General features: G+C 65.7%; 50 protein-coding genes, 1 tRNA gene and 1 pseudogene (2 of these 52 only partly in view). 30 read left to right on the top strand and 22 right to left on the bottom strand.

Features of this window, described 5'->3' with window-relative positions; translation table 11 throughout:
• The 3 genes in view from mexC to oprJ are tightly spaced (at most 27 nt apart) and all read left to right on the top strand, a layout consistent with a single transcriptional unit that may run on beyond the window.
• Positions 1 to 798 carry the 3' portion of a multidrug efflux RND transporter periplasmic adaptor subunit MexC gene (gene mexC / locus VQ065_RS26265; RefSeq protein WP_023657821.1) on the top strand. It extends 366 nt beyond the left edge of the window, so 798 of the gene's 1,164 nt are visible here — the last part of the coding sequence; its start codon lies off the left edge, out of view; the stop codon is at positions 796 to 798.
• A gap of 27 nt (positions 799 to 825) precedes the next feature.
• Positions 826 to 3,957 (top strand): multidrug efflux RND transporter permease subunit MexD, encoded by a 3,132-nt coding sequence (gene mexD, locus VQ065_RS26260; RefSeq protein WP_003094838.1) that lies wholly within the window; start codon positions 826 to 828, stop codon positions 3,955 to 3,957.
• Positions 3,958 to 3,962: 5 nt separating this feature from the next.
• On the top strand, positions 3,963 to 5,402 hold the full coding sequence (oprJ, locus tag VQ065_RS26255) for a multidrug efflux transporter outer membrane subunit OprJ (RefSeq protein ID WP_004352729.1): 1,440 nt from the start codon (positions 3,963 to 3,965) through the stop codon (positions 5,400 to 5,402).
• A 50-nt stretch (positions 5,403 to 5,452) separates the two neighbouring features.
• Here the strand turns inward: oprJ and escR are convergent, their stop codons facing one another.
• The gene (gene escR / locus VQ065_RS26250) at positions 5,453 to 5,971 is read right to left on the bottom strand and encodes a TetR/AcrR family transcriptional regulator EscR (protein WP_003094834.1); all 519 of its coding nucleotides are present in this window, start codon (positions 5,969 to 5,971) and stop codon (positions 5,453 to 5,455) included.
• Positions 5,972 to 6,167: 196 nt separating this feature from the next.
• Positions 6,168 to 6,353 (bottom strand): hypothetical protein, encoded by a 186-nt coding sequence (locus VQ065_RS26245; protein ID WP_003094831.1) that lies wholly within the window; start codon positions 6,351 to 6,353, stop codon positions 6,168 to 6,170.
• Positions 6,354 to 6,463: 110 nt separating this feature from the next.
• Here VQ065_RS26245 and ettA point away from each other — a divergent pair, with 110 nt between their 5' ends.
• The 8 genes from ettA to gdhA all read left to right on the top strand — a co-directional run bounded on the left by ettA (position 6,464) and on the right by gdhA (position 17,620).
• Entirely contained in the window at positions 6,464 to 8,128 is a 1,665-nt protein-coding gene (gene ettA / locus VQ065_RS26240) for an energy-dependent translational throttle protein EttA (protein ID WP_003094829.1), read from the top strand.
• 506 nt (positions 8,129 to 8,634) lie between these two features.
• Complete coding sequence (locus VQ065_RS26235; RefSeq protein ID WP_003112804.1) at positions 8,635 to 9,321, top strand: ABC transporter ATP-binding protein; 687 nt, start codon at positions 8,635 to 8,637, stop codon at positions 9,319 to 9,321.
• Positions 9,318 to 10,511, top strand: a complete 1,194-nt coding sequence (locus tag VQ065_RS26230) for an ABC transporter permease (RefSeq protein WP_003094825.1) — start codon at positions 9,318 to 9,320, stop codon at positions 10,509 to 10,511. The genes VQ065_RS26235 and VQ065_RS26230 overlap by 4 nt, the downstream gene beginning before the upstream one ends.
• Positions 10,504 to 11,985 (top strand): TolC family protein, encoded by a 1,482-nt coding sequence (locus VQ065_RS26225; RefSeq protein WP_016562356.1) that lies wholly within the window; start codon positions 10,504 to 10,506, stop codon positions 11,983 to 11,985. The genes VQ065_RS26230 and VQ065_RS26225 overlap by 8 nt, the downstream gene beginning before the upstream one ends.
• Positions 11,975 to 13,252, top strand: a complete 1,278-nt coding sequence (locus VQ065_RS26220) for an efflux RND transporter periplasmic adaptor subunit (RefSeq protein WP_003094821.1) — start codon at positions 11,975 to 11,977, stop codon at positions 13,250 to 13,252. Before VQ065_RS26225 ends, VQ065_RS26220 begins: the two co-directional genes overlap by 11 nt.
• A 596-nt stretch (positions 13,253 to 13,848) precedes the next feature.
• Positions 13,849 to 14,337 (top strand): alkane oxidation protein activator PraA, encoded by a 489-nt coding sequence (praA, locus tag VQ065_RS26215; RefSeq protein WP_003094820.1) that lies wholly within the window; start codon positions 13,849 to 13,851, stop codon positions 14,335 to 14,337.
• Positions 14,338 to 14,595: 258 nt separating this feature from the next.
• Positions 14,596 to 15,987, top strand: coding sequence for an outer membrane protein transport protein (locus VQ065_RS26210; RefSeq protein WP_004364348.1), 1,392 nt, complete (start codon positions 14,596 to 14,598; stop codon positions 15,985 to 15,987).
• Between the two features lie 295 nt (positions 15,988 to 16,282).
• Positions 16,283 to 17,620: an NADP-specific glutamate dehydrogenase gene (gene gdhA, locus VQ065_RS26205; protein WP_003094817.1), complete on the top strand. Its 1,338-nt coding sequence runs from the start codon at positions 16,283 to 16,285 to the stop codon at positions 17,618 to 17,620.
• Between the two features lie 60 nt (positions 17,621 to 17,680).
• Here the strand turns inward: gdhA and ccpA are convergent, their stop codons facing one another.
• The 7 genes from ccpA to VQ065_RS26170 all read right to left on the bottom strand — a co-directional run bounded on the left by ccpA (position 17,681) and on the right by VQ065_RS26170 (position 23,955).
• Positions 17,681 to 18,721 carry a cytochrome-c peroxidase CcpA gene (gene ccpA, locus VQ065_RS26200; RefSeq protein ID WP_003094815.1) on the bottom strand — a complete coding sequence of 347 codons (1,041 nt, stop codon included), beginning with the start codon at positions 18,719 to 18,721 and terminating at the stop codon, positions 17,681 to 17,683.
• A gap of 123 nt (positions 18,722 to 18,844) precedes the next feature.
• Positions 18,845 to 19,222: a hypothetical protein gene (locus VQ065_RS26195; protein ID WP_003094811.1), complete on the bottom strand. Its 378-nt coding sequence runs from the start codon at positions 19,220 to 19,222 to the stop codon at positions 18,845 to 18,847.
• Positions 19,223 to 19,323: 101 nt separating this feature from the next.
• Positions 19,324 to 20,349 (bottom strand): RNA 3'-terminal phosphate cyclase, encoded by a 1,026-nt coding sequence (gene rtcA / locus VQ065_RS26190; protein ID WP_014603560.1) that lies wholly within the window; start codon positions 20,347 to 20,349, stop codon positions 19,324 to 19,326.
• Positions 20,346 to 21,158, bottom strand: a complete 813-nt coding sequence (locus VQ065_RS26185) for a nucleotidyltransferase domain-containing protein (protein ID WP_003094799.1) — start codon at positions 21,156 to 21,158, stop codon at positions 20,346 to 20,348. The genes rtcA and VQ065_RS26185 overlap by 4 nt, the downstream gene beginning before the upstream one ends.
• A gap of 36 nt (positions 21,159 to 21,194) precedes the next feature.
• Entirely contained in the window at positions 21,195 to 22,409 is a 1,215-nt protein-coding gene (locus VQ065_RS26180) for an RtcB family protein (protein ID WP_003094797.1), read from the bottom strand.
• Positions 22,410 to 22,464: 55 nt separating this feature from the next.
• Positions 22,465 to 23,610 (bottom strand): slipin family protein, encoded by a 1,146-nt coding sequence (locus VQ065_RS26175; protein ID WP_003094795.1) that lies wholly within the window; start codon positions 23,608 to 23,610, stop codon positions 22,465 to 22,467.
• 271 nt (positions 23,611 to 23,881) lie between these two features.
• Positions 23,882 to 23,955: transfer RNA gene (locus tag VQ065_RS26170), tRNA-Arg, on the bottom strand.
• Positions 23,956 to 24,269: 314 nt separating this feature from the next.
• Between VQ065_RS26170 and rtcR the strand changes: the two genes are divergently transcribed.
• Together rtcR and VQ065_RS26160 are read left to right on the top strand one after the other, a co-directional pair.
• A complete protein-coding gene (gene rtcR, locus VQ065_RS26165; protein WP_003094789.1) occupies positions 24,270 to 25,865 on the top strand; it encodes an RNA repair transcriptional activator RtcR in 1,596 nt (531 codons plus the stop codon).
• Between the two features lie 55 nt (positions 25,866 to 25,920).
• The gene (locus VQ065_RS26160) at positions 25,921 to 26,475 is read left to right on the top strand and encodes an NADAR family protein (RefSeq protein WP_003134970.1); all 555 of its coding nucleotides are present in this window, start codon (positions 25,921 to 25,923) and stop codon (positions 26,473 to 26,475) included.
• Here VQ065_RS26160 and VQ065_RS26155 read toward each other — a convergent pair.
• Together VQ065_RS26155 and VQ065_RS26150 are read right to left on the bottom strand one after the other, a co-directional pair.
• Positions 26,469 to 28,326: pseudogene (locus tag VQ065_RS26155) on the bottom strand (Lnb N-terminal periplasmic domain-containing protein). The gene VQ065_RS26160 and the pseudogene VQ065_RS26155 overlap by 7 nt on opposite strands.
• Positions 28,327 to 28,384: 58 nt before the next feature.
• On the bottom strand, positions 28,385 to 28,873 hold the full coding sequence (locus VQ065_RS26150; RefSeq protein WP_003094783.1) for a DUF3015 domain-containing protein: 489 nt from the start codon (positions 28,871 to 28,873) through the stop codon (positions 28,385 to 28,387).
• A 234-nt stretch (positions 28,874 to 29,107) separates the two neighbouring features.
• Between VQ065_RS26150 and VQ065_RS26145 the strand changes: the two genes are divergently transcribed.
• From VQ065_RS26145 to VQ065_RS26120, 6 genes are all read left to right on the top strand, one after another.
• Positions 29,108 to 29,434, top strand: coding sequence for a TraR/DksA family transcriptional regulator (locus tag VQ065_RS26145; RefSeq protein WP_003094779.1), 327 nt, complete (start codon positions 29,108 to 29,110; stop codon positions 29,432 to 29,434).
• A gap of 98 nt (positions 29,435 to 29,532) precedes the next feature.
• Positions 29,533 to 31,986, top strand: coding sequence for a Lon protease family protein (locus VQ065_RS26140; protein WP_003094777.1), 2,454 nt, complete (start codon positions 29,533 to 29,535; stop codon positions 31,984 to 31,986).
• Positions 31,987 to 32,136: 150 nt separating this feature from the next.
• On the top strand, positions 32,137 to 32,478 hold the full coding sequence (locus VQ065_RS26135) for a PA4575 family protein (RefSeq protein ID WP_003094775.1): 342 nt from the start codon (positions 32,137 to 32,139) through the stop codon (positions 32,476 to 32,478).
• A gap of 173 nt (positions 32,479 to 32,651) precedes the next feature.
• Positions 32,652 to 33,140, top strand: a complete 489-nt coding sequence (locus tag VQ065_RS26130) for a TIGR00645 family protein (RefSeq protein WP_003094773.1) — start codon at positions 32,652 to 32,654, stop codon at positions 33,138 to 33,140.
• Positions 33,141 to 33,396: 256 nt separating this feature from the next.
• Positions 33,397 to 33,702, top strand: coding sequence for a DUF6482 family protein (locus VQ065_RS26125; RefSeq protein WP_003094771.1), 306 nt, complete (start codon positions 33,397 to 33,399; stop codon positions 33,700 to 33,702).
• Between the two features lie 84 nt (positions 33,703 to 33,786).
• Positions 33,787 to 34,404, top strand: a complete 618-nt coding sequence (locus tag VQ065_RS26120) for an FKBP-type peptidyl-prolyl cis-trans isomerase (protein ID WP_003094769.1) — start codon at positions 33,787 to 33,789, stop codon at positions 34,402 to 34,404.
• Between the two features lie 69 nt (positions 34,405 to 34,473).
• Here the strand turns inward: VQ065_RS26120 and VQ065_RS26115 are convergent, their stop codons facing one another.
• The 3 genes from VQ065_RS26115 to VQ065_RS26105 all read right to left on the bottom strand — a co-directional run bounded on the left by VQ065_RS26115 (position 34,474) and on the right by VQ065_RS26105 (position 38,174).
• Positions 34,474 to 36,501, bottom strand: coding sequence for a c-type cytochrome (locus VQ065_RS26115; protein ID WP_003111134.1), 2,028 nt, complete (start codon positions 36,499 to 36,501; stop codon positions 34,474 to 34,476).
• A gap of 342 nt (positions 36,502 to 36,843) precedes the next feature.
• A complete protein-coding gene (locus VQ065_RS26110; protein WP_003094765.1) occupies positions 36,844 to 37,068 on the bottom strand; it encodes a PA4570 family protein in 225 nt (74 codons plus the stop codon).
• A gap of 137 nt (positions 37,069 to 37,205) precedes the next feature.
• Positions 37,206 to 38,174, bottom strand: a complete 969-nt coding sequence (locus VQ065_RS26105; protein ID WP_003094763.1) for a polyprenyl synthetase family protein — start codon at positions 38,172 to 38,174, stop codon at positions 37,206 to 37,208.
• Between the two features lie 240 nt (positions 38,175 to 38,414).
• Between VQ065_RS26105 and rplU the strand changes: the two genes are divergently transcribed.
• From rplU to VQ065_RS26080, 5 genes are all read left to right on the top strand, one after another.
• Positions 38,415 to 38,726: a 50S ribosomal protein L21 gene (rplU, locus tag VQ065_RS26100; protein WP_003094761.1), complete on the top strand. Its 312-nt coding sequence runs from the start codon at positions 38,415 to 38,417 to the stop codon at positions 38,724 to 38,726.
• Positions 38,727 to 38,749: 23 nt separating this feature from the next.
• Positions 38,750 to 39,007, top strand: a complete 258-nt coding sequence (gene rpmA / locus VQ065_RS26095; RefSeq protein WP_003094760.1) for a 50S ribosomal protein L27 — start codon at positions 38,750 to 38,752, stop codon at positions 39,005 to 39,007.
• Between the two features lie 141 nt (positions 39,008 to 39,148).
• Complete coding sequence (gene cgtA, locus VQ065_RS26090) at positions 39,149 to 40,369, top strand: Obg family GTPase CgtA (RefSeq protein WP_003094758.1); 1,221 nt, start codon at positions 39,149 to 39,151, stop codon at positions 40,367 to 40,369.
• Between the two features lie 70 nt (positions 40,370 to 40,439).
• Positions 40,440 to 41,558, top strand: coding sequence for a glutamate 5-kinase (proB, locus tag VQ065_RS26085; RefSeq protein WP_003094756.1), 1,119 nt, complete (start codon positions 40,440 to 40,442; stop codon positions 41,556 to 41,558).
• An 11-nt stretch (positions 41,559 to 41,569) separates the two neighbouring features.
• A complete protein-coding gene (locus tag VQ065_RS26080) occupies positions 41,570 to 42,034 on the top strand; it encodes a CreA family protein (RefSeq protein WP_003094746.1) in 465 nt (154 codons plus the stop codon).
• A 66-nt stretch (positions 42,035 to 42,100) separates the two neighbouring features.
• On the opposite strand, the gene rpsT is transcribed toward VQ065_RS26080, so the two are convergent.
• Positions 42,101 to 42,376, bottom strand: coding sequence for a 30S ribosomal protein S20 (rpsT, locus tag VQ065_RS26075; protein WP_003094744.1), 276 nt, complete (start codon positions 42,374 to 42,376; stop codon positions 42,101 to 42,103).
• 283 nt (positions 42,377 to 42,659) lie between these two features.
• Here rpsT and murJ point away from each other — a divergent pair, with 283 nt between their 5' ends.
• From murJ to ispH, 6 genes are all read left to right on the top strand, one after another.
• Positions 42,660 to 44,198 (top strand): murein biosynthesis integral membrane protein MurJ, encoded by a 1,539-nt coding sequence (murJ, locus tag VQ065_RS26070; protein WP_023435611.1) that lies wholly within the window; start codon positions 42,660 to 42,662, stop codon positions 44,196 to 44,198.
• A 96-nt stretch (positions 44,199 to 44,294) separates the two neighbouring features.
• On the top strand, positions 44,295 to 45,233 hold the full coding sequence (ribF, locus tag VQ065_RS26065) for a bifunctional riboflavin kinase/FAD synthetase (RefSeq protein ID WP_003094732.1): 939 nt from the start codon (positions 44,295 to 44,297) through the stop codon (positions 45,231 to 45,233).
• 23 nt (positions 45,234 to 45,256) lie between these two features.
• Positions 45,257 to 48,088, top strand: a complete 2,832-nt coding sequence (gene ileS, locus VQ065_RS26060) for an isoleucine--tRNA ligase (protein ID WP_003094730.1) — start codon at positions 45,257 to 45,259, stop codon at positions 48,086 to 48,088.
• Entirely contained in the window at positions 48,081 to 48,590 is a 510-nt protein-coding gene (gene lspA / locus VQ065_RS26055; protein ID WP_003094728.1) for a signal peptidase II, read from the top strand. The genes ileS and lspA overlap by 8 nt, the downstream gene beginning before the upstream one ends.
• A complete protein-coding gene (gene fkpB / locus VQ065_RS26050; RefSeq protein WP_003094726.1) occupies positions 48,583 to 49,023 on the top strand; it encodes an FKBP-type peptidyl-prolyl cis-trans isomerase in 441 nt (146 codons plus the stop codon). The genes lspA and fkpB overlap by 8 nt, the downstream gene beginning before the upstream one ends.
• A gap of 85 nt (positions 49,024 to 49,108) precedes the next feature.
• The gene (gene ispH / locus VQ065_RS26045) at positions 49,109 to 50,053 is read left to right on the top strand and encodes a 4-hydroxy-3-methylbut-2-enyl diphosphate reductase (protein WP_003094724.1); all 945 of its coding nucleotides are present in this window, start codon (positions 49,109 to 49,111) and stop codon (positions 50,051 to 50,053) included.
• Positions 50,054 to 50,099: 46 nt separating this feature from the next.
• Here the strand turns inward: ispH and pilE are convergent, their stop codons facing one another.
• The 7 genes in view from pilE to VQ065_RS26010 are tightly spaced (at most 11 nt apart) and all read right to left on the bottom strand, a layout consistent with a single transcriptional unit that may run on beyond the window.
• Complete coding sequence (gene pilE, locus VQ065_RS26040) at positions 50,100 to 50,525, bottom strand: type 4a pilus minor pilin PilE (RefSeq protein ID WP_003094721.1); 426 nt, start codon at positions 50,523 to 50,525, stop codon at positions 50,100 to 50,102.
• Positions 50,522 to 50,869, bottom strand: a complete 348-nt coding sequence (pilY2, locus tag VQ065_RS26035; protein ID WP_003094713.1) for a type 4a fimbrial biogenesis protein PilY2 — start codon at positions 50,867 to 50,869, stop codon at positions 50,522 to 50,524. Before pilY2 ends, pilE begins: the two co-directional genes overlap by 4 nt.
• Before the next feature lies 1 nt (position 50,870).
• Positions 50,871 to 54,362 (bottom strand): type 4a pilus biogenesis protein PilY1, encoded by a 3,492-nt coding sequence (gene pilY1, locus VQ065_RS26030; protein ID WP_003094704.1) that lies wholly within the window; start codon positions 54,360 to 54,362, stop codon positions 50,871 to 50,873.
• 11 nt (positions 54,363 to 54,373) lie between these two features.
• Positions 54,374 to 54,961: a type 4a pilus minor pilin PilX gene (pilX, locus tag VQ065_RS26025; protein WP_003094700.1), complete on the bottom strand. Its 588-nt coding sequence runs from the start codon at positions 54,959 to 54,961 to the stop codon at positions 54,374 to 54,376.
• Positions 54,958 to 55,782 carry a type 4a pilus minor pilin PilW gene (pilW, locus tag VQ065_RS26020; RefSeq protein ID WP_003094698.1) on the bottom strand — a complete coding sequence of 275 codons (825 nt, stop codon included), beginning with the start codon at positions 55,780 to 55,782 and terminating at the stop codon, positions 54,958 to 54,960. The genes pilX and pilW overlap by 4 nt, the downstream gene beginning before the upstream one ends.
• Entirely contained in the window at positions 55,779 to 56,336 is a 558-nt protein-coding gene (gene pilV, locus VQ065_RS26015) for a type 4a pilus minor pilin PilV (RefSeq protein WP_003094697.1), read from the bottom strand. Before pilV ends, pilW begins: the two co-directional genes overlap by 4 nt.
• A protein-coding gene (locus VQ065_RS26010; protein ID WP_003094696.1) for a GspH/FimT family pseudopilin crosses the window boundary here: on the bottom strand, positions 56,327 to 56,587 show its 3' portion. 246 nt of this gene lie beyond the right edge of the window; the window shows 261 of its 507 coding nt (coding positions 247–507); its start codon lies beyond the right edge, outside the window; the stop codon is at positions 56,327 to 56,329. Before VQ065_RS26010 ends, pilV begins: the two co-directional genes overlap by 10 nt.

Genomic DNA, 56,587 nt, shown 5'->3' with positions numbered 1-56,587 from the left:
CGGGTGCGTCGCTACGAGCCGCTGGTGAAGATCCAGGCGGTCAGCCAGCAGGACTTCGATACCGCCACCGCCGACCTGCGCAGCGCCGAGGCGGCGACCCGCTCGGCCCAGGCCGACCTGGAGACCGCGCGCCTGAACCTCGGCTACGCCTCGGTCACTGCGCCGATCTCCGGGCGCATCGGCCGCGCGCTGGTGACCGAGGGCGCGCTGGTCGGGCAGGGCGAGGCGACGCTGATGGCGCGTATCCAGCAGCTCGATCCGATCTATGCGGATTTCACCCAGACCGCGGCCGAGGCCCTGCGCCTGCGCGACGCCCTGAAGAAAGGCACCTTGGCCGCCGGCGACAGCCAGGCGCTGACCCTGCGCGTCGAAGGGACGCCCTACGAGCGCCAGGGCGCGTTGCAGTTCGCCGACGTGGCGGTGGATCGCGGCACCGGCCAGATCGCCCTGCGCGGCAAGTTCGCCAACCCCGACGGGGTCCTGCTGCCGGGCATGTACGTGCGCGTACGTACGCCCCAGGGCATCGACAACCAGGCGATCCTGGTGCCGCAACGGGCCGTGCGCCGCTCCAGCGACGGCAGCGCCCAGGTGATGGTGGTGGGCGCCGACGAGCGCGCCGAGGCGCGCAGCGTCGGTACCGGCGTCATGCAGGGTTCGCGCTGGCAGATCACCGAGGGCCTGGAGCCGGGTGACCGGGTCATAGTCGGCGGCCTGGCTGCGGTGCAGCCGGGGGTGAAGATCGTGCCGAAGCCGGATGGTGCCCAGGCGCAAGCCCAGTCATCTGCGCCGCAACAGTAAGGGCGGGTTCGCCCCGAGGATTTTCCGATGTCCGAATTCTTCATCAAGCGGCCGAACTTCGCCTGGGTGGTGGCCCTGTTCATCTCCCTGGCCGGCCTGCTGGTCATTTCCAAATTGCCGGTAGCGCAGTACCCCAATGTCGCGCCGCCACAGATCACCATCACCGCCACCTATCCCGGCGCCTCGGCGAAGGTGCTGGTGGACTCCGTCACCAGTGTGCTCGAGGAGTCGCTGAACGGCGCCAAGGGCCTGCTCTACTTCGAGTCGACCAACAACTCCAACGGCACCGCCGAGATCGTCGTCACCTTCGAGCCGGGCACCGATCCGGACCTGGCCCAGGTGGACGTGCAGAACCGCCTGAAGAAAGCCGAGGCGCGCATGCCGCAGGCGGTGCTGACCCAGGGCCTGCAGGTCGAGCAGACCAGCGCCGGTTTCCTGCTGATCTATGCGCTCAGCTACAAGGAAGGCGCTCAGCGCAGCGACACCACCGCCCTCGGCGACTACGCCGCGCGCAATATCAACAACGAGCTGCGGCGCCTGCCGGGCGTCGGCAAGCTGCAATTCTTCTCTTCCGAGGCGGCCATGCGGGTCTGGATCGATCCGCAGAAGCTGGTGGGCTTCGGCCTCTCCATCGACGACGTGAGCAATGCCATCCGCGGGCAGAACGTGCAGGTGCCGGCCGGCGCCTTCGGCAGCGCACCGGGCAGTTCCGCGCAGGAGCTGACGGCGACCCTGGCGGTGAAGGGCACCCTGGACGATCCGCAGGAGTTCGGCCAGGTAGTGCTGCGCGCCAACGAGGACGGCTCGCTGGTCCGGCTCGCCGATGTCGCGCGCCTGGAACTCGGCAAGGAGAGCTACAACATTTCCTCGCGACTGAATGGCACGCCCACCGTGGGCGGGGCTATCCAGCTGTCGCCCGGGGCCAACGCGATCCAGACCGCTACCTTGGTGAAACAGCGTCTCGCCGAACTGTCGGCGTTCTTCCCCGAGGACATGCAGTACAGCGTGCCCTACGACACCTCGCGCTTCGTCGACGTGGCCATCGAGAAGGTGATCCACACCCTGATCGAAGCGATGGTCCTGGTGTTCCTGGTGATGTTCCTGTTCCTGCAGAACGTCCGCTACACCCTGATCCCGTCCATCGTGGTGCCGGTGTGCCTGCTGGGTACACTGATGGTGATGTACCTGCTGGGGTTCTCGGTGAACATGATGACCATGTTCGGCATGGTCCTGGCGATCGGCATCCTGGTGGACGACGCCATCGTGGTGGTGGAGAACGTCGAGCGGATCATGGCGGAGGAGGGGATTTCCCCGGCCGAGGCCACGGTCAAGGCGATGAAGCAGGTATCCGGCGCCATCGTCGGCATCACCCTGGTGCTCTCGGCGGTGTTCCTGCCGCTGGCTTTCATGGCCGGTTCGGTGGGGGTGATCTACCAGCAGTTCTCGGTGTCGCTGGCGGTCTCGATCCTGTTCTCCGGCTTCCTCGCCCTGACCTTCACCCCGGCGCTGTGCGCCACGCTGCTCAAGCCCATTCCCGAAGGGCACCACGAGAAGCGCGGCTTCTTCGGCGCCTTCAACCGTGGCTTCGCCCGCGTCACCGAGCGCTATTCGCTGCTCAACTCGAAGCTGGTGGCGCGCGCCGGACGCTTCATGCTGGTGTACGCCGGCCTGGTGGCCATGCTCGGCTACTTCTACCTGCGCCTGCCGGAAGCCTTCGTGCCGGCGGAAGACCTCGGCTACATGGTGGTCGACGTGCAACTGCCGCCTGGCGCTTCGCGCGTGCGCACCGATGCCACCGGCGAGGAACTCGAGCGCTTCCTCAAGTCCCGCGAGGCGGTGGCTTCGGTGTTCCTGATCTCGGGCTTCAGCTTCTCCGGCCAGGGCGACAATGCCGCGCTGGCCTTCCCGACCTTCAAGGACTGGTCCGAGCGAGGCGCCGAGCAGTCGGCCGCCGCCGAGATCGCCGCGCTGAACGAGCATTTCGCGCTGCCCGACGATGGCACGGTCATGGCCGTGTCGCCGCCACCGATCAACGGTCTGGGTAATTCCGGCGGCTTCGCATTGCGCCTGATGGACCGTAGCGGGGTCGGCCGCGAAGCGCTGCTGCAGGCTCGCGATACTCTTCTTGGCGAGATCCAGACCAACCCGAAATTCCTTTACGCGATGATGGAAGGACTGGCCGAAGCGCCGCAACTGCGCCTGTTGATCGACCGGGAGAAGGCCCGCGCCCTGGGGGTGAGCTTCGAGACCATCAGCGGCACGCTGTCCGCCGCCTTCGGCTCGGAGGTGATCAACGACTTCACCAATGCGGGGCGCCAACAGCGGGTGGTGATCCAGGCCGAACAGGGCAACCGGATGACCCCGGAAAGCGTGCTCGAGCTATACGTGCCTAACGCTGCTGGCAACCTGGTACCGCTCAGCGCCTTCGTCAGCGTGAAATGGGAAGAGGGACCGGTGCAATTGGTGCGCTATAACGGCTACCCGTCGATCCGCATCGTCGGTGACGCCGCGCCCGGCTTCAGTACCGGCGAAGCCATGGCGGAAATGGAGCGCCTGGCCGCGCAGCTGCCGGCCGGCATCGGCTACGAGTGGACCGGCCTGTCCTATCAGGAGAAGGTCTCCGCCGGGCAGGCCACCAGCCTGTTCGCCCTCGCCATCCTGGTGGTGTTCCTGTTGCTGGTGGCGCTCTACGAGAGCTGGTCGATCCCGCTGTCGGTGATGCTGATCGTGCCGATCGGCGCCATCGGCGCGGTGCTCGCGGTGATGGTCAGCGGTATGTCCAACGACGTGTATTTCAAGGTCGGCCTGATCACCATCATCGGTCTTTCGGCGAAGAACGCGATTCTCATCGTCGAGTTCGCCAAGGAACTCTGGGAGCAGGGGCATAGCCTGCGCGACGCCGCCATCGAGGCCGCGCGCCTGCGCTTCCGACCGATCATCATGACTTCCATGGCGTTCATCCTCGGCGTGGTACCCCTGGCCCTGGCCAGCGGCGCCGGCGCGGCGAGCCAGCGCGCCATCGGCACCGGAGTGATCGGCGGGATGCTCAGCGCCACCTTCCTCGGCGTGCTGTTCGTACCCATCTGTTTCGTCTGGCTGCTGTCGCTGCTGCGCAGCAAGCCGGCACCCATCGAACAGGCCGCTTCGGCCGGGGAGTGAACGAGATGCGCAAACCTGCTTTCGGCGTATCGGCGCTGCTGATCGCCCTGACCCTCGGCGCCTGCTCCATGGCGCCGACCTACGAACGTCCCGCCGCGCCGGTGGCCGACAGCTGGAGCGGCGCCGCCGCCCAGCGCCAGGGCGCGGCGATCGACACGCTGGATTGGAAGAGTTTCATCGTCGATGCCGAACTACGCCGCCTGGTGGACGTGGCCCTGGATAACAACCGCTCGCTGCGCCAGACCCTCCTGGATATCGAGGCGGCCCGCGCGCAGTATCGAATCCAGCGCGCCGACCGGGTTCCGGGCCTGAACGCCGCTGCCACCGGCAACCGCCAGCGGCAGCCGGCTGACCTGTCCGCCGGCAATCGCTCGGAAGTGGCCAGCAGCTACCAGGTCGGGCTGGCCCTGCCGGAGTACGAACTGGACCTCTTCGGTCGGGTCAAGAGCCTGACCGACGCAGCCCTGCAACAGTACCTGGCCAGCGAGGAGGCGGCGCGTGCGGCACGGATCGCCCTGGTCGCCGAGGTCAGCCAGGCCTACCTGAGCTACGACGGCGCCCTGCGGCGCCTGGCGCTGACCCGTCAGACCCTGGTCAGCCGCGAGTATTCCTTCGCCCTGATCGACCAGCGCCGCGCGGCCGGTGCCGCCACCGCGCTGGACTACCAGGAAGCCCTTGGCCTGGTGGAGCAGGCGCGCGCCGAGCAGGAGCGCAACCTGCGGCAGAAACAGCAGGCATTCAACGCGCTGGTGTTGCTGCTGGGTAGCGACGATGCCGCGCAGGCGATTCCGCGGAGTCCGGGGCGGCGGCCGAAGCTGCTGCAGGACATCGCACCCGGCACGCCGTCCGAGCTGATCGAGCGACGCCCGGACATCCTTGCCGCCGAACATCGTTTGCGGGCGCGCAACGCGGATATCGGCGCGGCGCGCGCGGCGTTCTTCCCACGCATCAGCCTGACCGGCAGCTTCGGCACCTCCAGCGCGGAAATGTCCGGCCTGTTCGATGGCGGCTCGCGCTCCTGGAGCTTCCTGCCGACGCTGACGCTGCCGATCTTCGATGGCGGGCGCAACCGTGCCAACCTGAGCCTGGCCGAGGCGCGCAAGGATTCGGCGGTGGCCGCCTACGAGGGGACCATCCAGACCGCTTTCCGCGAGGTCGCCGACGCCCTGGCGGCCAGCGATACCCTGCGTCGCGAAGAGAAGGCCCTGCGCGCCCTGGCGAACAGCAGCAACGAAGCCCTGAAGCTGGCCAAGGCACGCTACGAGAGTGGCGTCGACAACCACCTGCGCTACCTCGATGCGCAGCGCAGCAGCTTCCTCAACGAGATCGCCTTCATCGACGGCAGCACCCAGCGGCAGATCGCCCTGGTCGACCTGTTCCGCGCGCTCGGCGGAGGCTGGGACGAGGGACGGAGCCTGGTGGTACATCGAGGCGGCAGGAGTTGAGCGGGTAAACGTGTGGGAAACGGTGCTAGCGGGTGGCAACTGCCGCCCGCTCAAGGGCTGGCAGGTTGTGCGGGGTTCGACGCGCCACGCAGGAACAGCTCCTCGAGCGTGGCGGACAACCCGGCGCTGGCCGCGCGACCGCGGCGCTCGGCATCGACCATGCCGTAGATCAGGACGATGAAGAGTTCGCTGAAGGTCGCCGCGCTGATATCGATACGGAACACACGCTTCTGCTGGCCGCGCAGGAAGAAGGCGTCCAGGGCTTCGACATAGGACTGCCAACTGGCGTCCCCATGCCCGGCCTGGCGTCCCGGGTTCTGCTCGAACATCAGCAGCGCCAGCAGGTCGCGCTGGGCGAGGTGTTCCCGGATCAGCTCGCGTAGCGCTTCCCGCGGCTCCAGCCGCTGCAGGGCGGCGCTGTGGGTGAGGCGTTCGAGGGTACTCCTGGCATGGCTTTCCAGGCGCCGCTTGAGACCTTCGCGGGTACCGCAATGACGGTTCAGGGTTGCCCTGCTCACTCCTGCCAGTTCCGCCAGTTCTCCCATGGTGGCGCGCGGATGATTGACCATCGCGGTGGCCAGGGCCTTGAGCAGGCGCTGGTCCTGAGACGACGGGGTTGGCGCTGGGTCGAGACTGTCCTTGTGCGGGGAGTCGGGTAGGTGGGCGGATCTGGGAGCGAGTGTCATTTTTGAGGTTTTTTTTGTTCTTTTGAGACTGATTTGGATCAATTGTAGCAGGCTGTATCTCCCCACGCCTTGCTTTGCGTCAGGTCTTGAGAGGCAGCACCATGGCCGCGAGCAGTGCCAGGCCCACCCAGACCCCGCACGGGGCGATGGTCGCCGCCTCCCCCAGGCAGAACGCTTTCGACAGGACGAGGGTAGCGGAGACGGTAAAGGCGGCCAGTACGCTGCTCAGCGTCACCGTAGCGGCCTGGAATCGGACGGCGAACATTCGCCGGCGAAGCGCCCCGCCCCACGAAAACCGGGGTGGCTGGCCAGCTTTCTCTCGGTCTGTCATATACTTGGCCGAGTTTTTTTCCTTTTCTTCATGAGGTGCTCGTTTTGGCTCAGTACGTCTACACCATGCATCGGGTCGGCAAGATCGTTCCGCCCAAGCGTGAAATCCTCAAGGACATCTCCCTGTCGTTCTTCCCCGGCGCCAAGATCGGCGTGCTCGGCCTGAACGGCGCGGGCAAGTCCACCCTGCTGCGGATCATGGCCGGCGTCGACACCGAGATCGAAGGCGAGGCCCGGCCGATGCCGGGGATCAACGTCGGCTACCTGCCGCAGGAGCCCAAGCTGGACCCGCAGGCCACCGTGCGCGACATCGTCGAAGAGGCCGTCGGCCAGATCAAGCAGGCCCAGGCGCGGCTGGACGAGGTCTATGCCGCCTATGCCGAGCCGGATGCCGACTTCGACGCCCTGGCCGCCGAGCAGGCCAAGCTGGAGGCGATCCTCCAGGCATCCGACGGACACAACCTGGAACGCCAGCTGGAAGTCGCCGCCGACGCCCTGCGCCTGCCGCCGTGGGATGCCAAGGTCGAGCACCTGTCCGGCGGCGAAAAGCGCCGCGTAGCGCTGTGCCGCCTGCTGCTGTCGGCTCCCGACATGCTGCTGCTGGACGAACCGACCAACCACCTGGACGCCGACTCGGTGGCCTGGCTGGAGCATTTCCTGCACGACTTCCCCGGCACCGTGGTGGCGATCACCCACGACCGCTACTTCCTCGACAACGTCGCCGGCTGGATCCTCGAACTCGACCGTGGCCATGGCATCCCGTTCGAAGGCAACTACTCCGGCTGGCTGGAATCCAAGGCCGCCCGCCTGGCCCAGGAAGCCAAGCAGGAAGCCTCCCACGCCAAGGCCATGAAGGCCGAGCTGGAGTGGGTACGCCAGGGCGCCAAGGGCCGCCAGGCCAAGTCCAAGGCGCGCCTGCAGCGCTTCGAGGAACTGCAGTCGCAGGAATTCCAGAAGCGCAGCGAGACCAACGAGATCTACATCCCGGCCGGGCCGCGCCTGGGCGACAAGGTCATCGAACTGCACAACGTGACCAAGGGCTACGGCGACCGCGTGCTGATCGACAACCTGTCCCTGAGCATTCCCAAGGGCGCTATCGTCGGTGTGATCGGCGGCAACGGCGCGGGCAAGTCGACCCTGTTCCGCATGCTCACCGGCAAGGAGCAGCCGGACTCCGGCACCATCGAGATCGGCGAGACCGTGCAGATCGCCAGCGTCGACCAGAGCCGTGACAGCCTGGAAGGCAACAAGACCGTGTGGGAGCAGGTTTCCGACGGTTTCGAGCAGATCAAGATCGGCAACTACGAAGTCCCGTCGCGCAGCTATGTCGGTCGCTTCAACTTCAAGGGCGCCGACCAGCAGAAGTTCGTCAAGGACCTCTCCGGCGGTGAGCGTGGCCGTCTGCACCTGGCCCTGACCCTGAAGCAGGGTGGCAACGTGTTGCTGCTCGACGAACCGTCCAACGACCTCGACGTGGAAACCCTGCGTGCGCTGGAAGAGGCGCTGCTGGACTTCCCCGGCTCCGCCATCGTGATCTCCCACGACCGCTGGTTCCTCGACCGGATCGCCACCCACATCCTCTCCTACGAGGACGATGGCAAGGTGACCTTCTTCGAAGGCAACTACACCGAGTTCGAGGCGGACCGCAAGAAGCGCCTGGGCGACGCCGCGGCCCAGCCGCACCGCGTGCGCTACAAGAAACTGGCGTAAGCGCGCCCTCGAGAAACCGCCCGCCGGCGTTGCCGGCCGGCGGTTTTTTCATGCCTGGAATTCAACGAGCCATGCGCTGGGGAACATGGGAACTGCGCAGGGACACCTCCATCGGCGGTACCCGGGGGAGGCTCCCACGCAGCATGCCTGAGCCTTCACCTAACTAAAGATGGGGGTGCATCGACGGCCGCGATGGTGTCAGCTCTGCTAGTGGTCTGCGCAGCCGATCCGTGCGCTCAATACCGCCTGCCCGGAGAGGCCGCGCCATATGGCGAAGCCCGGCGGAATCGAGTACCGGCATTGGCCGGGCGGACCAGCCGCTACCTTCGCTCGGCGCTGGCGCCTCGGGGTAGCGTTGCCGGTGGTGGCGGCTTGTGCGCTGTCTCCATCATCAGCAGTATGGCCGTTCGGCCTGTATCGCCGGCCTTGCGGCGGTACGACCGGGCGGGCCTTGAAGGGATGCGAGCGGTCGGGTGCGAATGCCAACAACAAACAAGCACGAATCATTGATCTCCCTGCAGGGGATCGGCAAGGGCTACCTCCTGGGGGGGCAGCCGCTGCAGATACTGAAAGACGTCTGCCTGGACATCTTTCCCGGAGAAAGCTGCGCGATCGTCGGCGCGTCGGGCTCGGGCAAGAGCACCCTGCTGAATATCCTCGGCCTGCTCGACCGCCCGGACAGCGGCGCCTACCGCTTCGCCGAGCACGACATCTTCAGCGTCGACGGGGACCGACTGGCGGCGATCCGCAATCGCCTGATCGGCTTCGTCTTCCAGAGCTTCAACCTGTTGCCGCGGCTGAACGCGCTGGACAACGTCGCGCTGCCCCTGAGCTATCGAGGGATGCCGCGCCGCGAGGCACTGGAGCGGGCCGAGGCGATGCTCGCCCGGGTCGGCCTGGCCGAGCGCGCCGGCCATCGTCCAGCGGACCTCTCCGGCGGCCAGCGGCAGCGCGTCGCCATCGCTCGCGCGCTGGTCGGCGAGCCGGCGCTGATCCTCGCCGACGAACCAACCGGCAACCTCGACGCGAGCACCGCGAAAGAAGTGCTGGAGCTGCTTCTCACGCTCAACCGCGAGCGCCAGGTGACCCTGGTGGTGGTCACCCACGATCCCGGCCTGGCGGCCCGTCTCGGGCGCCAACTGACAGTACGGCATGGCGAGGTGCACGAGGACCTGGCGGAGGCCTGCCGGTGAGCGCCAGCCCGTCGCCCCGGCAATTGCTTCACGAGGCCCTCGCCAGTCTTCGCGGGCTGGGGCGCCGCTCGCTGCTGGCGTTGCTGGGTATCGTCATGGGCTGTTCATCGGTGATCGCGATGCTGAACATCGGCAGCAACGCGACCGACGAAGCGATGAGCATCTTCAAGGACATGGGCACCGACACCCTGGTGGTGCAGTTCCCGTTCGCCCCGCAGGCGCCGATGCCGATGCCGGCGTCGCTCGACACCGAACCGCTGCTCCGCGACGTGGCCGGTCTGGAGCACCTGGCGGCGCTGGGCCTGTACTCGGCCCCGGTGACCTTTCACGGACGCACCAGCAACGCCAGTATCGTCGGCGCCAGCGCCGGGCTCGCAGCCGCCGCCAGGCTACGGCTGCGCGAAGGACGTTTCCTCTCGCACTTCGACGATCACGACACCTACGTGGTGGTGGGCGCGACAATCGCCGAGGCCCTGGGGGCGCCCGGCGATCCGCTGCGCCTCGGCGAGCAACTGACGGTCAACGACTATCTGTTCCGCGTGATCGGCATTCTCCAGCCGCAGGCCAGCGCCGCTCTCTTGCCGTTCGCCGCCAACGACTCGCTGTTCGTGCCGGCGCCGGGCATGCCGCGCCTGCAGCCGGCCGCCGAGGTCAGCCACGTGGTGGCGCGGGTCACGCCGGGAGCGGACGTCTATAGCGTCGGCGCGGCCCTGGGCGCGGCCCTGACGGCGCGGTTGCCCGGTCACGAGGCGCAGATCCAGGTCTCGCAGCAGGTGCTCGATGGACTCAAGCGGCAGACCCGGACCTTCACCTACCTGCTGGCCGGACTGGGGATCATCTCCCTGCTCGGCGGCGGCGTCGGAGTGATGAACGTGATGCTGATGAGTGTCGCCGAACGCCGCCGGGAAATCGGCGTGCGCATGGCGCTGGGCGCGCGCCAGCGGGACATCCGCAACCTGTTCCTGATCGAGGCGGTGACCCTGACCGCCGCGGGCGCGCTGTCGGGCGCGGTGCTCGGCGTGGCGGCTGCGTATCTCTACGCCAGGTTCTCCGGCTGGACCTTCTCTCTGGCCTACGCGGCCCTGCCGCTGGGGATGGGCAGTACCCTGCTGGTGGGGCTGTTCTTCGGGCTCTATCCGGCGGTCTCGGCGGCTCGCCTGCAACCGGTCGAGGCGCTGCGCGATGAATAGGTGGGGCCTGGGCGTGCTGTGGCTGGTCGCCGCTCTTCCGGTGGCGGCCAGCGTCAACCCGGCGCTGAGTCCGGACGTACCGAGCATGGCCCGCGAGCAGGGCAGGTCGGTACTGCTCAGCGAGCAGGTGATCGACCTCAGCCTGAGCGACGCGGTCTATCTTGGCCTGCGCAACAACCGTGGAATCCGTAGCGCCTACCTGCAACGGATCGCGCAGAAGTTCGACCTGCGGGTCGCCGCCGACGCCTTCAACCCGAAGCTGGTGGTGCGCGGCGACTATCGCGCCAACCGCGCCACCGAAGACCGCACGAGGACCAGCAATGTCTCGCCCACCGCGACCCTGCTTGGCGAATATGGCACTCGCTTCAGCCTGGCCTGGGTGAAGCAGTTCCGCACCGCCGACGAGGCCGGGCGCTACCGCAGCGATGGCCTCGACCTGACCGTCGTCCAGCCGTTGCTGCGCGATGCGGGCTGGGACGTCACCACCGCGCCGCTGCGCCTGGCACGTCTCTCCGAAGACGCCAATCGCCTGCAACTCAAGGCCAGCGTGTCGCAGACCATCAGCCAGGTCATCGGTGCCTACCGGGAGCTGCTGCGCGCCCAGGAGCAGGCGCGCATCTCTCGCGAAGCCCTGGCGCGGACCCAGGAGCTGCTCGAGGTCAACCGGGCGATGATCCGCGCCGGGCGAATGGCCGAATTCGAGATCGTGCAGACCGAGGCCGACGTCGCCAGCCAGGAGCTCAACGTCGAGGAGTCCGCCAACCAGGTCGACAGCGCACGCCTGGCCCTGCTGCAACTGCTGGCGCTGGACCTGTCGACGCAGATCCGCGCCAGCGATGCGCTGGCCGCCACGCCGATCGAGGTTGACCGCCAGCAGGCGATCAGGACCGCCCTGCAGCAGCAACCGGAATACCTGCAACGCCTGATCGGCAGTCGCCAGGCCGACCTCAACCTGGTGCTGGCGAAGAACCAGCGCCTGTGGGATGTCTCGCTGGTGGGCGGCGCCAGCCAGATCCGCGACCGCTACAGCGAGGGCGGTGGCGACAATTCACGCAGCTGGGACAGCTACGCCGGGGTACAGGTGGAAATTCCCATCGGCGACCTCAGCCGCCGGCAGGCCGAGGTGCGCGCCCAGGTCGACGTGGAGAACCAGAAGATCCTGATCGAGGATGCCCGGCAGACCCTGGAGCAGAACGTCATCGATGCGGTGCGCGACCTCGGCACGCGCTGGCGCCAGTACCAGATCGCCCAGCGCGCCACCGCCTTGTCGCGGCGCAAGCTGGAGATCGAGCGGGAAAAGCTGCGCGTCGGGCGTTCGAGCAACTTCCAGGTGCTGAGCTTCGAGACCGACCTGCGCAACGTCGAGAACACCCAATTGAATGCCCTGATCTCGTTTCTCAATGCGCAGACGCAGCTCGACCTGATCGTCGGCATGACCCTGGATAGCTGGGAGATTTCGCTCAATGACCACTGACCGGTTTTCCTTCCTGCGCCGGCCCGCATTGCCGCTCGCCGCCGGCCTGGCGGTTGTCGCGGCGCTGGCCTGGCTGGTCCTCGCCGGCGGCACCGCGAAACGCACGGAAGGGGAGCGCTGGGTCGCCGTGCGGGCGGCCCCGCTGGTGCATCAGATCGGCCTGGTCGGACGCCTGGAGCCGGGGCGTGTGGTGACCCTGGCGGCGCCCTTCGCCGGCAATGTCGAGGCGCTGCTGGTGGAGCCGGGACAGCGGGTCGCGGAAGGACAGGAGCTGCTACGCATGGACACCCGCGAGATCGCCGTGCAGGTGCGCGAGGCACAGTCGGCGTTGCTCAAGGCCCGTCGCACCCTGCAGGACCTGCGCGACTGGGAGCGTGGCGAGGACATGGCGCGGGTCCGTCGTGCCCTGCGCAGCGCGCAGCTGGCGCAGAGCAGCACCGAGCGCAAGTTGCGCGAGACCCGCGAGCTGTTCCAGCGCGGGATCGTCCCGCGCAACGAACTCGACGATCTCGAACAACAGGCCAGCCAGCAGCGCATGGACCTGGAGGCGGCCCGGCGGGAAGTGGAGTCGACCCGCGCCAAGGGGCAGGGCGAGAATCGCCAGATCGCCGAAATGGACCTGGCCAACGCCAGCGTGAAATACGAGACGCTGCAGGCCCAGCTGGATGGCCGTACGGTGCGCGCGCCCTTTGCCGGTATCGTCGTCGCGGCGCCCGGCCTGGCTGGCGAGCAGGGCAGCCGCGAACCGGTGCAGGCCGGTAGCAAGCTGGGGCAGGGCCAGGCGTTGTTCGGCCTGGCCAGCGTCGAGCGGCTGAAGGTATCTGCGAAGGTTTCCGAACTGGATATCAACCAGTTGCGCGAAGGGCAGGCGGTGGAAATCAGTGGCGACGGCTTCGAGGGCACCACGCTGGAGGGCGTCATCGCCGCCCTCGGTGGTCAGGCTCTGCCCGGCATGGCCCAGGGAGGCAGCCCGCAGTTCGAGGTGACGGTGTCGGTAGCGCCGCTTGATCCCCGCCAGTTGCAGAAGATTCGTCTGGGAATGAGCGCCAAGCTGACGGTCACCACCTATCGCAACGAACAGGCCATCGTCGTGCCGCCGGAGGCGATACGCCACGAGGGTGACCGGCTGTTCGTGGACTTTCGCCAGGCTCCCGGCGCCAGCGTGATGGCGCAACAGGTCAAGATCGGACGCTCCACGCCGGAGGGCGTGGAGGTGTTCGAGTTGCAGCCGGGTCTCGTTCGCGTGCCGTCCTCGTCCGACCGATAGTTGGCAACCTAACTTTGGGTTGGCTGGGTCGCTTCGCGAGCTGCCAATTCTGGTAGGTATGCCCCGTCATGGTGCGTTTCTTCCCGACGCGGATGTTGACAGAGGTATCAGGATTCCTTCGCGACGACGCTTCGTTCGCCCTCCACGGTATTCACCGATCTTTCTTCGGAGGGGCAACCCCCTTCTTTCGCTAGGCTTTTCCAGAGCCGCGCTGACCGTACTCTGGCCCCCGTCGTTGACTGGTCCACTGCCCCCTCGCGGTGTTTGCCAGCCCTGTCAGGCCTGCGTTCGCGGAGGTCGGCCAGGCGGGCATTCCGAGGTGCGGCGGGTTGGCAAACCTATCGGATCTTTCTGATATCCGGTCTGTCCCGGCTCGTCGTGGGGACCGTCAGCGTCGGCACCGGATAGGACTCATGAGATAAAGCTTCTCCCGAATCCCGGTACGCACGGTCAAGGCGGGTGGTGTGGTTCGCCTGGCAGGTGGAACGGACGGGAAGGCACAAGGTGGTCGTGGGGGCGGGTCGGCGACGATCCTGCCGCATGATCAAGGCTCGGCAACCGCGAGCGTTGCCAACTCACTGGAAGGATACAAAACAATGAAATCCATCAAGTCCCTGCCGTCCTTTGCTGCTCTTGCTCTCTGCCTGAGCGTTTCGTCCATGGCCAGCGCGGCCACCATCACCCCGGTCAACTCGGCCTTCACCGCACCTGGCACCATCAGCGTGAGCTCGCCGGCGTCGCTCAATCTGCCAGTGACCTGCAACATCACCTTCAAGGGCACGACAGCCGCCGATGGTTCCTATGCCTCGATCGACAGCGTCACCGTCAGCGGCAGCAACACCCTGTGCAGCGTGCCGCAGATGACCGGCCTGCCGTGGAAGCTGACCGTCTCCAGCACCACCGCCGGCAAGGTCGATGGCGTCGGCTTCAAGATTCTCTCCTCTACCTGTGGCCCGAGCACCGTCAACGGTTCCTGGAGCAACGCCACCAATACCCTCAGCGCCAGCAATCAGTCGCTGGCTGGGAACTGCAAGATCAACAGCCTGAGTGTGCAGCCGACCCCGGCCTTCGTAGTCAACCCGTAATCCGGGCTGCCGCTGGCGCCTTCGGCGCCAGCGGTTTCGCGCTCCCGCTGCCAGGCGTCCTTCGCGGGCCGGCAGGTCCGAGGGAGTTTCCGCCGGAAGCGGCGCAGAACCTCGTTCGCACATGGAAAACGGCCTGGGGGAGGGTGTCCGCCAGGACGCTCAAGCAGGCCGACCATCGTGCCCCGTGCACTAGCAGCCACCAGGGGTGAAACCTTGAACAACAAAAACGATATTTCCTGCCTGTTTGCCAGAAAACCATTGCCATTGCTCTGCGCCCTGATCGTCGGCGGACTGTTCGGCACGTCCCAGGCACAAGCCGGCGGCTTCATGGTACCGACCACCAACACGGCGGGCTGGGGCCGTGCGATGGCAGGCGGCTCGCTGTTTCCCAACGATCCGAGCGCCGCGTTCAACAACCCGGCGGCCATGGCTTTCATCGACAAGCGGATCGCCCAGTTGACGATCAACTACGCCGATATCGACATCAAGTACAACGGCGATGCCTACGACTACCAGGGCAATCCCATGACCGGCGGCTACCAGGATGGGCCGGGCACTCCCGAGCTGGCTACCAACGATGGCGGCCAGGCCGGATTCGGCGCGTGGCTGCCGACCGGCTTCCTGGTCGTACCGATCAACGACCGCTTCGCCTTCGGTCTGAGCCAGGTCGTTCCGATGGGAATGCGCAGCACCTGGGACCCGAACTGGAAAGGCCGCGATTTCGCGGTGGACACCAAGATCGAGACGATCGGCCTGACCGGCTCCCTGTCGTTCAAGGTCAACGACAACTTCTCCCTGGGCGCCGGGGTGATCATCCAGCGCACCTCCGGCTTCGTCAGTCAGAACCTCGATCTCTATGCCTCGGCCGCCAACTCCCCGGGCATGGGCGGGATTCCGTTCCCGGCCTCGAACTCGTCCGCGCTGATGCGGGTCAAGGTGGACAACACATCGCCCGGCTTCTTCGCCGGCGCGGTGTGGAAGCCGACCGACCGCGACACCCTGGGCTTCGCCTACCACGCGAAGATCCGCAACAAGCTGAAGGGTCACTACAACCTCTACGACCACGACGGTGGGCTGACCGAGGGCGCCATCGAGGGCGGCACGCCAGGCCTGGCCTATCCCGGCCTGGACCTGCGCATGGGCGCTTCCGCCTCGGCGCGCCTGGATATCCCCGCCTACGCCTCGCTGGACTGGGTACACCAGTTCAACGACCGTCTGAGCCTGGGCGCCAGCGCCACCTGGACCGAGTGGTCGTCGTTCCAGGACCTGACCCTCAAGTCCCACGGCAACACGATCGTCTCCATCCCCTACACCTACCGGAACACCTGGACCCTGGCGGTGGGCGGCGACTACAAGGTGACCGACCAGTGGACCATGCGCGCCGGGGTCGCCTACGACCAGACGCCGACCCACAATGCCACCCGCGACCCGCGGATTCCCGACGGCGATCGCTACTTCGCCTCCCTGGGCGCCGGCTATCGCTTCCAGTCGATGCCGGAGTTGTCGATCGACGCGGCCTACTCGCGGCAGTTCGTCAAGGAGGTGCCGTTGAAGACGGTCAACCAGGATCGCCTCGGCGGCGGACGCCTGGATGGCAAGGCAACCAGCAAGGGACAGGTGTTCAGCCTGTCCGCGACCTACGACTTCTAGACCCGGCCGTAGGCAGAGAAAGGGCCTCCCCCGTCAGGGGGAGGCCCTTTCGCATCTGGCGCCGGGATGCACGCGAACGGTGCCCTCGTCGCCCTTCAACAGTGCGTGGCCACCCCGGGAGGCAGCCTGGTTCCGGGCGCGTGCTCTGGCCCGAGCCATTCTGGCGGACCCGGAAAGTTTCAGTTTTGCACCATAAAGATTCATCAATGCGTCATTTCGCACTTTCTAGGTGCCGCCTGGCTTGTTAGAGTCACGCGCAAAAAATTGTTCACAAAACTAGAAACCGGTGAGAAAAATGACGCAATCCGTCGACGCTTTCCTCGAGCGCCTGAAGCGGCGCGATCCCGATCAGCCCGAATTCCACCAGGCGGTGGAAGAGGTGCTGCGTTCCCTCTGGCCGTTCCTCGAGGCCAACCCGCACTACCTGGAAGCCGGCATCATCGAACGCATCGTCGAACCCGAGCGGGCGATCCTGTTCCGCGTACCCTGGGTCGACGACCAGGGCCGGGTACGGGTCAACCGTGGCTACCGGGTGCAGATGAGCAGCGCCATCGGCCCCTACAAGGGCGGCCTGCGCTTCCATCCCTCGGTCAACCTCGGGGTGCTGAAGTTCCTCGCCTTCGAGCAGGTCTTCAAGAACTCCCTGACCACTCTGCCCATGGGCGGCGGCAAGGGCGGCTCCGACTTCGATCCGAAGGGCAAGAGCGACGCCGAGGTGATGCGTTTCTGCCAGTCGTTCATGAGCGAGCTGTACCGTCACGTCGGCGCCGACCTGGACGTGCCGGCCGGCGACATCGGCGTCGGCGCGCGTGAGATCGGCTACCTGTTCGGCCAGTACAAGCGCCTGTCCAACCAGTTCACCTCGGTGCTGACCGGCAAGGGCCTGAGCTACGGCGGCAGCCTGATCCGCCCGGAGGCGACCGGCTTCGGCTGCGTCTACTTCGCCCAGGAAATGCTCAAGGACCGTGGCCGCGGCTTCGACGGCCAGCGGGTGGCGATCTCCGGCTCGGGCAACGTCGCCCAGTACGCGGCGCGCAAGGTCATGGAAATGGGCGGCAAGGTGATCTCGCTGTCCGATTCCGAAGGCACCCTGTATGCCGAGGCGGGGCTCTCCGACGAGCAGTGGGAATACCTGATGGAGCTGAAGAACGTGCGCCGCGGGCGCATCCGCGAGATGGCGGAGCAGTTTTCCCTGCAGTTCCTCGAAGGGCGCCGGCCCTGGGGCCTGGCCTGCGATATCGCGCTGCCCTGCGCGACCCAGAACGAACTGGATGCCGAGGATGCGCGGCGCCTGCTGGCCAACGGCTGCGTCTGTGTCGCCGAAGGCGCCAACATGCCCTCGACCCTGGAAGCCGTCGACCTGTTCCTCGAGGCCGGCATCCTCTACGCGCCGGGCAAGGCGTCGAACGCCGGCGGGGTGGCGGTGAGCGGTCTGGAGATGTCGCAGAACGCCATGCGCCTGCGTTGGAGCGAGGGCGAGGTGGATACCAAGCTGCACGGCATCATGCAGTCGATCCACCATGCCTGCCTGCTGTACGGCGAGGAGCAGGGGCGGGTCAACTACGTGAAGGGGGCGAACATCGCCGGCTTCGTCAAGGTCGCCGATGCGATGCTGGCGCAGGGCGTGGTCTGAGGTCGTCCCATAGAGGAAAAAAACGGGGCTCCAGGGGAGCCCCGTTTTTCCTTGTGGCGGTTATTCCGCGGGACGCGGCGTGGTCTCCGTGCTGGCCGGCAGCAGCGGATATTCGACGCGCGGCTGCTTGCCGCTCAGGCTGTGCAGGAAGGCGACGATGTTCTCCACGTCGTCCGGCGCCAACTGCTTGCCGAGCTGGGCGTTGCCCATGATCGCCACCGCGTCCTTGAGTTCCCAGACCTGGCCGCTGTGGAAGTACGGCGCGGTGAGGGCGACGTTGCGCAGGGGCGCGGCGCGGAATACGTACTCGTCGCTCTGGGTCTTGGTCACGGCGAAGCGGCCCTTGTCGCCGCTGGGCAGCACGCTGGCGTCGGGCTTCTTCACCAGGCCGAACGGGAAGTAGGCCTGGCCGCCCAGGTTGATGCCGTTGTGGCAGGCGCTGCAGCCACTGTCCATGAATGCCTTGAGGCCTTTCTTCTGCTGTGCGTCGAGGGCCTTGTCGTCGCCCTTGAGATACAGGTCGAAGGGCGAGTCCGGAGTTACCAGGGTCGCCTCGTAGGCCTCGATGGCCAGCGCCATGTTGTCGAAGCTGACCGGCTTGCCGGCCTTGGGGAAGGCCTTGCGGAAGGCGTCCACGTATTCCGGGATGCTGCCCAGGGTCTGTTCGACCAACTGCGGGGTACTGTGCATCTCGACGCTGTTCTGGATCGGACCCTTGGCCTGCTCCCCCAGGTCCTTGGCGCGGCCATCCCAGAACTGCGCGGCATTGAATACCGCGTTGAAGACCGTCGGCGAATTGCGTGGCCCCTTCTGCCAGCCGTGACCGACCGACGTCGGTACGTTGTCGGCGCCGCCGGTGCCGACGTTGTGGCAGGTGTTGCAGCTGAGCACATGGCTGCGCGACAGGCGCGGGTCGAAGAACAGTTTCTTGCCGAGTTCGCGCTGTTGCTCGCTGATGGGCTGGCCGCGCAGCTCGGTGACCTGCTCGGGGATGGGTTTGAACAGCGCGCTGGCCTGGTCGTGCAGGGCATCGGCCTGGGCGAGGGGCGTGGCGAAGGACAGCAACAGGCTGCCAAGCGGGAGCAGTTGCGAGGACTGCATCTTTTTTTCTCCTTATCAGGCGTTACAACCGGTCCTGTGAGGAGAGGCCAGCGGCGCGCTGCCCGGCTTGACGTGGATCAAGCGCACCGGGATCGGTGCTGCGGATGGTTGTCGCAGTGTGCTTCAGCGCTCGCGCAAGGCCCGGGCCAGCGCGCGGTCGCGGTCGCGCTGCCAATCGTCGTCGCGGTCGTCCCACTGGCGTTCCTCGAAACGCCGCCGCTCCTCGCTCCGCGCCATCGACCGGCATTGCTCGAAGCCGTCGCCCCAGCCGCTGGCGTAGATCGCCTCGCGCAGGTAGCGGGGGACGTCCTTGCGGAATTCGCCGCTGATCGAGCCGGCCGCCTGGCGGCCGCTGCCGCAGCCGTCGTCGAAACCGTCGGCATAGGCGGGCGGGTAGCCCTGGGCGAGCAGGTGCTGGTGGGTGTTTTCGCAGCCGCCGAGCAGGGTGGCGGTGAGCAGGAGCAGGGCGAGGACAAGCACGCCGAGACGCGAAGAAGACATGGCTGGGACTCCTCGACCGCCGGGACGGGACTCCCGGAGGTTCGCGCCGGGCCCGCTGGCAGGTCCGGCGCGAGTCTAGGTCGGCATTGGTGAGGAATTCGTCAAGCCGATGTGATGACGATGCGATGACCGCCGCCGTCCAGTGCCTGGTCGCCGATCCTCACCGGCAGGAAGCGTTCGATAACCCGGCGGTTGCTTTGCAGATGGGCGCTCAGCCGTGGCGTGGTGAAGCTGCCGGCGCCGGCCAGGGCCATGGGCAGCAGCAATTGGTCGGCGAGGTGCTCGTCCGCCGCGCAGCCGCTTTCCATCCAGCCGATGGCTTGCGTCGCGACCTGTTCCGCCACCCGTTCGGCGCTGACGCCGGCCTGGCCGAAGGCGCAGAAGGTCGCGCAGATGTGCTCGCAGTCGATCCGCAGCAGCAGGGCGTTGCCCGGCCCCTGGTCCTCCGCGAGGAACTCCAGCTGGCGTTCTTCGTCGCTCCAACCGAGGCGCTGGCGGACCCTCTCCAGCTCGCGCTCGCCGACGTGCCCGGGAATCCCGGCGAGCAGCGCCCGCGCCTGGCGCCGCAGCGCCGCGCCGGGATGCTCCAGTTGCAGCGGCCGCCAGCGCGCCGGGCGTACCCGCGCCAGCAGCTCGCCACCGCCGGCGGGTACGAAGCCGTGGCGCAGCAGTTCCAGGTCGACTTCCGCGCCCATCCGCCGCAGCAGCGGCAGCCAGCTGTCGCGGAGAAAGTCCGCCGGCGGCGCCAGTGGATTGTGGGTGCCGCCGCTGATCCTCACCCGGCTTTCGCCGTTGGCCGCGAGCAGCGCCGGCAGCAGGGTTTGCAGTACCAGCGAGCAACTGCCGGCGGAGCCGATGGCGAAGGCGTAGTCGCCGGCGCGGATCGCACCGGGCCGGAACGCCAGCTCGCGTGAGCCGAGTTCGGCACCCTCGACCTCGGCCGCGCAGATTTCCGCCGCCGCGCGCACCGCGGTGAGGTGCTGGCGCAGCAGCCCCGGACGGCTGCGCCGGCCACGGATGTTGCGGATGCGCAGCGGCTGGCCGCTGGTCATCGACAGGCTCAGGGCGCTACGCAGGATCTGCCCGCCGCCTTCGCTGCCGTCGAGTTCTATGAGGTCCTTTCTCATGAGGTTTCCCTTGTGTATTGCCATATCTTGTCGTGGAGGTAGCGATCCAGCAGTCGGCTGTCCTGGCGCGCGCCGGTTGGTTGGGCGGCCCCTCGTTCGGCCTGGAGCAACTCCGCCTCGATGAAGCGTTGCAGCGCCAGGCGCGGAGGGCCGTAGGCCGATTCGTCGCGCTGACGCTTGAGGCTCAGCAGGGCATCCAGCTCTTCGCGCAGCGACGGGTCGTCCAGTGTGGCTTCCACTAGCCTCTCGAACGCCACCGGCGGCAAGCCCAGGCCTGCATCCAGCCAACGCACCGCGAACAACGGACGCAGGACGTAGAGGTATTTCTTCAGCCGGACGCTGTCGCCCTTCAGGTAGCCGCGGTAGTTCTTGCGTGCCATCGACAGGTAGTGATGGCGACTGCCTGGTACGGAGTGAAAGGCGCTGCCCAGCCAGAGCAGTTCCTCGCGCACGCCAGGCTCTTCCCGATACACCAGTGGCGAGCCGAGCCACTCCAGCAGGGCCGGGTTGGATTTGCGCATCAGGCGCAACGCCTTGCGCAGCTCCCAGCCGCTGATGTCCAGCTCGTCGCTCAGCGGGCGTTCTATCACGTCGCGAGGTTCCTCGACGCGCTGATACCACTCGGGCTGATGCACATAGACGAAGCGTACGTCGTAGTCGCTGTCCGGCGAAGCGAAGCCCCAGGCCCGGCTACCCGACTCGCAGGCGTAGAGCACGACTACGTCGTGCTCGCGTTCGATCCGTTCCAGCTCATCCAGTACCCGCTCGCGCATGGCGGCGGGGAGCGGATGGCGTTCTTCCCTGTTCATTTCGATTCTTCCCCAGCGGGCGCCACAGGGCGCCCGTCATCCTTTCACGCACACCACCTGACGCAGGGTGTGCAGCACTTCCACCAGATCGCGCTGGGCTTCCATGACCCGGTCGATGTCCTTGTAGGCCATCGGGATCTCGTCGATCACGTCGGCGTCCTTGCGGCATTCGACGTGGGCGGTGGCGCGCGCCTGGTCGGCGACGCTGAAGACCTTCTTCGCCTTGGTCCGGCTCATGGTCCGCCCGGCGCCGTGGCTGCACGAGCAGAACGCTTCCTGGTTGCCGAGGCCGCGGACAATGAAGCTCTTCGCCCCCATCGAGCCGGGAATGATGCCGAGCTGGCCCTTCTGCGCGGACACCGCGCCTTTGCGGGTGACCAGTACCTCCTGGCCGAAGTGGCGCTCCTTCTGCACGTAGTTGTGGTGGCAATCGACCGCCTCCAGGTTGGCTTCGAACGGCTTGCGGATCACCTGGCGCGCCGCCTCGATCACCGCGTGCATCATCAGCGCGCGGTTCTGCCGGGCGAAATCCTGGGCCCAGCCGACCGCTTCCACGTAGTCGTCGAAGTACCGGCTGCCTTCCTCGAAGTAGGCCAGGTCCTTGTCCGGCAGGTTGGCGATGTGCTGGCGCATGTCCGCCTTGGCCAGTTCGATGAACAGGTTGCCGATGGCGTTGCCGACCCCGCGCGAACCGCTGTGCAGCATGAACCAGACGCGGTCGGCCTCGTCCAGGCAGACCTCGATGAAGTGGTTGCCGGTGCCGAGGGTTCCCAGGTGCTGGCGGTTGTTGGTCTTCTCCAGCCTCGGGTGCTTGTCGGTGATCGCCTTGAAGCGACCGGCGAGTGCCCTCCAGGCCTGGTCGGCGGCCTCCGGTACCTCGTGCCAGGCGCCGCGGTCGCGGCGGCCAAAGGTCTTGCCGTGGGGTACCGCCTGCTCGATGGCGCTGCGCAGGCCGTGCAGGTTGTCCGGCAGGTCGGCGGCGACCAGCGAGGTGCGCGCGGCGATCATTCCGCAGCCGATATCCACGCCCACCGCGGCCGGGATGATCGCGCCGAGGGTAGGGATCACGCTACCGATGGTCGAGCCCTTGCCCAGGTGTACGTCAGGCATCACCGCCAGGTGCTTGAAGATGAAGGGCATCTTCGCCGTGTTCAGCAACTGCTGGCGCGCTTCCTCCTCCACCGGGACGCCCTGGGTCCAGAGCTTGATCGGCTTGCCGCCGGCCACTTCGAGGATATTCATGTCTTTCATCGTGCTTTCCTTGTGCTCCGCGCCGTCTTGTCGACGGCGCGGCTATCGTTCGTGATCAGGCCTGCTTCAGCGTGACCAGTCCGTTCAATACCTGGTCCAGGCCACCGAATACCGAAATCCGGTCGATGCGCTCGGCCACCCGCTCCAGGGTTTCCAGTTCCTTCAGACGCAGCGCGGTCGGGTTTTCCTCCATGACCTTCGCGGTATTCAGCAGCGAGCGGGTCGCCGAGGTTTCCTCGCGGCGGCGGATCACATTGGCCTGGGCCGCCTTCTCCGCCTCCACCACCTGCGCCAGCAGGGTCTTCATTTCGCCCGGGAGGATGATGTCGCGCACGCCCAGGCCGCTCACTTCCAGGCCGCTGTCTTCCAGCTTGGCGGCCAGGTGGGCGCTGACCGCTTCGTCGATCGACTGCTTGTTCTCCAGCAGTTCGTCGAGGGTACGGGTGCCCACTGCCGCCCGCAGGCCGAACTGCAGCTCGCGGTACAGGTACTCCAGCGGCTTGCTCAGCCGCGAGAAGGCGGTGAGTACGTCGTTGTAGCGCCAGTTGGCGGCGAGGTTCAGGCGCAGGCTGACCTTGTCGCGGGTGAGGATCTCCTGGCCGCTGACCTCCAGCGCCTGGATACGGGTGTCGACCAGTTCCACGCTGACTTGCCGGTTGTAGCGCCAGAAACCGTATTGTCCGGCTTGCAGCAGGCCGGCAAGGGCGCCGTCGACCTTGAGCACGCCGACCTGGAACGCCGGCACCTGGACCAGCAACACTGCGTCCAGGCCCGCCAGGGCGCGGTCGCGCAGGTTCGGCTGGTGCAACTGGGCGACCAGCGCGGCGGACAATCGATAGTCCTGGGTCAGGTCGATGCGCTCCAGGCGCTGCTCGGTCTGGCCTTTCCAGTACAGTCGGCGGCTGCCCGGTGCGAGCAGCTCCACCAGCACGCCGTCCTCGTAGCGCAGGCCGGCCTCGTTGTCGCCCAGGTCCATCCGGGTGAAATAGCGCTCCACCAGTTGGGGTTCGCTCTGCCGCAGGTAGCCGGCCAGGCGGTGTTCGAACTGCGGGGTGTTCAGGCTGAAGCTTTCCAGGCTCAGGCGGTCGTACGGATCGAAGCGGCGGTAGGTGCCCGGTTCGAGCACGGCGAGGAAGTCGCCTTCGGAGTACAGCAGGCCGCGTTCGTTCTTCTTCACGATAAAGCGCTTCAGCATTTTCATCTCTTCATTCCTTTCATTCTTCCGTGGTGCCGGTGTTGCCGGCCCGTCGAGCGTCGCGGGTGGAGCGCGGAGGAGGTTGGCCTGGCGGACGTCCTGTCCATGCGATCGATTCCCTCGATCCCCGGCCTGCCTTGCCCCGTGCCCGAACCGCGGGCCGGACGGGCCGGCGGCGGCTTCGGCTCCCTTGCGTTCTCCGGCCTTCCTGGCCGCTTGCGCAGTTCGCCTCGGCCACACCGGCGGGTGTTGCCATTGAGTGATTGCCGTTAAGGCAACGTTCGAGCGGGAGTCGAACCCGCGACAGACCATTTCGTGGATGGTTGCTCTACCAGGCTGAGCTATCGAACCGCGAAGCGGCATTGCCGTCATTCGCGAATGACCGTCGTTGTTGCGGGCGGCATGCACGACGCCGACACCAGGGGTGGGCTCGGGCACCGGCGGGACTGGAGTCCCGACCCGTCGGCCTGCATGGGCGATGCGGTCGAGATGGATATAGCGAGCGGCGTGCCAGGTTTTTATCGATGAGACTATTTCTTGATTAACTATTTGATTTTAAAGGTGAATAAATTTTTTATTGCGATTCGTCGGCGAATTCGATGGAGAGATGCCCGACTATTTCTATATAGTTTCATATCGATCTTTATCTTGAAGGATAAGCAGTGATGAAACGCACGGTCGCCATCGGCTTCATCGGCGCCACCCTCGACCGTCTCGGCAAGGGCGCGGCGCGCTGGCAAAAGTGGCGGCCGAGCATCGGCCTGTGCCAGCAGCCGGACCTGCTGATCGACCGCCTCGAACTGATCCACGGCAACGACGCCCGCGACCTCGGCCTGGCCGAGCGGATTCGCGCCGACATCGCCGCGGTGTCGCCGCATACCGAGGTCCGCCTGCAGCAGATGGAACTGCGCAACCCCTGGGACTTCGAGGAGGTCTATGGCGCCCTGCACGATTTCGTCAGCGCCTACCCCTTCGACACCGAGCGCGAGGACTACCTGGTGCATATCACCACCGGGACCCATGTCGCGCAGATCTGCTGGTTCCTCCTTACCGAGGCGCGCTACCTGCCGGCCCGGCTGGTGCAGACCTCGCCGTCGCGGCGCAAGGACGAGGCGCGCCATCCCGAGGGCTCGGCGACGCTGATCGACCTCGACCTGTCCCGCTACGACCGCATCGCCTCGCGGTTCCGCCGCGAACAGGAGGAAAGCCTGGCTTTTCTCAAGTCGGGAATCGCCACGCGCAATGCCGCTTTCAACCGCTCCATCGAGCAGATCGAGCGGGTCGCCGTGCGTTCGCGGGCACCCATGCTGCTGGTGGGGCCGACCGGTGCCGGCAAATCGTTCCTCGCCCGGCGCATCTATGAACTCAAGCGCAGCCGGCACCAGCTCGACGGGCGTTTCGTCGAGGTCAACTGCGCCACCTTGCGCGGCGACGGCGCGATGTCGGCACTGTTCGGCCACGTCAAGGGCGCCTTCACCGGCGCGCAGAATGCGCGCGAAGGCCTGCTGCGCGCAGCCGACGGTGGCATGCTGTTCCTCGACGAGATCGGCGAGCTGGGTGCCGACGAACAGGCGATGCTGCTCAAGGCGATCGAAGAGAAGCGCTTCTTCCCGCTGGGTTCGGACCGTGAGGTGGAGAGCGACTTCCAGCTTATCGCCGGGACCCACCGCGACTTGCGCGGACGAGTGGCCGAAGGCCTGTTCCGCGAGGACCTGTTCGCCCGCATCAACCTGTGGACCTTCGAGCTGCCGGGCCTGGCTGGACGCCGCGAGGACATCGAGCCGAACATCGACTTCGAACTGGAGCGGCACGCCCGCGAGCAAGGGCGGCAGGTGCGTTTCAACCTGGAGGCCAAGCGTCGCTACCTGGCCTTCGCCGGTTCCAGCGAAGCGCGCTGGGCCGGCAACTTCCGCGAGCTGTCGGCTTCCATCACACGGATGGCGACCCTGGCCGACAGCGGGCGGATCGACGAGGCGCTGGTCGAGGAGGAGATCCTTCGCCTGCGCCAGGCCTGGGGGCTCGATGCGGGCCGGGAGCCACTGGCTGATCTGCTGGGGCAGCGGGTGGAGGCCCTGGATCTGTTCGACCGCCTGCAACTGCAGTCGGTGCTGGAGGTGTGCCGCGGGGCTAAGACCCTTTCCGAGGCGGGACGCCGGCTGTTCGCCGTTTCGCGCCAGGACAAGCGCAACCCCAACGACGCCGACCGGCTGCGCAAGTACCTGGCGCGTTTCGGCCTGGACTGGGCGCAGATACGCGCCTGAGCACCACTTCGGGATATCCTTGGCGTCTTTTCACGGGCTCCAGGGACGAATGCCGATGAGCGAGATAATGGACGTCGAGCGGCTGCGCCAGCGCTGCGCGGCCGGCGAAAGCTTCAAGTACCTGTATTTCTGGGGACATCGTCCGGCGACGGATGACAAGGTCGGCAAGAGCTGTTTCAGCCAGTGGTACGAGGCTTCGTTCAAGCTCGACGGGGTGCGCTACGCCAGCGCCGAGCATTACATGATGGCGGCCAAGGCACGCTTGTTCGACGACTCCAGGCTGCTCGAGCGCATCCTGGCGGCGCGCAGCCCAGGCGAGGCGAAGGCCCTCGGCCGCGAAGTCGCCGGCTTCGACGAGGCACGCTGGAACGCCGAGCGGGTGGGAATCGTGATCGAAGGCAACCTCGGCAAGTTCGGCCAGAACGCTTCGCTGAAGAAATACCTTCTGGGCACCGCCGACCGGGTGCTGGTCGAGGCCAGCCCGGTGGACGCGATCTGGGGCATCGGCCTGGCCGCGAGCGATCCCCTGGCAGCCGAGCCGGCGACCTGGCAAGGCCTCAACCTGCTCGGCTTCGCCCTGATGGAGGTGCGCCGGAGGCTGGCTCAGTAGTAGTACCAGCGCAGCTCCAGCTTGACCTCGTTGATCGGCTTGCCGACATGGCTGAACTCGCGTTCGGCGCTCAGGCGCAGGCCGAGGTCGCGGCCCAGCTCCACCTGCTGGACGAAGCCCAGGCTGCGGCGCACTTCGCCGTTGTGGAAGTAGTCGCCCTTGGCCTCCAGGGTCAGGTTGCCCAACGGGTTGCGCCACAGCAAGCCGCTGTCGAAGCCCACCGCCGGGGCGATGGCGGCGGCGAAGTCCCTGTTGTTCTCGATCCGCGCGGTGCCCATGGCGTAGAGCAGCAGGTCGTCGCCGAACATCCAGCTGCCGCCGGCGCCGCCGTTGAGGTGGCTGACCAGATTTTCGTCGCCGTCCTCGCCCGGCACCCGCTCCAGGCCGCCGGCGACCTGCCAGGACAGCGGCTTGAGCAACTGGTTGCGCGGGGTCAGCGAGCGGATGGTGACCAGGTCGAGATTCTGCAACTGCCAGCGGTTGCCTTCGTACTGGCGCAGCTTGAGCTGGCCGATCTCGATCTGCGCGCCGAGGGGGAAGCCATAGGCGTTATCGGCGAGGTCATGGTAGGCCATGCGCAGGCCGTACTCGGCGAAGGCGCGGTCATCGCGGCTGCCGACGCCGAACTGCCAGGTCCGTGACTCGTGGCCGTCTTCCGGCTGGCCGGGGCGCTCGACCTGGAGGTCCGGCGGCGGGTTGCGGTTGATCGCACGCAACAGGTTGTAGCTGCGCGAGGCGATGCCGCTGTCACGCGCCTGACCGGTGGCGCGGTAGCGCACCAGACGGAAGGCGGCGTCCTGGATCAGCGCCTGGCGCGGCATCGGCAGGGCCTTGAAGTCGGGAGCGTCGAGCAGGCTGTCGTCGTCCGCCAGGCGCTTGGCCCAGTCGCGCTCGGCATGGTCGAGCGGTTCGGCGCGGGCGAGCAGTTCCTTCTCGCGCGACGGCCGGTAGTCGATGCGCTCGATCAGCCCGGCGTTCTTCACCGCGCGCACGGTGTCGGTGGGGATCGCGGTAAGCGGGAACTGCTCAGTCAGCTCGATGCCCGGGCGGGCGATCTCCATCAGTTCGAGCAGGCGGGAACGAACAGTTCTCGTCGAAGAAGTAGTAGTCGAAGCGGACCTGCTTGAGTTCCCAGACGTGTTCGACCATTCGCCCGGTCTCCTCGGGCGTGAGGTTCAGCTTGTATTCCCAGAGATCGCGGTTCTCCAGGCGACTGTATTCGGCCAGCTTCTCCCGGTACGGGACCAGCGCGAACAGGCCGGGATAGCCGCCCATCAGGCCTTTCCAGGCATAGAGGATGCTGTTGTCCATGCCTTCGATGTAGGCGCCGAAGTTCAGCGCGTAGCTGAGCAGGGCAGTGTTGTTGCTGGTGACGTCGGCCTGGTCGATGCGCAGCAGGGTGTGGCCGAACATCGACGACGGGCTGTTCAGGTAGGCCGCGGGGAACACCAGCACCGCGCTGTGCGGGTTGATGTCGCGGTACCAGTTGTCGTATTCGCCGCACTGCGGCTGCGGGAGGTCGTCGAGTTGCAGTTGCTGGCGCAGCCAGCGGGTGCGCGCCGGGTAGACGCACTGGGCATGCTTGTCGCCAAGGCTGGGCGAGGCATAGAGCGCCTTTAGCGTGGCCGCCAGTTCGGCGTCCGGGTGGCTCTCGCCGTTGTCGGCGAGGAAGAACCGCTCGTCGTCGACGTAGCTGCGCCAACCGCCGAGCTTGCCGCGTTCGTAGTGGCCGAGGGCGATCCAGTAGGGATCGGCGGCCAGTTGCTGGAGGCGGGCCTCGGGAACCGTGGGCGCAGCCAGAAGGGGGGAGCAGGCGCACAGCGCCATCCAGGGCAACAGGCGTTTCGGCATCGGCAAGGCTTAATGCTTGGGGAAAGGGGCCTGCCCGCGAACGGGCAGGCGGCGAGGCTCAGGCCTGCTCGGCGTACTTGGCCAGGCGGGCGTCCTGTTTCAGGATCGCCTGGGTGTTGGCATAGACGTCGGCGGCGGTGGCGTCGGACTTGTTGAAGATCTCGGAGAAATGCTCGTGGGTGACGGCGGCGAAGTGCTCGCGGTCCTGCGGTTGCACGCCCAGCACCACGGCATAGGTGGTCAGCGCTTCGCCATTGCCCTTGGCCATGTCTTCGGACAGCTCGTCCATCATGCTGCCGAGCACCAGCAGGGGCTTGCCGCCATAGGACAGCGCGCCGTTGGTATGGCAGCCGTTGGTGCCGGTGGTCATGCCGAAGGTGTTGTTGCCGGAAGTGCCGTTGGTGGTCGCCGCGACCACGTGGGTGGCCACGCCGCGCTGGCCTTTGAAGAGCATGTTGCCCCAGCCGCAGCCGGCGCCGCCGGGAGCGTCGGCGAAAGCGTTGAAGGAGGCGGCGGCGAACAGGGTACCGAGCAGAATCCGTTTCATCGTTTGTTCTCTCTTGAGGTGGATCGGAGCCATCTGGAGCGGGCCAGCGACGCCGTGAGCTTTTCGGAATGCCACCGGGGTGTCAAGGCACCGAATGGGTGGCAGCGCGCAATGCCGGGCGAAAATTGACCGGCGTCAGCGGCAATCCGCTTGGAACCGTCCAGACTTGGGAAAGTTCTGGTCGGTCTGAGCGAAACCGGCCTTGGTCAGCCGTTCCTCATGCAGGAGGTGGATATGAGCGCTTTCGACCCCGCTACCGCCCTGGAAACCCTGGCGACCGAGTACGCGGCACGCGCCGCGGCGATCCGCCGGGACCTGGCGCGCAGCCATTCGCCGGACTTCGCCGAGCAGGCGGTGCAGCGCCAGAACGACGAAGTGCTCGAAGGCCTGCTCGCCGAGGCGGAGGCGGGGATGCGCCAGGTCGGCCTGGCCCGCCTGCGCCTGGCGGAAGGTCGCTACGGCCAGTGCGAGCGCTGTGGCGAGGCCATCGAACCGGCGCGCCTGGCCGCCCTGCCTGCGGCGGAATACTGCCTGCGCTGCGCCGACCTGGTATATCGGTGAGATAGCGCCATCCGCGCCTTGTCAGTGGCGCGAGGCTGGGGGGAGAATGCGGGCGACGACACCCCGCGGCGATCTGCCGCCCGATGCAAGGATTCCCGATGCCCGATTCCGTCGCTGCCGGCCTGCGCCTGGCGCCAGAAGAACTGACCCGCCCGTTCGCTCCCGAGCAATTCGCCTTCGACACCACCGATGACCTGGAGCCCTTCCGCGGCGTGCTGGGCCAGGAGCGTGCGGTCGAGGCGCTGCAGTTCGGTGTGGCGATGCCGCGTCCGGGTTACAACGTATTCGTCATGGGCGAGCCGGGGACCGGACGCTTCTCCTTCGTCAAACGCTACCTGCAAGCCGAGGGCAAGCGCGTCGCCACGCCCTCCGACTGGGTCTACCTGAACAATTTCGACGAACCGCGCGAACCTCGGGTGATCGAGCTGCCGCCGGGCAGCGCGACCGAATTCAGCGCCGACATCGACCGCCTGATCGACAACCTGATGTCGACCTTCCCGGCGGTCTTCGAACATCCGGCCTACCAGCAGAAGAAGAACGCCGTCGACCGCGCCTTCAACCAGCGCTACGACCGCGCCCTGGACTCGGTGGAACGGCGCGCCCTGGAGAAGGACGTGGCGCTGTACCGCGACAGCGCCAACGTCGCCTTCACCCCGATGAAGGACGGCAAGGCCCTCGACGAGGCCGAATTCGCCCAGTTGCCCGAAGCCGAGCGCGAGCGTTTCCACAAGGATATCGCCGCCCTCGAGGAGTACCTCAACGAGGAACTGGCGAGCCTGCCGCAGTGGAAGCGCGAGTCGAGCAACCAGTTGCGCGAGCTCAACGAGGAAACCATCACCCTGGCCCTGCAGCCCCTGCTGGCGCCTCTGGTGGAGAAGTACAACAACAACCCGGGCGTCTGCGCCTACCTGCAGGCGATGCAACTGAACCTGCTGAAGACCGTGGTCGACCAACTGGTCGACGACAGCCGCACCGACGCCCAGCGCAAGCAAGGGCTGATCGAGCAGTACGCGCCGAACCAGGCCATCGTCCACCACGCGACCAGCGGCGCGCCGGTGGTGTTCGAGTCGCACCCGACCTACGACAACCTGTTCGGCCGCATCGAGTACAGCTCCGACCAGGGGGCGCTCTACACCAGCTACCGGCAGTTGCGTCCGGGGGCGCTGCACCGGGCCAACGGCGGCTTCCTGATCCTGGAAGCGGAAAAGATGCTGGGCGAGCCGTTCGTCTGGGACGCGCTGAAGCGTGCCCTGCAGTCGCGCCAGTTGAAGATGGAGTCGCCGCTGGCCGAACTCGGCCGCCTGGCTGCGGTTTCCCTGACCCCCCAGGTGATCCCGCTGCAACTGAAGGTGATCATCATCGGCTCGCGGCAGATCTACTACACCCTGCAGGACCTCGACCCGGACTTCCAGGAGATGTTCCGGGTGCTGGTGGACTTCGACGAGGACATCCCGCTGGGCGAGGACAGCCTCGAACAGTTCGCCCAGTTGCTCAAGACGCGCACCTCGGAAGAGGGCATGGCGCCCCTCAGCGGCGCGGCGGTGGCGCGACTGGCGACCTACAGCGCGCGCCTGGCCGAGCACCAGGGGCGGCTTTCGGCACGGATCGGCGACCTGTTCCAGTTGGTCAGCGAAGCCGATTTCATCCGTCAGCTTGCGAACGAGGAGGTGATCCAGCTCGGCCACATCGAGCGTGCCCTCAAGGCCAAGCAGACCCGCACCGGACGAGTGTCGGCGCGGATCCTCGACGACATGCTGGCGGGGATCATCCTGATCGACACCGCTGGCGCCGCGGTCGGCAAGTGCAACGGACTGACCGTGCTGGAGGTGGGCGACTCGGTGTTCGGCGTGCCGGCGCGGATTTCCGCGACCGTCTATCCGGGCAGCAGCGGCATCGTCGACATCGAGCGCGAGGTCAACCTCGGCCAGCCGATCCACTCCAAGGGCGTGATGATCCTCACCGGCTACCTGGGTAGCCGCTACGCCCAGGAGTTCCCCCTGGAAATCTCCGCCAGCATCGCCCTGGAACAATCCTACGGCTACGTGGACGGCGACAGCGCCTCGCTGGGCGAGGTCTGCACGCTGATCTCAGCACTGTCGCGGACGCCCTTGAAGCAGTGCTTCGCCATTACCGGCTCGATCAACCAGTTCGGCGAGGTGCAGGCGGTCGGCGGCGTCAACGAGAAGATCGAGGGCTTCTTCCGCCTCTGCGAAGCGCGCGGCCTGACCGGCGAGCAGGGCGTGATCATCCCGCGCGCCAACGTCACCACCCTGATGCTGGACGAGCGCGTATTGCAGGCGGTGCGCGCCGGGCAGTTCCACGTCTACGCGGTGCGTGAGGTGGACGAGGCGCTGGCGCTGCTGGTGGGCAAGCCGGTCGGTGCCCAGGACGAGAAGGGACGCTTCCCGAAAGGCAGCGTGAACGATCTGGTCGTGGCGCGCTTGCAGGAGATATCCGAACTCGGCATGGAAGAGGACGACAAGGAAAAGGACAAGCCGGCGGAGAAAGAGACCGTCGCGGCGAAGGACAAGGCCGCGGCGAAGAAGGACTGAGTCCGGCGCGTTGCCGGAACCTGCCGAGGGCGGGGCTGGAAAGCCCCGCCCTCGTGCGTTTCAGCCCTGTGGACAAGTTCCCGCCGGCGCTATGCGGAACCTGGCGGCAGGTGTAGGCTCAAAACTGGGAACCCCCGTGAGGATGCCGCCATGCCGCGTAACCTCTGCCTCATCCGCCCTTGTCTGGGGCTGACCACGCGAATCGAATGCGTGGTCAGGCCGCTGGCCGGAGAGAACGGACTCTGGACCCTGCTTTGCGCCGCCGGCATGTCCGGCTCCCAGCCTTCGGCGATCAAGGCCCAGGGCCCCTTCCACGGACCGCTGGTGGCCGAAGGGGTGTTGCAGGCGATTGCCGACTGCTTGGCCCAGCAAGGCTATATCGAAGCCGTCGACCCGCCGATCTGGCGCCTGCACCTGCAGGGCGAACTGCGCCGACTCAATGGCGAACGACGGCCGCATGTCGGCGACTACCTGTTTCGCCCGGAATCCTGAACGGCGCCTGGGCAAAGCCTGAGCAATCCGGCCAAGGCCCCGTGCCATCATCGCTGGCGGGATCCATCCCGGCTCGGTGCACATATTTATCCACAGATTTTCTGGATAAAAACCGCCGGCCGCTGCGTTATACTCGCCGCCCCATTTCCCCCTGCACATACACACAAGAGACCATGGAACGCTTTTTCGAAAACGCCATGTACGCCTCGCGCTGGCTGCTGGCTCCCATCTACATGGGCCTGTCGCTGGCGCTGCTGGCGTTGACCATCAAGTTCTTCCAGGAAATATTCCACGTCATCCCGAACATCTTCGCGATGGCCGAGGCCGACCTGATCCTGGTCCTGCTCTCGCTGATCGACATGGCTCTGGTCGGCGGCCTGCTGGTCATGGTGATGATCTCCGGCTACGAGAACTTCGTTTCGCAACTGGACATCGACGAAGGCAAGGAAAAGCTCAGCTGGCTGGGCAAGATGGATTCCGGCTCGCTGAAGAACAAGGTGGCCGCCTCCATCGTGGCGATCTCTTCGATCCACTTGTTGCGCATCTTCATGGACGCGAAGAATGTGCCGGACAACAAGCTGATGTGGTACGTGATCATCCACATGACCTTCGTGCTCTCGGCGTTCGCCATGGGCTACCTGGATAAGCAGACCCGTCACTGACGACCCTCTCCAGTGTTTCGCTCGCGCCGCCCGGCCGTTGTAAAACGGACGGGCGGCGGCGTTTCCGGCTTGCGTTGCCTGTCGCCTGGGCAAGACTTTCCTGTGATATCGGGCGGACGCCGGGAGCGGGCGTCCTTCGCATCGTCGGGGCCTGGCGGCCGGATGATGCCGGGAATCGGGCCGGCGCTGTCGGGACCGAGGCGGTTGGCGGAAACCTGGAGGCTTCCGCTGCCTGCGCAACCTCGAGAGGTTCGCGATGAACATGCAGGATCTCGCCGGCCGGGTCCAGGCTGGACATATCGACGCCTTGCACCTGGTGTCGCTGGAGGGTGGCATCTATGTCCTGGAGGCGCAGATGGGCGGCCGCGCCTATCCGGTGGAGGACGATCTCGGCCAGCCGGTCAGCCTGCGCTCCGTGGAGCATGCGCGCCAGGTACTGCGCGGGCTGGACAGGGTTCCGGTGGAGTTGGTGTGCGCCGATGTCGATGACGAGATGTGTGGCCTCCTGGCCGAGTCGGGTTCGTTTATCGGCGGGCTGCCGCTGTCGATCCGCCAGGGTTGAGCACAAGCGGCTGCGCCGGTAGGGGGGAAGGGCCTTCTGTGCTAGGCTGGCCGCCCTTTTTCGACCCCACAGCGGAGCAGCGCCATGAGCGAACTCAACCTGACCACTGACGAAGCCCGTGTCAGCTACGGCATCGGCCGTCAACTGGGCGACCAACTGCGCGAGAATCCGGTTCCAGGCATGACCCTGGACGCAGTCCTGGCCGGCCTGTCCGATGCGTTCGCAGGTATCGACAGCCGGGTTTCCGGCGAGGCGCTGTCGGCCAGCTTCCAGGTGATCCGCGAACGCATGCAGGCCGAAGCCCAGGCCAAGGCCGAAGCCGCCGCTGGCGAAGGCCGCGCCTACCTGGCCGAGAACGCCAAGCGCGAAGGCGTGACCGTGCTGCCGTCGGGCCTGCAATTCGAAGTGCTGAGTACTGGCGAGGGCGCCAAGCCTTCCCGCGAGGATACCGTGCGCACCCACTACCACGGCACCCTGATCGACGGCACCGTATTCGACAGCTCCTACCAGCGCGGCCAGCCGGCCGAGTTCCCGGTGGGCGGCGTGATCGCCGGCTGGGTCGAAGCGCTGCAACTGATGAACGCCGGCTCCAAGTGGCGCCTGCACGTACCGAGCGAACTGGCCTATGGCGGCCAGGCGGTCGGCAGCATTCCTCCGCACAGCGTGCTGGTGTTCGACGTCGAACTGCTGGAAATCCTCTGAGGCGCATCGGCCCCAGGAAGGAGTGAAACGCCCCGTCGACGCATCGACGGGGCGTTTTTCATTGCGGCATCAGTAGCGGGCATCCAGCGGACGCTTGTCCTTCGGCCAGTCCTTGATCTTGTCCGGGAAGTCCGGGCGCGGCTGGTGCGAAAAGTACTCCGCGACGTCCACTGCGTCCTGGTCGCTGAGGCCGCCCTGGCCGAGCGGGAAGCGTTCCTGGAAGCCGATCGGCATGTTGTGCTTGACGAAGGCGGCAGCGGTGAAGGTCCGCGCCATGCCGGCGCCGATATTGAACGACTCGTCGCCCCACAGCGGTGGGAAGAGCATCTCGCCGGCGCTGTTCCTCAGCCCCTCGCCATTCTCGCCATGACACACCGCGCATTGTCGGGCGTAGACCTTGCGGCCGTTCTCCGGGTCGGGCTTCAGCGCCGGGTCGACCTTGCCGACGCCGCGGCCGGCGACCTTGTCCTGCGGCCGGGTGTTGTTCTTCATCCAGTCGAAGTAGGCCACCATCGCCTGCATGTCGGCAGAGTCCGGCGGCAGAGGCTTACCGTTCATCGAGCGCCGGAAGCAGCCGTTGATGCGCTCCTCCAGGCCGATGACCTTGCCCGCCCGGGGCGCGTAGCTGGGGAAGAACGCCGAGACGCCGACGAAGGGCGAGCCGTCGGCTACGGTTCCGGCGTTCAGGTGGCAACTGGTGCAGTTCAACTGGTTGCCGACGTTCGCCGGCAGCAGCTCGCGGGTCTCCAGGTGCAGGCGCATGCCGCGTACCACCTGTTCGGCGTTCGGCGCCGCGAGCATGTCCGCCAGGCGTGGAGAGACGAAGGTCGTGGCCGGGCCGTTGCCGGCCTCGATCTGCTGGCGCAGTTTCTTCACCTGGCCGGCATCGATCGACGAACCCTGGTTGCCCCAACTGCTGCGGACGAAGCTGAGGATTTCGGCGATTTCGCGGTCTTCCAGCTGGGCGAAGCCGGGCATGGTGTAGACCCGCGAGTGGGTTGCGGTCTCCGCGGTTTTCCAGCCGGTAAGGGTGATATGCAGTAGCGTGCTCGGGTTGGCCGAAGCGACCGTGGGGTTGCCGGCCAGCGGAGGGAACATACCCGGGACGCCGCTGCCGTCCTTGCGGTGGCAGTCGGAGCAGAACTGCGCGTAGCCGAGACCGCCCCGCGAGCTGTACAGGTCGACCGGTGCTGCCAGTGGGCGTTCGCTGTCGGGCATGGGCAGGTCGTCCTTGCCGGCCGGCAGGGACTTCAGGTAGCTGGCGATGGCCAGCAGATCGTCGTCGCTGAAGTGCTGGGTGCTGTGGTGGATGACATCGGTCATGCTGCCGGACACCGTGGCGAAGCGGTTCTGCCCGGTCTTCAGCAACTGCACGGTGTCCTCCACCGTCCACAGGTTGCGCAGGCTCAGCGCTTGCCATTGTTCGACGGTTTCGCCGGCGAGGTAGAACTGCCCGGAACGACCGGCTTCGCTCATGGCTTTTTCCTGGAAGGCGATGCCGCGCGGAGTATGGCAGGCGCCGCAGTGGCCGAGCCCCTGTACCAGGTAGGCGCCGCGGTTGATCGCCGGGTCCGCGTCGCTGGAGGGCGTGAACGGCGCGTCGTCGAGGAACGCCCAGTTCCACAGCGACAGGCCCCAGCGCTGGTTGAACGGCCAGCTCATCGCGCTCGGCGTATTCGCCTGGGTGACGGGTTGCACGCCGTGCATCAGGTAGGCGTACAGCGCACGCATGTCTTCTTCGCTGATCTTGGCGTAGGACGGGTAGGGCATCGCCGGATAGAGATTCACTCCCTCGGCGGTCACCCCCTTGCGCATGGCGCGGTCGAACTCTTCGAAGCTGTAGCGGCCGATGCCGGTCTCCCGGTCGGGAGTGATGTTGGTCGAGTAGATGGTACCCATTGGAGTCTTCAGCTCCAGGCCGCCGGCCATCGGCGCGCCCTGCGGGCCGGTATGGCAGGCGATGCAGTCGCCGAGCTGGGCCACGTAGCGGCCTTTTTCGATGAGCGCAGCGTCCGTGGTCGGTTCGCTGGCATGGAGCAGGGGAACGATGGAGCACAGCGCGCCGAGCAAGCCGAGGCGCGGGAAAGAAGCAGGCATTTCCTCATCCTTAGGCGTAGGCCTGGGGCGGTCCCCTCGGCCACGGTCCATTCTTTTTTTCGTTATGCGGCCGTCGACAGGACGACGGTCACGCCGCTGTTGTAACGGCTTTCAGGCGAGGTCGGCTTGATGTGGATCAGGCAGGAATCCCTATCGCAGCGAGGGGCTGCCGGCGTGCTCGGGCGAGGCGTTGCGGAAAGACCGGGACATGAGGAAAGTGACTCCGGGAAGGTCGTCCGTGACCTTCCCGGAACCGGCCGGAGGCGCCTTTGCCTCCGTTCGTGCGATCCGCCTCCCGGGCAGCGGCGCACGGATGACGCGTCCTGGCGTCATCGCAAAGGCTCAGCGCAGGGCGCGGGCGTAGCAGAAGAGGAACAGGTTGCGTACCAGCTCCTTGAGGATCAGCGGTTCGCTCGAGTTCAACTCGTGCAGGTCCAGGCCGCCCTGGTCACGCAGTTCGTCCAGCGCGTCTTCTTCCAGGACTGCGCAGATTTCCCCGGTTTCCCGGTGCAGGATCCGCAGGTAGGGGTGTGGCCGATCAAGCCAGGCATCGATCAAATAAGTCATGGCGCTCATCTCCGTGACAAGACTGTGAGATGAGAATAATTCTTATTATCGTAATAGCAAGTCTTGATCGTGCCTTTCGTCGCAAAACGAAAACGCCGCCGTGAAAACGGCGGCGTTCGTCACAAGTCGAGCCCGGTTCAGTGGGTACGGGCGACAGCGAATTCGCTGAGTTCGACCAGGGCGGAGCGGTATTCGTTGTCCGGCAGCGTATCCAGGCAGGCGATGGCGCGGGCGGCGTAGTCGCGGGCGAGGTTGGCGGTATAGTCCAGGGCGCCGGCAGCCTCGACGGCGGCACAGACGCTCTCCAGGTCCTGGCTGCCACCTTGCTGGATGGCCTTGCGTACCAGCGCGGCCTGCTCCTCGGTGCCGTCGCGCATGGTGACGATCAGCGGCAGGGTGGGCTTGCCTTCGGCGAGGTCGTCGCCGACGTTCTTGCCGAGGGTCGCGGCGTCGCCGCGGTAGTCGAGCAGGTCGTCCACCAGCTGGAAGGCGATTCCCAGGTAGTCGCCGAAGCGGCGCAGTGCCTCGGACTGTTCCTCGCCGGCCTGGCACAGCGCGGCGGCGCTGTGGGTCGAGGCCTCGAAAAGCATCGCGGTCTTGCCGCGGATCACTTCCATGTAGGTCTCTTCGGTAGTGCTGGCGTCGCGTACCTTGGACAATTGCAGCACTTCGCCCTCGGCGATCACCCGGGTGGCCTGGGATATGATGCGCATGACCGGCATGGAACCCAGCTCGACCATCATTTCGAAGGAGCGGGCATAAAGGAAGTCGCCTACCAGCACGCTCGGCGCGTTGCCCCACAGGGCATTGGCGGTGGAGCGGCCGCGGCGCAGGCCGGAGGCGTCGACGACGTCGTCGTGCAGCAGAGTGGAGGTGTGCAGGAATTCGATGGTGGCGGCCAGCAGGCAGAGGTCGTCGCCCTTGTAGCCCAGGGTCTTGCCGGCGAGCAGGACCAGCAGCGGACGCAGGCGCTTGCCGCCGGCGGAGATGATGTAGTCGCCGATCTTTTCCACCAGGGGAACGCGGGAGGTGAGTTGGCGACGGATGATCCCGTCGACGGCGGTGAAATCTTCCGCCACCACGCGGTAGAAGGCCTGGGGTTGCATCAGTGACAATAGCTCCACAAAGATTGCGCGGCATGCTAGGTGGCAGGGGGGGGACTGTCAAGGAAAGGCCCGTGGCACTTGCCTCGGCCTGGACCTTTCCGTACAATCGCGGGCCCTGAACTTCCTTGGCATACCCTGCCTTACGCAATTGCACGGGCGTCCGATCCGACCCCATGCAGCCATGCCGGCCGATTCCTACTTCTATAAAGCGTCGGGTGAGCAGGTTTAACGGAGATACACATGTACGCAGTGATTGTTACCGGTGGCAAGCAGCACAAAGTCACCGAAGGCGAATTCCTCAAGGTCGAGAAACTCGACGTCGCTACCGGCGAAGCGATCGATTTCGACCGCGTCCTGCTGGTTGCCAATGGCGAAGACGTGAAAATCGGCCTGCCGGTCGTCGAAGGTGCGAAGGTTACCGCTGAAGTGGTTTCCCACGGCCGTCACGACAAGGTCCGCATCATCAAGTTCCGCCGTCGTAAGCACCACATGAAGCGTCAGGGCCACCGCCAGTGGTTCACTGAAATCAAGATCACCGGCATTCAGGCCTAATTCCTTTCTGGAGGATATGACTCATGGCACACAAAAAAGCTGGCGGTTCTACCCGCAACGGCCGCGACTCAGAAAGTAAACGCCTTGGCGTGAAACTGTTCGGCGGCCAGGCTGTAAAGGCTGGCAACATCCTGGTTCGTCAGCGCGGCACCAAATTCCACGCCGGTTACGGCGTTGGCCTGGGCAAGGACCACACCCTGTTCGCGAAAGTGGACGGCGTGGTCAAGTTTGAGACCAAAGGCGCCTTTGGTCGCAAATACGTGAGCATCGTTGCTGCCTAAGCAATAGCTCGCTGAAAAAGCCCTGTCTCGCGACGGGGCTTTTTTGTTTCTGCGCCGGCTTCCGGCCATGCCCTGCTTTCGGGGCATCCTGTATCCTATGTTTTTTTCTGTTAACCCGCCCTCGTGGTGGGAGGCATATCCATGAAATTCGTCGATGAAGTATCAATCCACGTGAAAGCCGGTGACGGCGGCAATGGCCTCATGAGCTTTCGTCGCGAGAAGTTCATCGAAAAGGGCGGTCCCAACGGCGGCGACGGTGGCGACGGCGGTTCCATCTACCTGGAAGCCGACGTCAACCTGAACACCCTGGTCGACTATCGCTACACCCGCCGTTTCGATGCCCAGCGCGGCGAGAACGGCGGCAGCAAGGACTGCACCGGGGCCAAGGGCGACGACCTGATCCTGCCGGTGCCGGTCGGTACTACCGTGATCGACGCCAATACCCAGGAGATCATCGGCGACCTGACCGAGCCCGGTCAGCGGCTGATGGTCGCGCAGGGCGGCTGGCATGGCCTCGGTAACACCCGTTTCAAATCCAGTACCAATCGGGCGCCGCGCCAGACCACCCCGGGCAAGCCGGGCGAGGCGCGCGACCTCAAGCTGGAACTGAAGGTGCTGGCCGACGTCGGCCTGCTGGGACTGCCGAATGCCGGCAAGAGCACTTTCATCCGCGCAGTGTCCGCGGCCAAGCCGAAGGTGGCCGACTATCCGTTCACCACCCTGGTGCCGAACCTCGGCGTGGTCAGCGTCGGTCGCTACAAGAGCTTCGTGGTCGCCGACATTCCCGGCCTGATCGAAGGTGCCGCCGAAGGCGCCGGGCTGGGCATCCGCTTCCTCAAGCATCTGGCGCGGACCCGTATCCTCCTGCATCTGGTGGACATGGCGCCGCTGGACGAAAGCGATCCGGCCGATGCCGCCGAGGTCATCGTTCGCGAGCTGGGTCGCTTCAGTCCGGCGCTGACCGAGCGCGAGCGCTGGCTGGTGCTGAACAAGATGGACCAGATCCTCGATCCGGCCGAGCGCGAGGCGCGCAAGCAGGCGGTGATCGAGCGGTTGGGCTGGGAAGGCCCGGTCTATGTGATCTCCGCCCTGGAGCGCGATGGCACCGAGGCGCTCAGCCAGGACATCATGCGCTATCTCGACGAGCGTACCCTGCGCCTGGAAGAAGATCCGCAGTATGCCGAGGAACTGGCCGAACTCGACCGGCGTATCGAGGACGAGGCGCGGGCCCGTCTGCAGGCCCTGGACGATGCGCGCGCGCTGCGGCGTTCGGGTCTGAAGAACGCCGGTGCGGTGGATGACGATGATTTCGATGATGAGGAAGACGACGGCGACGGTCCGGAGATCTTCTACGTTCCCTGATGGCGTGATACCCCGCCGGGCGGGCCGGCGGGGCTGAAGAGTCGAAGCCTGGGCTTCTAAGGTTGAGGGTATGCGGGACAAGGTGACTGGCGCGCGGCGCTGGGTGGTGAAGATCGGTAGCGCCCTGCTGACGGCCGATGGCCGTGGGCTGGATCGCAATGCCATGGCCGTTTGGGTCGAGCAGATGGTGGCGCTGCATTGCGCCGGCATCGAGCTGGTGCTGGTGTCGTCCGGCGCCGTCGCCGCCGGTATGAGTCGCCTGGGCTGGGTGTCCCGACCTAGCGCGATGCACGAACTCCAGGCCGCCGCCTCGGTGGGACAGATGGGGTTGGTGCAGGCCTGGGAGTCCAGCTTCGCCCTGCATGGCCTGCAGACCGCCCAGGTGTTGCTGACCCATGACGACCTTTCCGACCGCAAGCGCTACCTGAACGCCCGCAGCACCCTGCGGACCCTGGTCGAGCTGGGTGTGGTCCCGGTGATCAACGAGAACGACACGGTGGTCACCGACGAGATCCGCTTCGGCGACAACGACACCCTGGCGGCACTGGTGGCCAACCTGGTCGAGGCCGACCTGCTGGTGATCCTTACCGATCGCGACGGTATGTTCGACGCCGATCCGCGCAACAATCCCGATGCCCAACTGATCTACGAGGCGCGTGCCGATGATCCGCAGCTCGATGCGGTGGCCGGCGGCAGTGCCGGCGCCCTGGGGCGCGGCGGAATGCAGACCAAGCTGCGGGCGGCGCGCCTGGCGGCGCGTTCCGGCGGGCATACGGTGATCGTCGGCGGGCGTATCGAGCGTGTCCTCGACCGCCTGCGCGCCGGCGAACGCCTCGGCACCCTGTTGACCCCTGATCGCAGTCGCAAGGCGGCGCGCAAGCAGTGGCTGGCCGGCCACTTGCAGATGCGCGGCACCCTGGTGCTGGACGATGGGGCGGTGAAGGCGGTGAGCCAGGATCACAAGAGCCTGTTGCCGGTTGGGGTCAAGGCGGTCCAGGGCAGCTTCCGTCGCGGCGAGATGGTGGTCTGTGTGGACCAGGGCGGGCGCGAAGTGGCGCGCGGCCTGGTCAACTACAGTGCGCTGGAGGCGCAGAAGATCCTCGGTCAGCCGACGGATGCCATCGAGGCCTTGCTCGGTTACGTGGATGGGCCGGAGCTGGTGCATCGCGACAATCTGGTTCTGGTCTGAGGAGAGGGCGAATGCGCAAGCTCGCGGGGTTGCTGGGTGGTCTGCTGCTGTTGCCGGCGCTTGCCGGGGCGGAGGAGATCGGCGAGGTTTCCACGGTGTTCAAGTGGGTCGGGCCGAACGACAAGATTGTCGTCGAGGCTTTCGACGATCCTAAGGTGCAAGGCGTGACCTGCTATCTGTCGCGCGCCAAGACCGGTGGGGTCAAGGGCGGTCTGGGGCTGGCGGAGGATCGCGCCGAGGCGTCGATCGCCTGTCGCCAGGTGGGGCCGATCCAGTTCAGTGGCGAACTCAAGGATGGCGAAGAGGTGTTCAAGCAGCGCACTTCGCTGGTGTTCAAAAGCATGCAGGTGGTGCGCTTCTTCGATCGCAAGCGCAATGCCTTGGTCTATCTGGTCTACAGCGACCGGGTGATCGAGGGCAGTCCGCAGAACGCGGTGACGGCGATTCCCCTCATGCCCTGGCCGACCGCTCGCTGAGGCGAGCGAGTCGTGGGCAATAAAAAACCGGCCATTGGCCGGTTTTTTATTCGAGCAAGGCGTGCCTTAGGCGGCAGCGGTGCTGAGGGCCTTGATGTGGCCGCTCAGACGGCTCTTGTGACGAGCAGCCTTGTTCTTGTGGATGATGCCTTTGTCAGCCATGCGGTCGATCACCGGTACAGCGGCGGTGAAGGCGGCCTGGGCTTTTTCCAGGTCCTTGGCGTCGATGGCTTTCACGACGTTCTTGATGTAGGTGCGCACCATGGAGCGCAGGCTGGCGTTGTGGCTGCGACGCTTCTCAGCCTGTTTGGCGCGTTTTTTGGCGGAAGGTGTGTTGGCCACCGTCGAGCTCCTCGAAAAAAACTGGGTAAATAGCGAACAAATTAAGGCCGCGAATAATGCCGTCGCCTCCAGGGGTTGTCAAGGGGCTGCGCATGCGGCCGGAAAGATCGGCGACGGATGTCGCCTGCTTTCTTGCGGGTGATTTATTCCGGCGCGCATTCTACACTCGGCGCGCCCTTGCGGACCGCCGTTCGGCGGCGAGGGCGCACTCGCGCGATGAACCGGCCCGGCCGGTCGCGGTCTTGGACAGGATCAATTTCGACATGCCGGCAGCCCGACATCCATGAATCTTCTCAAATCATTGGCGGCGGTGAGTTCCATCACCATGCTGTCGCGGGTCCTCGGCTTCGTCCGCGATACCATCCTGGCGCGGATCTTCGGTGCCGGCCTCGCCACCGACGCCTTTTTCGTCGCCTTCAAGCTGCCCAACCTGTTGCGGCGGATCTTCGCCGAGGGGGCGTTTTCCCAGGCTTTCGTGCCGATCCTGGCAGAGTACAAGAACCAGCAGGGCGAGGAGGCGACGCGGACCTTCATCGCCTACGTTTCCGGCTTGCTCACGCTGGTGCTGGCGCTGGTCACGGCGCTCGGCATCCTCGCCGCGCCCTGGGTTATCTGGGTCACCGCGCCGGGCTTCGCCGATACCCCGGAAAAGTTCGCCCTGACCACCGACCTGCTGCGGGTGACCTTTCCTTATATATTGCTGATCTCGCTGTCGTCCCTGGCCGGCGCGATCCTCAACACCTGGAACCGCTTCTCGGTGCCGGCCTTCGTGCCGACCCTGCTGAACGTCGCAATGATCGGCTTCGCGCTGTTCCTCACGCCTTATTTCGATCCGCCGGTCATGGTGCTGGGCTGGGCGGTGCTGGCCGGCGGCCTGTTGCAGCTCCTCTATCAGCTGCCGCACCTGAGGAAGATCGGCATGCTCGTGCTGCCGCGCCTGAACCTCAGGGACAGCGGCGTCTGGCGGGTGATGAAGCTGATGCTGCCGGCGATCCTGGGGGTCTCGGTGAGCCAGATCTCGCTGATCATCAACACCATCTTCGCTTCGTTCCTGGCAGCCGGTTCGGTGTCCTGGATGTACTACGCCGACCGCCTGATGGAGCTGCCTTCCGGCGTATTGGGCGTGGCGCTGGGGACGATCCTCCTGCCGATGCTGGCGAAGACCTATTCGAACAAGGATCGCCATGAGTACTCGCGCCTGCTCGACTGGGGCCTGCGCCTGTGCTTCCTGCTGGTGCTGCCGTGTTCGCTGGCCCTGGCGATCCTCGCCGAACCTCTGACCGTCTCGCTGTTCCAGTACGGCAAGTTCACCACGGTGGACGCGGCGATGACCCAGCGCGCGCTGGTCGCCTACTCCGTCGGCCTGCTCGGCATCATCCTGGTCAAGGTTCTGGCGCCGGGCTTCTATGCCCAGCAGAACATCCGTACGCCAGTGAAGATCGCGCTCTTCACCCTGGTTTCCACCCAACTGATGAACCTGGCCTTCATCGGCCCGCTTCAGCATGCCGGCCTGGCCCTGTCCATCGGCCTGGCCGCCTGCCTGAATGCCGGGCTGCTCTACTGGCAACTGCGCAAGCAGCGTCTGTACCTGCCGCAACCGGGCTGGGCGAAGTTCCTGGTCAAGCTGGTGGTCGCGGTGCTGGTGATGTCGGCGGTGCTGCTGGCCACGATGCACTGGCTGCCGGCCTGGGAGCAGGGCGCCATGCTGGAGCGATTCCTGCGCCTCGGCCTGCTGGTGGTTGCCGGTCTCCTGGCCTATTTCGGTATGCTCGCGCTGCTGGGTTTCCGCCTGCGCGACTTTTCCCGTCGGGCGGTGCTGTGAAGCGCGTCCGGGCTGGCGGCGGGATCATGCCGTTTTGCCTGTTGTCCGGCGCCCGGTACGCGTATAATCGACCACTTTCTGAGCAATAAGCGTGCTATGCAGCTGCTTCGCGGACTACACAACCTGCAGCCCCTGGCCGGGGGCTGCGTCGCCACCATCGGTAACTTCGACGGCGTCCACCTCGGGCACCAGGCTATCCTGGCGCGTCTGCGCGAGCGCTCGCTGGAGCTGGGCGTACCCAGCTGCGTGGTGATTTTCGAGCCGCAGCCGCGCGAGTTCTTCTCCCCCGATTCGGCGCCGGTGCGTCTGACCCGCCTGCGCGAGAAACTCGAGTTGCTGCGTGGGCAGGGCGTCGACGTGGTGCTCTGCCTGGCCTTCAACCGCCGCTTGCGCGAGCTGTCGGCAGCCGAGTTCGTCCGCCAGGTCCTGGTCGATGGACTGGCGGTGCGGCACCTTGAAGTGGGCGACGATTTCCGTTTCGGCTGCGACCGCTCCGGTGACTTCGCCTTCCTGGTGAACGCCAGTCGCGAGCAGGGGTTCACCGTCGAGGCGGCCGCCACCGTCGAACTGGACGGCGTGCGGGTGAGCAGCACGCGGGTCCGCCAGGCCCTGGCCGAGGGTGACCTGCATCTCGCCGGGCGCCTTCTGGGGCGTCCCTTCAGCCTGAGCGGACGGGTCCTGCATGGACAGAAACTCGGCCGGCAACTGGGCTCGCCCACGGCCAACATTCAACTGAAACGGCGCAAGGCGCCGTTGAACGGGGTCTACCTGGTCAGTACGCTGGTCGATGGTCAGCGTTGCCAGGGGGTGGCGAACATCGGCACCCGCCCTTCGGTGAACGGCGACGGCCGTCCCCATCTGGAAGTGCACCTGCTCGATTTCGCCGGCGATCTATACGGCCGGCATCTGCAGGTGACCTTCCACCAGAAGCTGCGCGACGAGCAGCGTTTTGCCTCCCTGGAGGCACTCAAGGCGGCGATTCTCGCGGATATCGCCGCCGCCCGGGCCTACTGGCTGGGCCAACCGCTTGATTGAAGAGATCCTGAACAGGCCCTGAGATGACCGACTACAAAGCGACGCTAAACCTTCCGGAAACCGCCTTCCCAATGAAAGCCGGCCTGCCCCAGCGCGAGCCGGAAACCCTGAAGTTCTGGAACGACATCGGTCTGTACCAGAAGCTGCGGGCCATTGGCGGCGACCGTCCGAAGTTCGTCCTGCACGATGGCCCTCCGTACGCCAACGGCAGCATTCACATCGGTCACGCGGTCAACAAGATTCTCAAGGACATCATTGTCCGCTCCAAGACCCTGGCGGGCTACGACGCGCCCTATGTGCCGGGCTGGGATTGCCACGGCCTGCCCATCGAGCACAAGGTCGAGACCACCCACGGCAAGAATCTTCCGGCGGACAAGACCCGCGAACTGTGCCGCGAATACGCAGCCGAGCAGATCGAAGGGCAGAAGGCCGACTTCATCCGCCTGGGCGTGCTCGGCGAGTGGGACAACCCCTACAAGACCATGAATTTCGCCAACGAGGCGAACGAAATCCGCGCCCTCGCGGAAATGGTCAAGCAGGACTTCGTGTTCAAGGGCCTGAAGCCGGTCAACTGGTGCTTCGACTGTGGTTCGGCGCTGGCCGAGGCTGAGGTCGAGTACGCCGACAAGAAGTCGCCGACCATCGACGTCGGCTTCCCGGTGGCGGATGCCGACAAGCTGGCCGCGGCCTTCGGCCTGGCGGCCCTGGACAAGCCGGCGCAGATCGTCATCTGGACCACCACGCCCTGGACCATCCCGGCCAACCAGGCGCTGAACGTGCATCCGGAGATCGACTACGCGCTGGTCGATGCCGGCGATCGCTACCTGGTGCTGGCCGAGGCCCTGGTCGAGTCCTGCCTGGCGCGCTACCAGCGCGAGGGCAAGGTGGTCGCCACCGCCAAGGGCGAGGCGCTGGAACTGATCAACTTCCGCCATCCGTTCTACGAGCGCCTGTCGCCGGTCTACCTGGCCGACTACGTGGCCCTCGATGCCGGCACCGGTATCGTCCACTCGTCGCCGGCCTACGGCGAAGACGACTTCTATACCTGCAAGCGCTACGGGATGAGCAACGACGACATCCTCAGCCCGGTGCAGAGCAACGGCGTCTACGTCGACTCGTTGCCGTTCTTCGGCGGCCAGTTCATCTGGAAGGCCAACCCCAACGTGGTGGCCAAGCTGGAAGAGGTCGGCAGCCTGCTGGCCCACGAAACCATCAATCACAGCTACATGCACTGCTGGCGGCACAAGACGCCGCTGATCTATCGCGCCACCGCGCAGTGGTTCGTCGGCATGGACAAGCAGCCCAGGCAGGGTGCTTCCCTGCGCGAGCGAGCGCTGGAAGCCATCACCCAGACCGAATTCGTCCCGGGCTGGGGCCAGGCGCGCCTGCACGGAATGATCGCCGGGCGTCCCGACTGGTGCATCTCGCGCCAGCGCAACTGGGGCGTACCGATCCCGTTCTTCCTGCACAAGGCCAGCGGCGAACTGCATCCACGCACCGTCGAGCTGATGGAAGAGGTTGCGCAGCGAGTCGAGAAGGAAGGCATCGAAGCCTGGTTCAAGCTCGACGCCGCCGAGTTGCTCGGCGAGGAGGCCGCGCAGTACGACAAGATCAACGACACCCTGGACGTCTGGTTCGACTCCGGCACCACCCACTGGCACGTGCTGCGTGGTTCCCACCGGATCGGCCATGCCAGCGGCCCGGTCGCCGATCTCTACCTGGAAGGTTCCGACCAGCACCGCGGCTGGTTCCACTCCTCGCTGCTGACCGGCTGCGCGATCGACAACCATGCGCCGTACCGCCAGTTGCTGACCCACGGTTTCACCGTCGACGAGTCCGGCCGCAAGATGTCCAAGTCACTGGGCAATACCGTGGTGCCGCAGACCGTCATCGATACCCTGGGCGCCGACATCCTGCGCCTGTGGGTAGCCTCGACCGATTACTCGGGCGAGATCGCGGTATCCCAGCAGATTCTCCAGCGCAGCGCCGATGCCTACCGGCGGATCCGCAATACCACGCGCTTCCTGCTGTCCAACCTGAACGGTTTCGATCCGGCCACGGATCTGCTGCCGCCCCAGGAAATGCTGGCCCTGGATCGCTGGGCGGTCGATCGTGCCCTGCTCTTGCAGCGCGAGATCGAAGAGGCGTACCGCGAGTACCGCTTCTGGAACGTCTATTCCAAGGTGCACAACTTCTGCGTACAGGAGCTGGGCGGGTTCTACCTGGACATCATCAAGGACCGCCAGTACACCACCGGCGCCAACAGCGTCGCCCGGCGCTCCTGCCAGACCGCACTGTTCCACATCGCCGAGGCCCTCGTGCGCTGGATCGCCCCGATCCTGGCGTTCACCGCCGAGGAAGTCTGGAAGTTCCTGCCCGGCGAGCGCGCCGAGTCGGTAATGCTCGCCACCTGGTACGACGGCCTCAGCGAATTGCCGGCCGACGTGACGTTGAATCGCCAGTACTGGGAGCAGGTCATGGCGGTGAAGGCCGCGGTCAACAAGGAGCTGGAGAACCAGCGCGCGGCCAAGGCCGTGGGCGGCAACCTGCAGGCCGAGGTCACCCTGTATGCGGAAGACGCGCTGCAGGCCCAATTGGCCAAGCTGGGCAACGAGCTACGCTTCGTCCTGATCACCTCGACCGCGACCCTGGCGCCGCTGTCGGCGGCTCCGGCCGACGCGGTGGACAGCGAAGTCGCCGGCCTCAAGCTGAAAGTGGTCAAGTCGACCCACGCCAAGTGCGGTCGTTGCTGGCACCATCGCGAGGACGTCGGTCAGCACGCTGCGCATCCTGACCTGTGTGGTCGCTGCATCGAGAACATCGAAGGCAGCGGCGAGGTTCGCCACTATGCCTGAGGTCGATCGTTTCGGGCGCTTGCCCTGGCTGTGGATCACCGTGCTGGTGTTCGTCCTCGACCAGCTCAGCAAGGCGTTCTTCCAGGCCGAACTGAGCATGTACCAGCAGATCGTGGTGATCCCCGATTTGTTCAGTTGGACCCTGGCCTACAACACCGGTGCTGCCTTCAGCTTCCTGGCCGACAGCTCGGGCTGGCAGCGCTGGCTGTTCGCCCTGATCGCCATCGTCGTCAGCGCGATCCTGGTGGTCTGGCTGAAACGCCTGAAGAAGGGCGAGACCTGGTTGGCCATCGCCCTGGCGCTGGTGCTCGGTGGCGCCCTGGGCAACCTCTACGACCGCATGGTCCTTGGCCACGTGGTGGACTTCATCCTGGTGCACTGGCAGAACCGCTGGTACTTCCCGGCGTTCAACCTGGCCGATAGCGCCATCACCGTCGGCGCCGTCATGCTGGCGCTCGACATGTTCAGATCGAAGAAATCCGGAGAAGCCGCCCATGGCTGAGTCGACCCGCATTGGCCAGGAGAGCCGCGTCACCCTGCATTTCGCCCTCAAGCTGGAGGACGGCAACGTCGTCGACAGCACCTTCGACAAGCAGCCGGCCTCGTTCAAGGTCGGCGACGGCAACCTGCTGCCGGGCTTCGAACAGGCGCTGTTCGGCTTGAAGACCGGCGACAAGCGGACCCTGACCATTCTTCCCGAGCAGGGTTTCGGCCAGCCGAATCCGCAGAACGTGCAGATCATGCCGCGCGACCAGTTCCAGGACATGGAGCTGGCCGAGGGCCTGCTGGTGATCTTCAACGACGCGGCCAAGACCGAACTGCCGGGCGTGGTCAAGGCGTTCGATGAGCAGCAGGTGACCGTCGACTTCAATCATCCGCTGGCCGGCAAGACCCTGGCCTTCGAAGTCGAGATCATCGACGTCCAGCCGGCCTGAACCGTCGGTCGCTGCGCCCTTCCCAAGCGGGGAGGGCGGTAGCAAGGTTCATTCGTCCAATCACCGCGTCGCCCACGAGACCGCCATGCAAATCAAACTCGCCAATCCCCGCGGCTTCTGCGCCGGCGTGGATCGCGCCATCGAGATCGTCAACCGTGCCCTCGATGTCTTCGGCCCGCCGATCTACGTGCGTCACGAGGTGGTGCACAACAAGTTCGTCGTGGACAACCTGCGCCAGCGCGGCGCCATCTTCGTCGAGGAACTCGATCAGGTGCCGGACAACGTCATCGTCATCTTCAGCGCCCACGGCGTTTCCCAGGCGGTCCGCAAGGAAGCCGAGGGGCGCGGCCTGAAGGTTTTCGACGCGACCTGCCCGCTGGTGACCAAGGTGCACATGGAAGTGGTGCGCTACAGCCGCGACGGCCACGAATGCGTGCTGATCGGGCATGAAGGGCACCCCGAGGTGGAAGGCACCATGGGCCAGTACGATGCCAGCAACGGCGGTGCCATCTACCTGGTGGAGGACGAGGCCGACGTCGCCGCGCTGGAGGTGCGCAAGCCCGAAGCCCTGCACTACGTGACCCAGACCACCCTGTCGATGGACGACACCTCGAAGGTCATCGATGCCCTGCGCGCCAAGTTCCCGCAGATCCAGGGGCCGCGCAAGAACGACATCTGCTATGCCACCCAGAACCGCCAGGATGCCGTGAAGGAACTGGCTGACCAGTGCGACATGGTCCTGGTGGTGGGCAGCCCCAACAGTTCCAACTCCAACCGCCTGCGCGAACTCGCCGAGCGGATGGGTACGCCGGCCTACCTGATCGACGGTGCCGAGGACATGCAACGCGGCTGGTTCGACGGTGTGCGTCGCATCGGAATCACCGCAGGCGCTTCCGCGCCGGAAGTGCTGGTGCGCGGCGTTATCGCCCAGCTACGCGAGTGGGGGGCGTCGGAGGAGCAGGAACTGGAGGGGCGGGAGGAGAACATTACCTTCTCGATGCCCAAGGAACTGCGGGTCAAGGCTTTGTGAACCGTGCGCAATAAAAGAGCCCCTCTCGTAGAGGGGCTCTTTCGTTTCAGCGCCAGCAGTCGTTGACGGTGCTGTTGTTGCCGGTCTTGCCGGCTGCGCCGCGTTCGCCGAGCTGATTGAGGGTCAGCTTGCCGCAGGTCTTGTCGCGGGTCTGCGAGTTGATCGGCGTGGCGGTCAGGGTATAGGTGGTGCTGGTGGGCGTCGCTATGGTGAGGTTGTACAGGTTGTTCGGCGAGTTGGCCGAACTCATGCCCAGCTTGGCCACGTCCTTGGTGTAGCCGACCCCGGGGTTCTGCGAGTAGTAGCGTTCCTGGCGCGCGGCCGCGTCCGAGAGCAGCGCCTGGCCCTCGGTGCGGTTGGAGCGGATCACGTAGTTCTGGTAGCTGGGAATGGCGATGCCGAGGAGGATGCCGATCACCGCCACTACCACCACCATTTCCAGCAACGTGAAGCCCTTCTGTCTTGTCCTCATCGGGGCTGCTCCTCCCCGTCCTGGCGGGGCTGTTCTTTCTCGATCATCTCGGCCAGCTCCTGTTCGCTCATCTGTTTGTGAATGTAGATATCGGTGATGGTGGACCACGGCTGGCTGACGGTGCCAGAGTAGGACACCACGGAGCCCGGCTTGACCTGGAACAGGCTGGGCATGCCGTTCCTGACGGTGCTGTTGGGCAGGCGATAGAGCCGGTGGTCGATGTCCACCAGGTTCTTCTCGACCTGGACTTCGAAGACCACGCCAGCGCCTTCGAAGGTCTGGGGCTCTTCGGCCCAGCAGAGTCCGGGAACGGCCAGGGCCAGCAGCATAGGCAGCACTTTCATATCAGTTCTTTCCTTCGATGGGTCGCCAGTTCTGGCGGCCACGGGTGTTCGGACCGGGGTTCACGGTCAGGCATTCGCCCGAGGAGCAGACTTCCGGATTGCCCTGTTCGTTGGTGCTCAGCGTCAAGCCTCCCAGGCCTTTCTGCTCGGTACCGGATACCGCGACGTTCTGCTTGTTGTAGCTGTAGTCGGATTTCGAGTCCACGACGCCCTGGCGTGCCAGGTCGAACACGGTGAAGCTGGTGCGACCGCCGGTATAGGGATCGAGGCCATAGGTCCAGTTGCTGGCGCCGTCGGCACAGGGGTCATCGTTCGGGGTGATGGTTTGCAGCAGCACCACCTGGCCGATGGCGATCATGTCCTCGATCAGCATCTCGCCCTTCAGGGTGCCGTTGACCATGAAGTCCAGATACCAGCCGGACTGCTTGGTGCTGCCGTCATTGTTCAGCCAGTTGACCGGGTTCTGACTGGCGATGCGAATGGTGCGAGCGGTCGAGGCGAAGGTCGAGTCGGCCTGCAGGTCAAGGGTCTGTTGCTGCAGGTTGCCGCGCGTCAGTCGGGGTGTGCTGCCCGCGGCTTCGCCCTTGGTCTGCTGGTCCCAGATGCCGTAGAGCGTCTGGGCGCGGCTGGTATCGGCCCGGGCGTCGCTGTTCTCGAAGTACTTGCCGGTGCCGAAGATCACGATGTAGCCCTTGCGTGTCGGATGGCGAACCAGCGAGGGCGCGGCGGTGATCGCTTGCGCCGCGCCAGCGGAGTCGACCGCCGAATAGAGCGGCTGGCCACCGAAAGACACCCTGAAGCTCGAGGCCACCGCCGGGCCGTCGTTGGCTCGGCTGAACGGATCGTCCTGGTTGACCTTGCCGGCGATCAGGTCGAAGCGCCAGAGGTTGCCTTGCAGGTCGCCGGCGTAGGCGTAGTCGGCTACGCCGTCGCTGTTGTTGTCTGCCAGGCGAGGGCTGGATAGACCGTTAGGTACGCCGGTCCTGCCGGTGACTTCCAGTTTGCGGGTGATGGCCCCGGTCTCCAGGTCGATGATCAGCAGCGCGGCCTTGTCGTTCAGGCTGGAATAACCGTTTCCGGTAACCACGGCCCACTTGCCGTTGTGCAGCCGGGCGACCGTGGGTTTGGGGAAGCTGTAGCCCAGGTCGGGCTCCTGGTCCACGCCGATTTCCCAGAGCAGCTTGATGTTGGCGGGATCGGTCACGTCGAGGGCGAACAGGCCCTTGCCGCCGGCACGCAGGCTGCCGATCAGCACGGTATGCCAGGCGCCGCCGAAGAAGGCGTCGGCGACCACCGGCGAACCGTCGACATAGAACTGGTGGGCGCCGCCCTGGTAGCCGCGGGCGGTCAACTTGTGGAGCTTCTCGAAGACCGCGCTTGGGATGAAGGCGAAGGTCTCGTTACCGTCGGTATCGAAACCGTGCAGCATGCCGTCGTTGGCGCCGACGTATACCCGCGGGGCACGGGTTTTCTGTGCTTCTGCGAACGTGGAGTAGTTGCCGCTGGGCTCGATCGGCTGGGCCAGGTAGGTCAGGTACTGGGCCTTGCCGACCGTCGCCGGCGAGGAGTTGATGATATCGCCGAGGATCGAGTTGCGGGTGCGGAAGTTGTCGCTGTTCTCCTTGCTGCGATCGCCGCGCAGGAAGGCCACGCGGTCCTGGCCCTTGGTGTCGGCGACATCGTTGCGGTCCGGATCGCGGTTCAACTGCCGCTGCTGGGCGGCGCTGAGGCTGCTCCAGGTGAACTCCTTGAGGCCCGAGGTACCGGATCCGGCCATCATGATCTTGCGGCCAGCTCCACCGTTGGGCATCGCGTCGAGGATGCTCTGCGCGCTCCACAGCTTGGTCTGCACGGTGGCCTTGTCCTGGGTGGTCAGGCTGTAGCGGGTCAGGTCGCCAGCCCAGTTCTTGTCGCTGGCGAAGCTGGTCTGGTAGGCGAAGCGGGTCAGCTTGTCGCCAGTGTCGTCTTCCTGCAGGGACGAGCTGATGGCGGGGCGGGATGCCGGCAGGTCCTTGCCCGAAATTCGGTTGAGGATGTCCTGGAAGGCCGCGACCAGTTGGTCCGGCGAGTCGGCGCTGAAGAACTCGCCCCGGGAGTTCACTGCGGCGTGCCACAGGTCATAGACGTTGTTGCTATGGTTATTCGAAGCGTTCGGCCAGTTGAGGCGCCCGGCGGCGATTTCGTCATAGCCGCCGGAGTAGGTGGAACCCTCCCACTTCGGGCTGGTGAGGCTGGTGGTCAGGCCCAGGCCCAGGGTGTAGGTCACCATGTGTTGCCAGGTCGCCGGATCGTTGCGCGGATTCCAGTACTCCGCCGAGGGATTGGCCTGGTCCGGGTAGGGAATGTACGGCTTGATGTTGTCGTCGATATCCGGCCGGGCGTCGGTGGCCCAGTAATGGAAGGCCTGGTCGGCCAGGGTATTGGACGCAGCATCCCTGTAAGGTGTCTGGCTGCTGTAGCTCTTGCCATCGGGGAGGCTACGACTCGTGCTGTCGGCATTGCCTACGCTGGCCGAGTCGTTGTTCCAGAGACCATCGGTCATCAGAATGTGATAGCTGCCACGGCAGCTGTATTCCGGCGAGGCCTGGGTACCAGGTCGATAGGCATAGGGGCCGTTGACGCCTGTCTTCTTGAGAAACTCCCCTGCTCGAGTCATGGCCTGACGCAGCGGAGTACCACCTCCGACCGACAGGTTCTCCAGCCAGTTGAAGAAGTTCACCCGATGCTGCCCGGTGAAGTCTCTCAGGTAGTTGTTGTAACAGTTACTGGAGCCACTGCCGATCAGGCACGAGGAACTGTTCAGTAGTTGCCAACTGATCCGGGCGTTTTCAGGCAGGCTGTAGAATGCCAGGTTAGCGGCGGTCTGGGTGGCCAGGGCGCGGGTACGATAGAAGGAGTACCAGTTGGCGAAGTTCTGCTGCTGGGCCGCGCCGCTGATTTCCACACGGGTGTAGCAACTCGAAGTGGTGAGGCTGCAACCGCGGCCCCCGCTGTATTGGTAGTAGAAGGCAGGAGCCCCGTACCGGTCGATGCTGGACTCGGTGCCTGCTCCCGATCCGCCCTGGTACTGCACCGTTGGCCTGTAGTCACGGGAAAGGTTTACCCGGCCTTCCTGAGTGAAACCGTTGCGCCATGCCGCGGTGAAGCTGGGCTTGGAATAGTCCTGCACCTGGATCTGGCCATTGGAAAGGGTCACCTTTTTCGGCAGCTTGTACTGGGTATTCGGATCGAAGTACATCGGGTTGTAGCTGTTCGACGCGAAATAGACGTTGTTGCGGCTGTTGACCAGGCTATCCGGTGCATAGGCATAAGCCATACTGCCCGAGTCGTCGAGCGTCACCAGCATGTTCGGGGCGACGCCCTGGATCAGCATCAGCGGCTGCTGGCTGACCGACAGGGCGGCGGCGTGGGTGGTCTGGGCGGAGAGCAGGACGGCGCCGCTGAGCGCGGCTGCCAGCGAGGTCTTGCCGATCTGGTGGAGTGCCGATTTCATGCGAGGCTCGATCAGTTGGTGTAGAGACGGGCGAGAACGGTCTGCAGGACGGTTTCGCTGTTGGTCTGGTTGCGCGCGACGCTATTGGTCTCGTAGTAGAAGGTGCCGATGCCGCGCATCAGGTTGCCGTATTCGGGGCTTTCCGCTTCGTTGACCTGGCCGCCCGAGGGAATGGGCAGGTTGTTCCACTGCACGCTGTAGAGCGTGCCCGCGGTGGTCGCGCTGGTGATGTCGCTGCCACGGTAACTCATCCAGGTATTGGCGATGCCCTTCAGCACGCCGACCGGATTCTGGTGGGTGTCCGCCAGCTTCAGGTTCAGCGCGGCGAGGTCCAGCAGGCAGGGGCGGGCCACGTTGTCGGCCCTACAACCGGTGCCGGGCTCCGGCGGACGCAGGGTGTTGACGAAGCGCCGCTCGCCTTCGCGGAGTCCGGACTCGGCGGCGTTCTGCAAGCGAGTCTGTTCGATGACGTTGCCGGTGATGCGGCTTTCCAGTACCACTTCGCGCATGCTCGAGACCGCCAGCAGGGTGACGATCACCAGGATCGCCAGGGCGATGACCAGCGTGGCGCCGCGCTGTTGTGCAGGGAAGTTGTTCATGGCACGAGATTCCTGAGTGTCTGGCTGCCCTTGGCGATCTGGTAGAGGCGGTCCTTGTCGTTGCCTTGCAGGCTGGTCTTGGACGAGGGGTAGAGCGTGATCCAGTCGTCCAGGGTCTTGCTGTCGCCCTGGCGCAGGTTCTTGTCGCTGGCCATCAGCGCGGAGTAGCGCAGGGCACGCACCGGACGGTCGGCGATGTTGGCCTGTTCGACGAAGCTTTCCACTTCGCGTTTGCCGGCCATGGTCGGGCCGACGCCGTACTCGAGCTTGAAGTCGACCAGGCCGCTGACGATCTCCTGGCCTTTTTCCTTGATTGTCTGCGCGGAGCAGGCGAGGCTGCCGGGGGCATCGGCGGTCGCGGGAACGAACAGAACGCGTGCGGTGATGGCCTGGGCGGTAGCGAATGGGTCGCTGGGGGTGGTGATCGAGTTGCCTTCGCAGTCGTAGGCTTCGCCTGGCGCCGGTTGATAGCGGTAGCAGAATCCGCTCTGGCCGGCCTTGACCACGGCGGGCACCAGGGTCGAGCCGGCTTTGAATGCCTCGCAATAGGCGGTTTTCTGCTGCGCCGGGAAGGCAAACTCGTTGGGGTCGTCCGCACGTCGACGGAAACCCACCTTGGCCAGTTGCTGGTCCAGGAACATCATGGCGAAGCGTCCGTTTTCCTGGTTGCCTGCCTGGCCTTGCTGGAACAGGTAGTTGCGCTTGTTGTCCAGGTAGATCTGGGTAATCCCGAGAATCAGGAAGCTGCTGATGGCGAGGGCCACCAGTAGTTCGATCATGGACAGGCCCGATTGCCGTCGGGAGCGGTTGTTCATGCTCATGGCTCGACCCTGAGGGTGTAGTAGCAGAGGGAGGTGTCGGCGCTGCTGTCGGCGGCGTTGACGCAGGCGCCTTGCTTGCCGCGCCAGGCCAGGCGGATTTCCAGCATGGAGCCCTTGCCGTCGCAGTCGCCCGGCTTCGAGCTGCGGCAGATGTAGTAGTCGCTCTTCAGCAGGTCGCCAGCGCCTGGCAGTTCGTTCTTCACCTGTTCCGCCCAGCATCCCAGGCGGTCCTTGATCGCGTCGGGCAATGGCGTGCAGGAGGACGGCGCGGTGGGGAACGCCGACCCCTTGGCCTTGAAGAAGTCGGATTGCGTGGCCATCTGGTCCTTGACGTCGTACAGCGCCTTCGGGCTCGCCCGCATGCTTTCCAGCAGGTTGCTGCCGAGCATGGCTGCCTTGTTGCGCTCGACCGAGTCGGCGGTGTACTGGATGGTCTTGCCCTGCATGGCGATCATGCCCAGCACGCCGATGCTGATCAGCAGCAGGGCGACCAGCACTTCGATCATGCTGAAGCCGGATTGGTACAGCGGCTTGTGCCGCGATTTCAATAGCATGACTGAGGCGCCTTGGAGGAAGGTTCGAGTTGGATCCGGCCGGCCTGGCTGATGCTCAGCACGCGGCCGCCGTCGGTCTTGCCGTTCTGGCAGATGGCGAAGGTTCGTTCCGTTGGCGGTACGAGGGTACCGTTGGCCGTGAAGGTCAGATGTTCCACGGCGCTCTTTTCCTTCGCTGTCAGCGTGGCGGCACGGAAGCCGTCGTGTTTGCGCAGGGGCGCGGCGATCGAGCCGGAGGCCAGGACACCTAT

The sequence above is a fragment of the Pseudomonas sp. KBN10P06128 genome (genome assembly GCF_037574945.1).
Taxonomy (GTDB): Bacteria; Pseudomonadota; Gammaproteobacteria; order Pseudomonadales; family Pseudomonadaceae; genus Pseudomonas; species Pseudomonas aeruginosa.
The sequence above is the reverse complement of the archived record's forward strand: the minus strand, read 5'-3'. Positions and strand labels throughout refer to the sequence as shown.

Coding starts and splice junctions, on each gene's coding strand:
- rpmA (WP_003094760.1), top strand. CDS start 38,750: ATGGCACACAAAAAAGCTGGCGGTTCTACCCGCAACGGCCGCGACTCA.
- VQ065_RS26140 (WP_003094777.1), top strand. CDS start 29,533: ATGCCCGATTCCGTCGCTGCCGGCCTGCGCCTGGCGCCAGAAGAACTG.
- ribF (WP_003094732.1), top strand. CDS start 44,295: ATGCAGCTGCTTCGCGGACTACACAACCTGCAGCCCCTGGCCGGGGGC.
- proB (WP_003094756.1), top strand. CDS start 40,440: ATGCGGGACAAGGTGACTGGCGCGCGGCGCTGGGTGGTGAAGATCGGT.
- pilW (WP_003094698.1), bottom strand. CDS start 55,782: ATGAGCATGAACAACCGCTCCCGACGGCAATCGGGCCTGTCCATGATC.
- VQ065_RS26115 (WP_003111134.1), bottom strand. CDS start 36,501: ATGCCTGCTTCTTTCCCGCGCCTCGGCTTGCTCGGCGCGCTGTGCTCC.
- VQ065_RS26105 (WP_003094763.1), bottom strand. CDS start 38,174: ATGCAACCCCAGGCCTTCTACCGCGTGGTGGCGGAAGATTTCACCGCC.
- VQ065_RS26195 (WP_003094811.1), bottom strand. CDS start 19,222: ATGTCTTCTTCGCGTCTCGGCGTGCTTGTCCTCGCCCTGCTCCTGCTC.
- VQ065_RS26110 (WP_003094765.1), bottom strand. CDS start 37,068: ATGACTTATTTGATCGATGCCTGGCTTGATCGGCCACACCCCTACCTG.
- VQ065_RS26130 (WP_003094773.1), top strand. CDS start 32,652: ATGGAACGCTTTTTCGAAAACGCCATGTACGCCTCGCGCTGGCTGCTG.
- rplU (WP_003094761.1), top strand. CDS start 38,415: ATGTACGCAGTGATTGTTACCGGTGGCAAGCAGCACAAAGTCACCGAA.
- ispH (WP_003094724.1), top strand. CDS start 49,109: ATGCAAATCAAACTCGCCAATCCCCGCGGCTTCTGCGCCGGCGTGGAT.
- pilX (WP_003094700.1), bottom strand. CDS start 54,961: ATGAACAACTTCCCTGCACAACAGCGCGGCGCCACGCTGGTCATCGCC.
- VQ065_RS26145 (WP_003094779.1), top strand. CDS start 29,108: ATGAGCGCTTTCGACCCCGCTACCGCCCTGGAAACCCTGGCGACCGAG.
- mexD (WP_003094838.1), top strand. CDS start 826: ATGTCCGAATTCTTCATCAAGCGGCCGAACTTCGCCTGGGTGGTGGCC.
- VQ065_RS26245 (WP_003094831.1), bottom strand. CDS start 6,353: ATGTTCGCCGTCCGATTCCAGGCCGCTACGGTGACGCTGAGCAGCGTA.
- murJ (WP_023435611.1), top strand. CDS start 42,660: ATGAATCTTCTCAAATCATTGGCGGCGGTGAGTTCCATCACCATGCTG.
- VQ065_RS26175 (WP_003094795.1), bottom strand. CDS start 23,610: ATGAAAATGCTGAAGCGCTTTATCGTGAAGAAGAACGAACGCGGCCTG.
- VQ065_RS26125 (WP_003094771.1), top strand. CDS start 33,397: ATGAACATGCAGGATCTCGCCGGCCGGGTCCAGGCTGGACATATCGAC.
- pilE (WP_003094721.1), bottom strand. CDS start 50,525: ATGAGGACAAGACAGAAGGGCTTCACGTTGCTGGAAATGGTGGTGGTA.
- pilY1 (WP_003094704.1), bottom strand. CDS start 54,362: ATGAAATCGGCACTCCACCAGATCGGCAAGACCTCGCTGGCAGCCGCG.
- rtcA (WP_014603560.1), bottom strand. CDS start 20,349: ATGAGAAAGGACCTCATAGAACTCGACGGCAGCGAAGGCGGCGGGCAG.
- VQ065_RS26150 (WP_003094783.1), bottom strand. CDS start 28,873: ATGAAACGGATTCTGCTCGGTACCCTGTTCGCCGCCGCCTCCTTCAAC.
- VQ065_RS26120 (WP_003094769.1), top strand. CDS start 33,787: ATGAGCGAACTCAACCTGACCACTGACGAAGCCCGTGTCAGCTACGGC.
- pilY2 (WP_003094713.1), bottom strand. CDS start 50,869: ATGAAAGTGCTGCCTATGCTGCTGGCCCTGGCCGTTCCCGGACTCTGC.
- VQ065_RS26160 (WP_003134970.1), top strand. CDS start 25,921: ATGAGCGAGATAATGGACGTCGAGCGGCTGCGCCAGCGCTGCGCGGCC.
- praA (WP_003094820.1), top strand. CDS start 13,849: ATGAAATCCATCAAGTCCCTGCCGTCCTTTGCTGCTCTTGCTCTCTGC.
- VQ065_RS26135 (WP_003094775.1), top strand. CDS start 32,137: ATGCCGCGTAACCTCTGCCTCATCCGCCCTTGTCTGGGGCTGACCACG.
- VQ065_RS26220 (WP_003094821.1), top strand. CDS start 11,975: ATGACCACTGACCGGTTTTCCTTCCTGCGCCGGCCCGCATTGCCGCTC.
- lspA (WP_003094728.1), top strand. CDS start 48,081: ATGCCTGAGGTCGATCGTTTCGGGCGCTTGCCCTGGCTGTGGATCACC.
- ileS (WP_003094730.1), top strand. CDS start 45,257: ATGACCGACTACAAAGCGACGCTAAACCTTCCGGAAACCGCCTTCCCA.
- VQ065_RS26180 (WP_003094797.1), bottom strand. CDS start 22,409: ATGAAAGACATGAATATCCTCGAAGTGGCCGGCGGCAAGCCGATCAAG.
- pilV (WP_003094697.1), bottom strand. CDS start 56,336: ATGCTATTGAAATCGCGGCACAAGCCGCTGTACCAATCCGGCTTCAGC.
- fkpB (WP_003094726.1), top strand. CDS start 48,583: ATGGCTGAGTCGACCCGCATTGGCCAGGAGAGCCGCGTCACCCTGCAT.
- oprJ (WP_004352729.1), top strand. CDS start 3,963: ATGCGCAAACCTGCTTTCGGCGTATCGGCGCTGCTGATCGCCCTGACC.
- escR (WP_003094834.1), bottom strand. CDS start 5,971: ATGGTCAATCATCCGCGCGCCACCATGGGAGAACTGGCGGAACTGGCA.
- VQ065_RS26225 (WP_016562356.1), top strand. CDS start 10,504: ATGAATAGGTGGGGCCTGGGCGTGCTGTGGCTGGTCGCCGCTCTTCCG.
- ccpA (WP_003094815.1), bottom strand. CDS start 18,721: ATGCAGTCCTCGCAACTGCTCCCGCTTGGCAGCCTGTTGCTGTCCTTC.
- VQ065_RS26185 (WP_003094799.1), bottom strand. CDS start 21,158: ATGAACAGGGAAGAACGCCATCCGCTCCCCGCCGCCATGCGCGAGCGG.
- gdhA (WP_003094817.1), top strand. CDS start 16,283: ATGACGCAATCCGTCGACGCTTTCCTCGAGCGCCTGAAGCGGCGCGAT.
- VQ065_RS26080 (WP_003094746.1), top strand. CDS start 41,570: ATGCGCAAGCTCGCGGGGTTGCTGGGTGGTCTGCTGCTGTTGCCGGCG.
- rtcR (WP_003094789.1), top strand. CDS start 24,270: ATGAAACGCACGGTCGCCATCGGCTTCATCGGCGCCACCCTCGACCGT.
- cgtA (WP_003094758.1), top strand. CDS start 39,149: ATGAAATTCGTCGATGAAGTATCAATCCACGTGAAAGCCGGTGACGGC.